This window comes from Desulfocastanea catecholica, from assembly GCF_054657295.1.
Window position 1 is genome coordinate 57,672 of sequence record NZ_BAAHYZ010000003.1, and the last position, 57,671, is coordinate 115,342.

General features: G+C 51.4%; 51 protein-coding genes (2 of these 51 cut by a window edge). 26 read left to right on the top strand and 25 right to left on the bottom strand.

Features of this window, described 5'->3' with window-relative positions; translation table 11 throughout:
- The 5 genes from ACYQ8U_RS03605 to ACYQ8U_RS03625 all read left to right on the top strand — a co-directional run.
- Window positions 1-1,888, top strand: partial view of an LPS-assembly protein LptD gene (locus ACYQ8U_RS03605; protein ID WP_459944145.1) — the 3' portion only. 431 nt of this gene lie to the left of the window's left edge; the window shows 1,888 of its 2,319 coding nt (coding positions 432-2,319); the start codon falls outside the window, past its left edge; it ends in the stop codon at window positions 1,886-1,888.
- A 65-nt stretch (window positions 1,889-1,953) separates the two neighbouring features.
- Window positions 1,954-2,910, top strand: coding sequence for an acetyltransferase (locus ACYQ8U_RS03610; protein ID WP_459944146.1), 957 nt, complete (start codon window positions 1,954-1,956; stop codon window positions 2,908-2,910).
- A gap of 12 nt (window positions 2,911-2,922) precedes the next feature.
- Window positions 2,923-4,011 (top strand): lytic murein transglycosylase, encoded by a 1,089-nt coding sequence (locus tag ACYQ8U_RS03615; RefSeq protein ID WP_459944147.1) that lies wholly within the window; start codon window positions 2,923-2,925, stop codon window positions 4,009-4,011.
- Between the two features lie 15 nt (window positions 4,012-4,026).
- Entirely contained in the window at window positions 4,027-5,247 is a 1,221-nt protein-coding gene (gene mltA / locus ACYQ8U_RS03620) for a murein transglycosylase A (RefSeq protein ID WP_459944148.1), read from the top strand.
- A 67-nt stretch (window positions 5,248-5,314) separates the two neighbouring features.
- On the top strand, window positions 5,315-6,130 hold the full coding sequence (locus ACYQ8U_RS03625; protein WP_459944149.1) for an SAM hydrolase/SAM-dependent halogenase family protein: 816 nt from the start codon (window positions 5,315-5,317) through the stop codon (window positions 6,128-6,130).
- 69 nt (window positions 6,131-6,199) lie between these two features.
- Here ACYQ8U_RS03625 and aroA read toward each other — a convergent pair whose 3' ends face one another.
- From aroA to ACYQ8U_RS03640, 3 genes are read right to left on the bottom strand one after another with little or no spacing between them, the layout of a single operon-like run.
- Window positions 6,200-7,471 carry a 3-phosphoshikimate 1-carboxyvinyltransferase gene (gene aroA / locus ACYQ8U_RS03630; RefSeq protein WP_459944150.1) on the bottom strand — a complete coding sequence of 424 codons (1,272 nt, stop codon included), beginning with the start codon at window positions 7,469-7,471 and terminating at the stop codon, window positions 6,200-6,202.
- A gap of 19 nt (window positions 7,472-7,490) precedes the next feature.
- The gene (locus ACYQ8U_RS03635) at window positions 7,491-8,462 is read right to left on the bottom strand and encodes a dihydroorotate dehydrogenase (protein WP_459944151.1); all 972 of its coding nucleotides are present in this window, start codon (window positions 8,460-8,462) and stop codon (window positions 7,491-7,493) included.
- A complete protein-coding gene (locus tag ACYQ8U_RS03640) occupies window positions 8,450-9,238 on the bottom strand; it encodes a dihydroorotate dehydrogenase electron transfer subunit (RefSeq protein WP_459944152.1) in 789 nt (262 codons plus the stop codon). The genes ACYQ8U_RS03635 and ACYQ8U_RS03640 overlap by 13 nt, the downstream gene beginning before the upstream one ends.
- A 122-nt stretch (window positions 9,239-9,360) precedes the next feature.
- Between ACYQ8U_RS03640 and ACYQ8U_RS03645 the strand changes: the two genes are divergently transcribed.
- Window positions 9,361-10,152: a prepilin peptidase gene (locus ACYQ8U_RS03645; RefSeq protein ID WP_459944153.1), complete on the top strand. Its 792-nt coding sequence runs from the start codon at window positions 9,361-9,363 to the stop codon at window positions 10,150-10,152.
- A 12-nt stretch (window positions 10,153-10,164) separates the two neighbouring features.
- Here ACYQ8U_RS03645 and ACYQ8U_RS03650 read toward each other — a convergent pair whose 3' ends face one another.
- From ACYQ8U_RS03650 to ACYQ8U_RS03720, 15 genes are all read right to left on the bottom strand, one after another.
- Complete coding sequence (locus tag ACYQ8U_RS03650) at window positions 10,165-10,806, bottom strand: hypothetical protein (protein ID WP_459944154.1); 642 nt, start codon at window positions 10,804-10,806, stop codon at window positions 10,165-10,167.
- 135 nt (window positions 10,807-10,941) lie between these two features.
- On the bottom strand, window positions 10,942-12,117 hold the full coding sequence (gene dsrP / locus ACYQ8U_RS03655) for a sulfate reduction electron transfer complex DsrMKJOP subunit DsrP (RefSeq protein ID WP_459944155.1): 1,176 nt from the start codon (window positions 12,115-12,117) through the stop codon (window positions 10,942-10,944).
- Window positions 12,118-12,124: 7 nt separating this feature from the next.
- On the bottom strand, window positions 12,125-12,970 hold the full coding sequence (dsrO, locus tag ACYQ8U_RS03660; protein ID WP_459944156.1) for a sulfate reduction electron transfer complex DsrMKJOP subunit DsrO: 846 nt from the start codon (window positions 12,968-12,970) through the stop codon (window positions 12,125-12,127).
- Window positions 12,970-13,371 carry a sulfate reduction electron transfer complex DsrMKJOP subunit DsrJ gene (dsrJ, locus tag ACYQ8U_RS03665; RefSeq protein WP_459944157.1) on the bottom strand — a complete coding sequence of 134 codons (402 nt, stop codon included), beginning with the start codon at window positions 13,369-13,371 and terminating at the stop codon, window positions 12,970-12,972. Before dsrJ ends, dsrO begins: the two co-directional genes overlap by 1 nt.
- Before the next feature lie 32 nt (window positions 13,372-13,403).
- A complete protein-coding gene (gene dsrK / locus ACYQ8U_RS03670) occupies window positions 13,404-15,032 on the bottom strand; it encodes a sulfate reduction electron transfer complex DsrMKJOP subunit DsrK (protein ID WP_459944158.1) in 1,629 nt (542 codons plus the stop codon).
- Between the two features lie 40 nt (window positions 15,033-15,072).
- Window positions 15,073-16,095, bottom strand: coding sequence for a sulfate reduction electron transfer complex DsrMKJOP subunit DsrM (gene dsrM / locus ACYQ8U_RS03675; RefSeq protein WP_459944159.1), 1,023 nt, complete (start codon window positions 16,093-16,095; stop codon window positions 15,073-15,075).
- 93 nt (window positions 16,096-16,188) lie between these two features.
- Window positions 16,189-16,710: an RsbRD N-terminal domain-containing protein gene (locus ACYQ8U_RS03680; RefSeq protein ID WP_459944160.1), complete on the bottom strand. Its 522-nt coding sequence runs from the start codon at window positions 16,708-16,710 to the stop codon at window positions 16,189-16,191.
- Between the two features lie 184 nt (window positions 16,711-16,894).
- Window positions 16,895-19,249, bottom strand: coding sequence for a carboxy terminal-processing peptidase (locus ACYQ8U_RS03685; RefSeq protein ID WP_459944161.1), 2,355 nt, complete (start codon window positions 19,247-19,249; stop codon window positions 16,895-16,897).
- A gap of 286 nt (window positions 19,250-19,535) precedes the next feature.
- The gene (locus tag ACYQ8U_RS03690) at window positions 19,536-20,036 is read right to left on the bottom strand and encodes a hypothetical protein (protein WP_459944162.1); all 501 of its coding nucleotides are present in this window, start codon (window positions 20,034-20,036) and stop codon (window positions 19,536-19,538) included.
- Window positions 20,033-21,328: a glutamyl-tRNA reductase gene (hemA, locus tag ACYQ8U_RS03695; protein ID WP_459944163.1), complete on the bottom strand. Its 1,296-nt coding sequence runs from the start codon at window positions 21,326-21,328 to the stop codon at window positions 20,033-20,035. Before hemA ends, ACYQ8U_RS03690 begins: the two co-directional genes overlap by 4 nt.
- Complete coding sequence (gene ccsB, locus ACYQ8U_RS03700; protein ID WP_459944164.1) at window positions 21,318-22,145, bottom strand: c-type cytochrome biogenesis protein CcsB; 828 nt, start codon at window positions 22,143-22,145, stop codon at window positions 21,318-21,320. The genes hemA and ccsB overlap by 11 nt, the downstream gene beginning before the upstream one ends.
- 92 nt (window positions 22,146-22,237) lie before the next feature.
- Complete coding sequence (locus ACYQ8U_RS03705; protein ID WP_459944165.1) at window positions 22,238-22,927, bottom strand: precorrin-2 dehydrogenase/sirohydrochlorin ferrochelatase family protein; 690 nt, start codon at window positions 22,925-22,927, stop codon at window positions 22,238-22,240.
- A 96-nt stretch (window positions 22,928-23,023) separates the two neighbouring features.
- Entirely contained in the window at window positions 23,024-23,719 is a 696-nt protein-coding gene (locus tag ACYQ8U_RS03710) for a class I SAM-dependent methyltransferase (protein WP_459944166.1), read from the bottom strand.
- Between the two features lie 106 nt (window positions 23,720-23,825).
- Complete coding sequence (gene extJ, locus ACYQ8U_RS03715) at window positions 23,826-24,032, bottom strand: selenite/tellurite reduction operon protein ExtJ (protein ID WP_459944167.1); 207 nt, start codon at window positions 24,030-24,032, stop codon at window positions 23,826-23,828.
- Between the two features lie 120 nt (window positions 24,033-24,152).
- The gene (locus ACYQ8U_RS03720; RefSeq protein ID WP_459944168.1) at window positions 24,153-24,653 is read right to left on the bottom strand and encodes a TlpA family protein disulfide reductase; all 501 of its coding nucleotides are present in this window, start codon (window positions 24,651-24,653) and stop codon (window positions 24,153-24,155) included.
- 225 nt (window positions 24,654-24,878) lie between these two features.
- On the opposite strand from ACYQ8U_RS03720, the gene ACYQ8U_RS03725 reads away from it, so the two are divergent.
- The 3 genes from ACYQ8U_RS03725 to recO are packed head-to-tail and all read left to right on the top strand — an operon-like array spanning window position 24,879 to window position 27,402.
- Window positions 24,879-25,895 carry a peptidylprolyl isomerase gene (locus ACYQ8U_RS03725; protein ID WP_459944169.1) on the top strand — a complete coding sequence of 339 codons (1,017 nt, stop codon included), beginning with the start codon at window positions 24,879-24,881 and terminating at the stop codon, window positions 25,893-25,895.
- 31 nt (window positions 25,896-25,926) lie between these two features.
- The gene (locus ACYQ8U_RS03730; protein WP_459944170.1) at window positions 25,927-26,634 is read left to right on the top strand and encodes a helix-turn-helix domain-containing protein; all 708 of its coding nucleotides are present in this window, start codon (window positions 25,927-25,929) and stop codon (window positions 26,632-26,634) included.
- A gap of 3 nt (window positions 26,635-26,637) precedes the next feature.
- Window positions 26,638-27,402, top strand: a complete 765-nt coding sequence (gene recO / locus ACYQ8U_RS03735; protein ID WP_459944171.1) for a DNA repair protein RecO — start codon at window positions 26,638-26,640, stop codon at window positions 27,400-27,402.
- Window positions 27,403-27,498: 96 nt separating this feature from the next.
- On the opposite strand, the gene ACYQ8U_RS03740 is transcribed toward recO, so the two are convergent.
- Together ACYQ8U_RS03740 and ACYQ8U_RS03745 are read right to left on the bottom strand one after the other, a co-directional pair.
- A complete protein-coding gene (locus ACYQ8U_RS03740; protein ID WP_459944172.1) occupies window positions 27,499-28,431 on the bottom strand; it encodes a biotin--[acetyl-CoA-carboxylase] ligase in 933 nt (310 codons plus the stop codon).
- A gap of 45 nt (window positions 28,432-28,476) precedes the next feature.
- Window positions 28,477-29,133 carry a hypothetical protein gene (locus tag ACYQ8U_RS03745; protein ID WP_459944173.1) on the bottom strand — a complete coding sequence of 219 codons (657 nt, stop codon included), beginning with the start codon at window positions 29,131-29,133 and terminating at the stop codon, window positions 28,477-28,479.
- Between the two features lie 197 nt (window positions 29,134-29,330).
- On the opposite strand from ACYQ8U_RS03745, the gene ACYQ8U_RS03750 reads away from it, so the two are divergent.
- The 9 genes from ACYQ8U_RS03750 (at window position 29,331) to ACYQ8U_RS03790 (ending at window position 37,600) form a co-directional block, all read left to right on the top strand.
- Window positions 29,331-31,727 carry an intermembrane phospholipid transport protein YdbH family protein gene (locus tag ACYQ8U_RS03750; protein WP_459944174.1) on the top strand — a complete coding sequence of 799 codons (2,397 nt, stop codon included), beginning with the start codon at window positions 29,331-29,333 and terminating at the stop codon, window positions 31,725-31,727.
- A gap of 1 nt (window position 31,728) precedes the next feature.
- The gene (locus tag ACYQ8U_RS03755; RefSeq protein WP_459944175.1) at window positions 31,729-31,926 is read left to right on the top strand and encodes a YnbE family lipoprotein; all 198 of its coding nucleotides are present in this window, start codon (window positions 31,729-31,731) and stop codon (window positions 31,924-31,926) included.
- A gap of 28 nt (window positions 31,927-31,954) precedes the next feature.
- Complete coding sequence (locus tag ACYQ8U_RS03760) at window positions 31,955-32,329, top strand: YdbL family probable chaperone protein (RefSeq protein WP_459944176.1); 375 nt, start codon at window positions 31,955-31,957, stop codon at window positions 32,327-32,329.
- A gap of 15 nt (window positions 32,330-32,344) precedes the next feature.
- On the top strand, window positions 32,345-33,085 hold the full coding sequence (gene cmoA / locus ACYQ8U_RS03765) for a carboxy-S-adenosyl-L-methionine synthase CmoA (protein WP_459944177.1): 741 nt from the start codon (window positions 32,345-32,347) through the stop codon (window positions 33,083-33,085).
- A gap of 27 nt (window positions 33,086-33,112) precedes the next feature.
- A complete protein-coding gene (gene cmoB / locus ACYQ8U_RS03770; RefSeq protein WP_459944178.1) occupies window positions 33,113-34,075 on the top strand; it encodes a tRNA 5-methoxyuridine(34)/uridine 5-oxyacetic acid(34) synthase CmoB in 963 nt (320 codons plus the stop codon).
- A 104-nt stretch (window positions 34,076-34,179) separates the two neighbouring features.
- Window positions 34,180-34,725: a hypothetical protein gene (locus tag ACYQ8U_RS03775; protein WP_459944179.1), complete on the top strand. Its 546-nt coding sequence runs from the start codon at window positions 34,180-34,182 to the stop codon at window positions 34,723-34,725.
- A gap of 424 nt (window positions 34,726-35,149) precedes the next feature.
- Window positions 35,150-35,743 carry a rhodanese-like domain-containing protein gene (locus tag ACYQ8U_RS03780; RefSeq protein WP_459944180.1) on the top strand — a complete coding sequence of 198 codons (594 nt, stop codon included), beginning with the start codon at window positions 35,150-35,152 and terminating at the stop codon, window positions 35,741-35,743.
- Window positions 35,744-35,746: 3 nt separating this feature from the next.
- Entirely contained in the window at window positions 35,747-36,502 is a 756-nt protein-coding gene (locus ACYQ8U_RS03785; protein ID WP_459944181.1) for a rhodanese-like domain-containing protein, read from the top strand.
- 246 nt (window positions 36,503-36,748) lie between these two features.
- Window positions 36,749-37,600, top strand: coding sequence for a rhomboid family intramembrane serine protease (locus ACYQ8U_RS03790; RefSeq protein ID WP_459944182.1), 852 nt, complete (start codon window positions 36,749-36,751; stop codon window positions 37,598-37,600).
- Between the two features lie 42 nt (window positions 37,601-37,642).
- Here ACYQ8U_RS03790 and ACYQ8U_RS03795 read toward each other — a convergent pair whose 3' ends face one another.
- Window positions 37,643-39,550, bottom strand: coding sequence for a biotin/lipoyl-containing protein (locus ACYQ8U_RS03795; RefSeq protein ID WP_459944183.1), 1,908 nt, complete (start codon window positions 39,548-39,550; stop codon window positions 37,643-37,645).
- An 88-nt stretch (window positions 39,551-39,638) separates the two neighbouring features.
- The gene (locus ACYQ8U_RS03800) at window positions 39,639-41,075 is read right to left on the bottom strand and encodes an acetyl-CoA carboxylase biotin carboxylase subunit (RefSeq protein WP_459944184.1); all 1,437 of its coding nucleotides are present in this window, start codon (window positions 41,073-41,075) and stop codon (window positions 39,639-39,641) included.
- Between the two features lie 552 nt (window positions 41,076-41,627).
- Between ACYQ8U_RS03800 and carA the strand changes: the two genes are divergently transcribed.
- The 5 genes from carA (at window position 41,628) to ACYQ8U_RS03825 (ending at window position 51,285) form a co-directional block, all read left to right on the top strand.
- The gene (carA, locus tag ACYQ8U_RS03805) at window positions 41,628-42,749 is read left to right on the top strand and encodes a glutamine-hydrolyzing carbamoyl-phosphate synthase small subunit (protein WP_459944185.1); all 1,122 of its coding nucleotides are present in this window, start codon (window positions 41,628-41,630) and stop codon (window positions 42,747-42,749) included.
- 79 nt (window positions 42,750-42,828) lie between these two features.
- Entirely contained in the window at window positions 42,829-46,050 is a 3,222-nt protein-coding gene (carB, locus tag ACYQ8U_RS03810) for a carbamoyl-phosphate synthase large subunit (RefSeq protein WP_459944186.1), read from the top strand.
- 236 nt (window positions 46,051-46,286) lie between these two features.
- On the top strand, window positions 46,287-48,326 hold the full coding sequence (gene ftsH, locus ACYQ8U_RS03815; RefSeq protein WP_459944187.1) for an ATP-dependent zinc metalloprotease FtsH: 2,040 nt from the start codon (window positions 46,287-46,289) through the stop codon (window positions 48,324-48,326).
- A complete protein-coding gene (folP, locus tag ACYQ8U_RS03820) occupies window positions 48,326-49,138 on the top strand; it encodes a dihydropteroate synthase (protein ID WP_459944188.1) in 813 nt (270 codons plus the stop codon). Before ftsH ends, folP begins: the two co-directional genes overlap by 1 nt.
- 5 nt (window positions 49,139-49,143) lie before the next feature.
- Window positions 49,144-51,285: a Tex family protein gene (locus tag ACYQ8U_RS03825; protein WP_459944189.1), complete on the top strand. Its 2,142-nt coding sequence runs from the start codon at window positions 49,144-49,146 to the stop codon at window positions 51,283-51,285.
- A gap of 59 nt (window positions 51,286-51,344) precedes the next feature.
- Here the strand turns inward: ACYQ8U_RS03825 and ACYQ8U_RS03830 are convergent, their stop codons facing one another.
- From ACYQ8U_RS03830 to ACYQ8U_RS03840, 3 genes are all read right to left on the bottom strand, one after another.
- Window positions 51,345-52,037 carry a septal ring lytic transglycosylase RlpA family protein gene (locus tag ACYQ8U_RS03830; RefSeq protein ID WP_459944190.1) on the bottom strand — a complete coding sequence of 231 codons (693 nt, stop codon included), beginning with the start codon at window positions 52,035-52,037 and terminating at the stop codon, window positions 51,345-51,347.
- A gap of 236 nt (window positions 52,038-52,273) precedes the next feature.
- Window positions 52,274-53,203, bottom strand: a complete 930-nt coding sequence (rarD, locus tag ACYQ8U_RS03835) for an EamA family transporter RarD (protein ID WP_459944191.1) — start codon at window positions 53,201-53,203, stop codon at window positions 52,274-52,276.
- Window positions 53,200-53,949, bottom strand: coding sequence for a cytochrome c biogenesis CcdA family protein (locus ACYQ8U_RS03840; protein WP_459944192.1), 750 nt, complete (start codon window positions 53,947-53,949; stop codon window positions 53,200-53,202). The genes rarD and ACYQ8U_RS03840 overlap by 4 nt, the downstream gene beginning before the upstream one ends.
- Window positions 53,950-54,260: 311 nt before the next feature.
- Here ACYQ8U_RS03840 and ACYQ8U_RS03845 point away from each other — a divergent pair, with 311 nt between their 5' ends.
- The 3 genes in view from ACYQ8U_RS03845 to ACYQ8U_RS03855 are tightly spaced (at most 4 nt apart) and all read left to right on the top strand, a layout consistent with a single transcriptional unit that may run on beyond the window.
- Window positions 54,261-54,884 (top strand): TetR/AcrR family transcriptional regulator, encoded by a 624-nt coding sequence (locus ACYQ8U_RS03845; protein ID WP_459944193.1) that lies wholly within the window; start codon window positions 54,261-54,263, stop codon window positions 54,882-54,884.
- Between the two features lie 4 nt (window positions 54,885-54,888).
- Complete coding sequence (locus ACYQ8U_RS03850; RefSeq protein WP_459944194.1) at window positions 54,889-56,037, top strand: efflux RND transporter periplasmic adaptor subunit; 1,149 nt, start codon at window positions 54,889-54,891, stop codon at window positions 56,035-56,037.
- Window positions 56,034-57,671, top strand: the 5' portion of a protein-coding gene (locus tag ACYQ8U_RS03855; RefSeq protein WP_459944195.1) for an efflux RND transporter permease subunit. It continues 1,671 nt past the right edge of the window; only the first 1,638 of its 3,309 coding nucleotides appear in the window; the start codon lies at window positions 56,034-56,036; its stop codon lies beyond the right edge, outside the window. The genes ACYQ8U_RS03850 and ACYQ8U_RS03855 overlap by 4 nt, the downstream gene beginning before the upstream one ends.

Genomic DNA, 57,671 nt, shown 5'->3' on the forward strand with positions numbered 1-57,671 from the left:
GCTTTTTGCCCAGGAAGGGACCTTGCAATTAGCCACTGAAACAGGAATTTTTTCCGATGCAACCGTCTTCTACAAGAAAAACGCCCTCCATCTCGAAGGGAAAAAAATTGAAAAGACCGGACCGGACACCTACCGGATTGATGACGGCTGGGTGATCACCTGTAAACTCGAGAGCGGTCAGACTCCTCCCTGGAGTTTCTCCAGTTCGAAGACTAACGTCCGCCAAGATGGCTTTGCCGTGCTCAAGCATGCCAGATTCAACATACGAAATGTGCCGGTCTTTTATACACCATACCTGCTTGTTCCGGTAAAAAACACCCGGCAGTCCGGTTTTCTCTTCCCGGAGTTTTCCGCTTCCAAAAATAATGGCTTCGGTTTTAACCTGCCATTCTTTCTCAACATTTCCGAGTCTGCCGATGCAACGTTCTATCCGGCATATCTGCATAATCGCGGCTTCATGCCGGGTGTCGAATTCCGTTATGTCGCCAGTGCCTCCGACAAGGGCGTCATCACCGCGAATTATCTCGACGACAAACTTTCCGACCCTTCGGAAACCGAATATTATAATGATACCGGCTACACCCATGATAACAGCGACAGATATTGGCTTCGGGGCAAGGCCGACCATTCCTTTGCCGGCTGGCAGACACGCCTTGATCTGGATATTGTCTCCGATCAGGACTATCTCAAGGAATTTGATTCCGGTTTAACAGGGTTTGAAAAAACCCATAACCGTTATCTCGAATCCTTTGGTCGTGGTTTCCAGAATGAATCGGATGCCTTACGCGAAAACACCCTCAACACACTCCGCACCTGGCATGGCACATCACTGCAGGCTAACCTGCTCGCCATCAATGATGCAGATACCAACGCCGGCAGCACCGATACACCGCTGTGGCAACTGCCCAGTATCGACTACTCCGGCGTCATCCCTCTCGGAGATTCGTATTTTTCTTTAGATTGGGATACAAATTATGTCAACTATTGGCGAGAGGACGGCATCGGCGGACATCGATTTGATGTCAATCCGTCGATATCGTCGCCCATACCTCTTGGACCCTATCTTGAGTCGAGAGCCGAATTTTCCCTCCGCAATACCTTCTATGTCGTCGAAACGTACGGGGAGGAGACGTGGAACAACGATAAGGTGCAAAACCGTCTCTATCCTGAGTTCGAATATGAGCTGGCGACCACTCTGGAAAAAGATTTCTTCTCTGCATCAGGCGGCAACCGAACAACTGCCCATCAGGTCCGGCCGTATATTCAATACGGCTATCTGGCTGACGTTGATCAGGAGGATCTGCCTCAGTTTGATGATGTCGATTTCATTGAGGATAAACAAGTAATTACCTACGGCCTTGATAACTATTTAAGTTCCTATACCAACTATGGCGGCAGTGAAGGAAACCCCTCTACGTTCCTGGAGTTAAACATAGAACAAGCCTTCGACCTGCGTAATGAAGCCTCCGACCGGCCATTTTCCGAGATATTTTCCGAATTAAAATGGAATCTCTTCCGTGGCACCGCCCTTTCCTATAAAACGTACTATGACGTCTATGACAGCGAATTCAACCGCCACAACTTTGAAGGAAACTACACCAACGCCAGGGGCGATTACCTTAACCTTGATTACAGTTTTAATGAGGCGGAAAATATCGAGCAGCTCAATGCATATTTTCTTGCCCGTCTTATTAATGGCTGGAGTGCGGGCGGGTTAATTGAACACTCCCTGTCCCAGGATGAAACTATTGAAGCCAGAGGATCGTTGATCTATCAGGCACCCTGCTGGTCGGTCCGATTCGAGACACGGTACACCCCCGAAGACACCAGCTACCTGGTCATTTTCAGTCTCGCCAACATCGGTGTTCCGCTGGGAGCAAGTTTTTAACTACAACCAAGAACCAATCGCTCAGCCGCAAGAGCATGAGCGTTTTCTCCCGATGAGAGTTTATCATGGACTATGACATTTTCAATGGCGACGCCGACGGCATATTCGCCCTGCAGCAATATCGCCTGGAAAACCCAGCGCCCGGCGCACAGTTACTCACCGGCGTAAAAAGAGATATCCGCCTTCTCTCTCAGGTTGAATACCTGTGCAACAGTTCGCTGACTGTTTTCGACATCTCCCTGGACAGTAACCGTATCCCGCTTGTGCGCTTGCTTGGCAACAACAATAGGGTCGTCTACTTTGACCACCACTTTGCCGGCACCCTGCCCCAATCCCCCTTGCTGCAGACATTTATTGACCACTCTCCCGATACCTGTACGTCACTTCTTGTCGATGCAACTCTAGCGGGTAAACATTGTCTCTGGGCCATCTGTGGCGCCTTTGGTGACAATTTACACCAGCAAGCCCGCGACTATGCAGACGACCAGGGCTTGACGCGGCAACAGACAGGTCAATTACAGGAGCTGGGAGAGTTGTTCAATTATAACGGCTACGGCACGACTCTCGAGGATCTTCACTTTCACCCGGCCGAGCTGTTCAAGGCGGTGCAACCCTATCGCAGTCCTTTTGATTTTATCGCCCAATCAACAGAACTAGCCATTCTGAGAAGCGGATATCGTGATGATCTTGCAGCGGTAATGCAAGTGCCGGAAATGCAGACTCCGGGCAAAAACAGAGTCTACCTGCTCCCCTCCACGCCATGGGCCAGGAGGGTCACCGGTGTTTTTTCCAATCTCAGGGCGAGAGAAATGACGCATGCCGCCCATGCAGTGCTCTCGGAAAATGATGATAGTAGTCTGAGAATCAGTGTCCGGGCCCCGCTTGACGACCGGCAGGGTGCCGATACCCTCTGTAAACTGTTTCCTACAGGGGGCGGCCGAGCTGCTGCCGCGGGCATCAATAGTCTGCCGGCAGATCAACTGGATAAATTTCTCGAAAAATTTCTCTCTTTTTACCGCTGACAATGGTAGATTATGCGCAGGCTTATAAATCGTGGAGGAAGAGCCATCATATACTCTCGCCTGAATTTTTCTTTGTTTTCCGCCGTACTTTTCGCACTCCTGCTTAGCTTGCTGCTCGGTGCCCCCTGTATTGGTGATGATCCGCCAAAGGCTGCCGACCGTGTCGTCGACGGCCAGCCTATCGACCTGTCCAGTGACCGTTATCGGCAGTTTTTTCTGGAACTGGAAGAAGTCCATGCTTTTCCACAAAAAGAACTGCAACAGCTCTTTCAGGGTCTCAAAATCGACCGCAAAGTACTCGAGCTCATGGACAAACAATGGGAGGCGAAACCCTATTATCAATACCGACCGCTGTTTATCACCCCTTCGGTTATTGCCAAAGGTAAAGAGAGCCTTGAGCAGTACCGTCTTTTGTTTGATCGAATTGAGGCCGAATTCGGTGTCGATAGAGAGGTTATTGTCGCCATCTGGGGGATCGAATCTCGATTTGGCTTCAATCAGGGCGGCTTTAATCTCTTTCGAACCCTCAATACCCTCTTTGATATGTACCCGCGCAGGTCTGATTTTTTCCGCAACGAACTGATCAATTTCCTCGTTCTCTGCCGCGCCAATGACATGGATCCCCTCGAAGTAAATGGTTCCTATGCCGGAGCTTTTGGTCAGGCCCAGTTTATGCCTTCGAGTTTCAATGCCTATGCGGTGGATTTTGATGGCGATAATCGCCGCGATCTCATTCACTCGATGGAGGACATTTTCGCCTCCATCGCCCATTACCTGCAAAGATTTGGCTGGACACTGCATGCACCGGTCTATGCAGAAATAGGCAATAGTCTCAAGTCAGAGCTGCTGATGACGACGAAGGAAGAAGGCAGAAAAGGTATGCTGGACTGGAGGGTTGTCGCTGAAACCCAGCAGACCACCCTCGCCCGCCCACCACGGAACGGCAAACTTTCCATTATCGAACTGGAACTCTCGCCACAGGAAAATGTCAACATGCGCTATGTCGCCGGCTACCCGAACTTTCAAGCCATTACCGAATACAACCACAGCTATAAATATGCCATGGCGGTCAGTGAAATGGCGGAAGCATTCAAAAAATAATCAGACCTATTCGACATGTCACTCCGATTGCGTCCCTTCATTCTGCTCGTTTATCTGCTGTCGATCTTTGCCGCCACCGGCCTCTCTGCAGGACCGCACCTGTTCGAGCCAGGAGATGTCTATAGACCCCTGCACCGTCTTGACCAGCAGGATGTTCCTTTTTTCTTCGATGATATGGACATCGAGTCTCTGATCAAATGTGCCCAGCACCAAGCGGCCTTTCTCGAGAAACAAAACCCCCGGGCAAAGATTACCTTCGGGGCCGACCACTATGATACCGCCTGGCTTCTCCAATCCATTCAGGAGCTTCTGGGACAGCTGCGGCAAAAACCGGACAGCGAAGCGCTGAACAGTTTTCTGCATGAGAATTATCTCGTCTACCAGGCCGGAGGGCGACCGAACCAACAAGGCCGCCGCATGCTGGTTACCGGCTATTACGAGCCGGTGTTTTTCGGCAGTCTCACCCGCGAACCACCTTTTGTCTACCCCATCTACTCCCTGCCGAAATCTCTCGTTGTTCTCCCTGGTGGGAAAAGCGGCAGCAGCAAAACCGGTCGATACAACCGAAATAATCAGTTCGTCCCCTACTGGACCCGGGCTGAAATCGAGCAGAACAATCTGTTACAGGGAGAAGAACTGGCCTTTCTTCAGAATCCTTTTGATGTCTTCCTGCTCCACCTTCAGGGATCCGGCAGGATCCAGCTGCCGGATCATTCGATTCGCTCAGTGCGCTTTGCCGGCACAAATGGTCTGGAATATCGCTCTATCGGCAAACTTCTGGTAGATGAAAAGATTATGACGAAGTCGGAGGTGACTGTTCCGGCCATCAGGAGCTACCTGGAAAACAACCCGGAACAGCAGCAGCGTATCCTGCAACATAATCCGCGCTACATATTTTTCTCCTGGGGTGATGCCCTGGCACCAAGAGGAAGCAGCGGCGAAAGACTCACTCCCGGCAGATCGATTGCCATGGACCCAGCGGCCCTGCCCGGTGGGACTATCGGCTATCTGGTTTCTCGTCGACCGGTGAGTAGTCCGGACAGCAACATCTCCAGCTGGAAGACACTGAGCCGTTTCGTTTTTCCGCAGGATTCGGGGGCAGCGATCAAGGGCACGGGACGCGTCGACCTCTTCTGGGGCAGCGGGGATTATGCCGAACTGGCCGCAAATCATATGAAGGAAGAAGGTAAACTCTACTTTCTCGTGAAAAAGGGCTTCCCCGGCGTGAAACATTGATGAGCGGTCACAGAGAACCCATGACAAAAGACCAGGACCATCATCGCATAACCATGCAGCAATCGGCATGACACACCCTGCATATCCTCTCGTCACCCTCATTACCGATTTTGGTCTGAAGGATGAATATGTCGGCGTCGTCAAAGGGGTCATTCTCTGTCAAAACCCGGCTCTTCGCATCGTCGATATCTCCCATCTCATCCCGCCACAAGATATCTCCAGCGCCGCACATCTTCTCACCAAGTCATATGGATTTTTCCCTCCCGGCAGTGTGCACCTGGTTATTGTCGACCCTGGCGTCGGTTCGGACCGACCTCTTCTAGCCATACACTCGGACGGATATTTCTTTGTCGGACCGGATAACGGCATCTTTACGCCTCTCCTGAACGGCGCCAGGCCGCCAGCGGTGCACCGGATAACCGAGTCAGCTCTCTTTCTTCCAACGGTAAGCACTACCTTCCACGGTCGGGATATAATGGCTCCGGTGGCGGCGCAGCTGGCAACCGGTCTGCCCATCACCAGGGTTGGGCCACCTGTCCTGCCAAAGGATTGTCTCCTCAGCGGTCCCAGGGCGTGTGCCATCATTAATGGCGTTCTCCACGGTGAAATCATTCATGTCGATCGGTTCGGCAACCTGTGCACGAATATTTCCCGCAGGAATATGGAGGGATTGAATGGGGGACAGAACTTCTCTGTCCAGATAGGTGAAGATGCACAACTCCTGGACGTTCCTCTTGTTTCATCCTATGTCGGCCAGAAAAAAAACGGCCTGCTGGCGCTTTACGACAGTCATGATTTTCTTGAAATAGCCGTCAATAGGGGCAATGCGGCACAACGGCTCCAGGCAGCCACCGGCTGCAGGGTGTTGCTTTTTCGTCGATAAAGCTCCAGGGGAGGTTTGTCGCCGCCCGGCCACGCTCGACAAAAAAGCAAGACGGCAACAGACTATCGATTACCTTGATGCAAGCAGGCTGAATCTTTCCCAGAAATCAGGAAATGACTTGGCCACACACTCTTCCCCGGTGATCTGCACGCCTGGAATGCGCAGCCCGGCCACGGCAAGACTCATCGCCATTCTATGATCCTCATAGGTTTCGATGACCGCGCCCTTCAGGCCTGCTCCCCCCTCGCCATGGATGATCATGGCGGCGTCCTGTTCTTCGACCTTTACGCCGAGTTTGCTCAGCTCGGTGACCACGGCGGAGAGCCGGTCACACTCTTTTATGCGTAGATGGGCAATATTTTCAATCACCGTCCGCCCATGGGCAAAGGCGGCAACGACGGCCAGGGTCGGCACGACATCCGGCATATCACCCATGTCCACCCGTATCCCTTCCAATCGATCCGTTCCCTGCAAGGTAATACCGTTTCCCGACCTGCTCACCTCGCAGCCCATCCGTCCCAGAAGAGGGACAAGCATGGCATCACCCTGCAGGGACGGCACAGGGACATTAGTCACAGTGACCCGCCCCCCGGTAACAGCAGCGGCCGCCCAGAAGTAGGAGGCGTTCGAGGCATCCCCTTCAATCTGATATTCCCGTGCCCGGTAGCAGCCCTGCGGGATGGAAAAAGAGCTGAAGTCAGATGAACAGTCAACGGCTATGCCGAAGGCATCCATCACCGAAAGGGTCATGGCCACGTAGGGTTTGGAAAGCACTTCCCCCTGCACGCGCAGTACACAGGGCGTCTTGGCATACGGTGCCACGAGGAGAAGAGAAGAGAGGTACTGACTGCTTTTGCCTTCCGGCAAAATGGTCATGCCACCGGCAAGTCCCCGGCCTTTGATGGCGAGCGGCGGGCAATCGGTCCCTTTGGTGGCACTGATATCCACCCCCCAACCGCGCAGAGCGGCCATCAACGGCCCAATGGGTCGCTGGTGCATGCGGGCATCGCCATCAATAAGAAAATTGCCATTGCCCAGGGCGGCGACCGAGGTGAGAAAACGGGTCGCAGTGCCGTTGTTGCCAAGGAAAATCGGCTCACTCGACGGCTGAATAAGCCCTGCCTTGCCATGTATTACCCACTTTTTCCCTTTGTCCATGGCGACGCCCATCTGCACAAGCGCCTCGGATGAATATCTGGTATCGTCACTTTCCAGCGGGCCAGACAGGGTGCTCGTTCCCTTGGCCAGAGATGCGGCAATGAGCGCTCTCTGGGTAAGACTTTTGGAACCGGGAACTTCAATTGCCGCATCGATATGGTGCACAGGCTGTATTTCTATCATTATTATTTCGATAATTTTTCTATGGGGTAAGGGACTGCCGTGTCGCTGAGGGCAAACGCAGCCCGCCGATAAGAGCACGGATTGATGTCAATTTTTCCGCCACGGCATAGGCCGCTATGCCATCGACGACGTCTTCGCTGGCCCTTGGGTTAATAAAATTTGCCGTACCTATCTGCACGGCTGTGGCCCCGGCAAGCATGAACTCCAGCGCATCTTCCGCCGACTCGATGCCGCCTATGCCGATAACCGGAATGGACACGACCTTGGCCACCTCATAGACCATACGCAGGGCCACCGGTTTTATCGCCGGGCCGGAAAGACCACCAATAACATTGGCCAGGACAGGTTGTTTCGTGTTCAGGTCAATGGCCATGCCGATGAGGGTATTGATGAGGCTTATGGAATCAGCCCCCCCGTTTTCAACCGCCTGGGCGATAACCTTGATATCCGAGACATTGGGGGACAGCTTGACCATTACCGGAACATCCGCCCTTTTCTTGACCGCGGATGTTACCGCAGCCGCCATGGCCGGGTCAGTACCGAAGGCAACCCCGCCTTTTTTGACATTCGGGCAGGAGATGTTCACCTCAATGCCGGCCACCCCGGGGATTCCCGCCAGCCTTGCGGTGATCTCTTCATATTCAGCCAGGGAATCGCCGAGAATATTGACGATGACCGGGACATGCAAGCCTGCCAGGTAGGGCATTTTCTCGGTGATAAACCGGTCAACACCTACATTCTGCAGGCCAATGGCGTTCAACATGCCGCAGGCGGTTTCCACAATCCGCGGCGGCGGATTGCCAGCTCGGGGGTGCAAGGAAATGCCTTTGACGATCACTGCCCCGAGGCGATGCAGATTCATCAGGTTTTCAAACTCTCGGGCATAACCAAATGTTCCCGAGGCAGTCATCACCGGATTGGCCAGCTCAAGTGAGCCAATATTGACCCGCAGATCGGGCAAGGCAATTTTTCCTGGGCTCAGATCTCCCATAGCAAATCCTCCGCATCATAGACTGGTCCATTGAGACAGACATGAGTATAGCTGCCATTTGCCCCAGGCCTGGAGCAGCCGAGACAGGCGCCCATCCCGCAGGCCATGACGCTTTCCACCGATACCTGACACGGAATACCCCTGGACTTACACAGAGAACTGACCCCGGCCATCATCTTTTCCGGGCCACAACAGTAGACCGTACATCCAGCCGCTAAGGGCAGAGATTGCATGAGATCGATAATAAAACCTTTATGGCCGAGAGAACCGTCATCGGTCGCCAGGTGGATACTGACACCAAATGCCTGAAAATCAGCCAGCAGGGGTTCGAGTTCGATCTTTTCTCGTGCGCCGAGTACGAGCAGATCCTCACCGCAATCATTTTTCAAGCGGCAATTTTCCTTGACAAGAAACAGCAGCGGAGCAATGCCCAGTCCCCCACCGACAATCACCGACGGAGACGTTGCATCAAGGCGATATCCACGGCCCAGGGGCCCGAAAACCGACAGCGTTTCTCCTGGCCTCTTCTGGGCTAGTATATCGGTCCCCCTGCCGACCACCTTGAAATAAAGCTGCATCAACCCATCCGCACTGGTCTGGTGGATGGAAAAAGGCCGCCGCAGCAGAGGATCCTTGCCAGGTCCGACGCGGAGCATGACGAACTGTCCGGGTTGTGCACACCCGGCAATCCGTGGACAATCAAGCGTCAAACGATAGTTTTTTTCGGAAAACTGTTCGACACGGGTAACTGTTGCTTTTTCCTGGTATTGTGACATAGTTAGGCTATACAATGTAAAAGATTAATGCCTAGCGGCGATTACTCCGCCGAGATAATCAGCTTGTTCCCGTTCACCGGAACTAGTAGCTTGAGGAAATTTAACCTATTTATTTTATTATTATGATCAGCGACCCCGCTCTTGTCACAGTCGCCGCGATTTTCGGCGCCATTGTCGGCAGTTTTTTAAACGTCGTCATTCTGCGCTTGCCGGTACAGGATCAATCAATAGCCTACCCGGCCTCGCACTGCCCGCAATGCTCTGCACCTCTGCACTGGTATGAAAATATTCCTGTCGTCAGCTTTTTGTTCCTGCGGGGGAAATGCGGTCATTGCCGGATGCCTATTTCCTTCCAGTATCCGCTGGTCGAACTGGCCATGGCGCTTCTTGCCGTCGCCCTCATTTCCACCTTCCAGTTAACCATTGCCGCGGCGGGATATTTTCTGTTCAGCGCCGCTCTTCTGGTCATCATCGTTATAGATATTTACCACCAGATAATCCCGGATGTCATCAGCCTGCCTGGCATCATTCTCGGGGTTCTCTTCTCTCTTGTCAGTCCCACCGTTACCTGGCAGAGCTCGCTCATCGGCCTGTTTGTCGGCGGTGGCCTGCTCTATGCCGTGGCCCTTTTTTACTTTCTGCTGCGTAAGGTTGACGGCATGGGCGGCGGTGATATTAAACTGCTTGCCATGATTGGTGCCTGGCTTGGCTGGCAATCGTTGCCTTTCGTCATTTTTGCCAGTTCCTTAAGCGGCTCGATCGTTGGTTTAGTGGCCATGCTGTATCAGAAAAAAGGTGGCCGGACCCGTATCCCTTTTGGCCCTTTTCTCTCTTTGTCCGCCCTTGTTTATACTTTTTATGCAGAAAAGATTCTGTATTTTTTTCACCTCTATCTCACCGGGCAATGGCCCTGAAACGGTATCATTTCACTCCTTTTCCGTGAGCAAAATCCTCGCGACCCGCCTGCCTTCTGCCATTGCCATATCCCCCTGCTCCTTATTGTGGCCAAACCCCGGATAATGTCTCCTGAACCAGGATTTTTCCTTTCGCACCATTTTCCCGCGCATCTGCAGCACCAGACCGATAAACCGCCAGGGCTCTCTGATCGGATGGACAAAGACGATTGGTTGAAGAGGAATGGCCTTGTATCTCTGCAGACAATATTTCACTGACCAATAGTGTATCCGCCAGTAAGATCTGCATGATATAAACGGAATAACCATCTTGCCGGCACAGACCTGACGCCCATATCTATCAAGAAAATCCAGCACTGGCCCACTGGGGTGATAGGACCAGGTGGGACCGGCGATAACAACACAATCCCAATCTTCGAAACACTGAGCACTCACCGGATGAATTGTCATCCTCTGCCGGAAAAAGGTCCTGATCATGGCTACAGCCAGACTGAAATTTGTTTTGAAAGGAAAAGGATAGGGTTTGACTGGTTCCAGCCGTTCAAGAACCACCTCGATGCCCTCACTCTCCAGTCCCTCAACAAATCTTTTGAGCAGCACTCTGGTTTGCTGGGTAAAAGAGTAAAAAACAATGAGCAGCCGTTTTCGTTTCAAATGATATCCTCGGATAACGCCTTAGGTCAATTTGCGCTCAGCCTCGTCAATCTCTCTCCATCCTCTTCTCTTAACAAAAAAAAAAGCCCCCGACAAGTCGGGGGCTCTATCATAGCAAAAGAAGTTTGACGACAACTAGGCTTCTACCTCGTGCTCTACCCCCACGGCAATTTTATAGAGAACGGTCACCAGCAGCAATCCGGTCGCCCAGATGCCCAGGGTGATACCGATTTCATTGGCCGTTGGATAATACTCGACAATCTCATGCAACGGATTGACGACCAGTCCGCCCATGACAAATCCAAGTCCCTTATCGAGCCACAGCGCAATAAAGATCATAACGCAGCCGAGCCCCACCAACAGATCAGTGTAGACCTTACTGATTTTCATGTAGGCAAAGACGCCGAGCCCGCCAAAGCAGAGGAGCACAGAGCTCCACATGAAGGGGACAAGATTATTGTACACATGGCCATTATGCTCGAGACCGAAAAACAGATACTCAAGGGAATACTTATGACCGGGAATATTCGAGTAGTAGCCGACAAAGAATTCCAGGCAGACAAAAAAGGCGTTTATTATGGCGGCATACATGATGATCGTCGTCAGCTTGTTGATCGCCTCTTTTCCGGCATCAAAATTGGCCACCCGTTTCATGATCAGACAGGCGATAACAATGAGTGCCGGTCCTGCGGCAAACGCCGAAGCGAGAAATCGGGGGGCGGTAATCGCGCTCAGCCAGAAATGTCGACCGGGCAGACCACAGTACAGCATTGCCGTTACGGTATGGATGGAAACAGCAAACGGAATAGAAACATAGACAAAGATGTACACCCACTTCGGCGGCTTAACCTGTTTACGTTCGGCGGTGAGAATAACCCAGCCGCAGATGATATTCAGGGTAAGATAGCCTAGCAGAACAACCATATCCCAGAAAAGCATGGAGTTGGGAGTTGGATGGAGAATCATATTCAGTCCACGCAAGGGCTGCCCGATATCCGCCATGATAAACATCAGACACATTACCAGGGCGGAAATAGCGAGGAATTCACCAAGAATGGTCAGCCTGCCGAAGATTTTATAGTTGTGTATATAATAGGGCAGAACGAGCATCAGCCCTCCGGCCGCAACCCCGACCAGAAAGGTAAATTGCGAAATATACAGCCCCCATGACAGGTCTCGGCCCATACCTGTCAGATACATGCCGAAGAGAAACTGCCTGAGATAACAGATCGCTCCGACGGCAATGAATGCAGTGAGAAAAGCCAGCCACATCCAGTAGTTAGAGTTGCCTTTTAATACTTTTTCAATCATGACTCCCTCACACTATGTAAAAGACTGACGGTTTGGTTCCAAGGGATGGCTTCCGTTGGATGGTATGTTCCTGGTCAAGAAGGCGGCGAATCTCGGAATTCGGGTCATTCAAATCCCCAAAAACAATCGCGCCGATATCCTTGACCGCCTCGACACATGCCGGTTCCAGGCCAAGAGCTAGTCGTTCGCCGCAGAAATTACATTTCTCGACAACACCGCGCATACGGGTTGGAAAATCGGCATTATATTCCTTGATATACGGCCGGGGTTCCATCCAGTTAAAGCTCCTGGCACCATACGGACAGCCCATCATACAAAACCTGCAGCCGATGCAGCGATGGTAGTCCATGGCGACAATCCCGCTTGCTTCCATTCTAAAAGTTGCCTTGGTCGGGCACACCCGCACACAGGGTGGCTCGTCACAGTGGTTACAGAGTACCAGGTAATCGTTATCCTGGGTGATCTTGGGTGCATGGTAGGCCGAATGCTCCGGAAAACCATTCTCAAAAGGAGTACCCCAGATCCATTTTATCTCACTTTTAGCCCCGTCAATCTCCGGAACGTTATGCACCTTGTGACAGACAGCCGTAACTTTTTCGAGAAGTTCCGGATGCCCATACAGTTTGCGCATGTCGATGAGCATGCCAAGTCGTACTCCCGTCGGCGCCTCTTCCACACCGTGACCGGCAGCCTTATGGGCATCGGCAGGAGCGGCCTGCACCGCCGCTTCCCCATGTTCCGTTGAGGAAGCAAGGGCTGGAGAAGAGGTGAGTTTCACGACCACCGGGGCACTGATTCCGGCCAGAGCGGTTGCCCCAGCAATTTTAAGAAATTTTCTTCGCTGCTTATCCATTAGTGTGTCTCCTTTTTTTCCGCCGCTGCGGTCGGGGTCAAATGACAATCCCAGCAGTAGGGTGTGACAGATACATATTCATGACAGGAGTCACAGAATTTCTCCTTGTTGGTATGGCACTGCATACAGGCCATCTGCAAACCTTTACGATATTCTTTTCCGTTTACCGTCACAGCTATACGGCCGCCGTCACGAAGCACCTCGTCACGCCATTCATTGAGCAGTGCCATATGACTGGCCCGCATTTCGGTGGCTGAGGCGACACATTGTTTTTCTCCCCCCGGCGGTAATTCAGGCTTGGGGACCGTACTTGCCGTCGAAAATGCGTTGAACCAGAGTGGGAAAGTTACAAACAGGACGAATATGATCAGTCCCGGTATTATTGTTACTTTGTTGTACATTATGTTAACTCCTCTGTTCTGTTCAGGATATTTTAGAGCATTGTGCGGAACCCTTCATCGAGTTCAGCGCGGTTTTCGCCTTCTATAACGAGCGCATTGGCAACAAGCTCAGTAACTCCACAAACCCCAACTCCCGGATTCCAGTAGTTCATAAGTGATGTCAGTGTCGCCCTGTCGATTGCACAGACACATGCCAACATATTCACATCATGCTTGTCGTGAACATACTTGACGGCATTGGCCCGCGGTAATCCTGAACGCATTCTCAGCTCCATGATCTCATCGGTATTGAGACCAGTTCCCGAACCACAGCAGAAGGTCTGTTCGCGGATGGTATTTTCCGGCATTTCTACCCAGTCGACAACATGGTCTAGAATATAACGAGGTTCGTCAAGAAGTCCCATCGCCCTGGCCGTATTGCAGGAGTCATGGTAGGTCGCCTTGACATGGCTGTTACGACTCTTATCAAATTTCAGCTTGCCATGTTTGATAAGATCGGCGGTAAACTCACTGATATGCACCATCTTGGATGATGCCGCATTCTCAAAAACAGTGCCGGTAATGGGTGAAACCGGTTTTTCCAGGAAGTCTGCCGGACCGTTCATGGTATCCATATACTGATGGATAACACGCCACATATGACCGCACTCACCACCAATGATATATTTTACCCCAAGCCGTTTCGCTTCAGCGTACATCTTTGCATTGAGCTTTTTCATGGTCTCATTGTTGGTGAAGAGACCGAAGTTACCGCCCTCCGAGGCGTACGTCGACCAGGTATAGTCCAGACCGATTGCTTCAAAGAGAGCAAGGTAGCCCATGGCGGTATACAGCCCGGGCTCGGCAAAAACGTCTGCCGAAGGAGTAATGAACAAAACCTCGGCACCTTTTCTGTTAAAGCTGATATTTGGTCTGACTCCAGTGAGCGACTCAACATCATCGACCAGAAATTCCACATTGTCTTTAAAGGTATGGGGTTGCAGCCCCATATGGTTACCGGTGCGGTTGGAGTTGGAAGCAGGTTCCAGAATCCAGTTGATACCAACCCCAACAAGGTGCAGCAACTCGCGGAGCATCATGGTTACTTCAGCGGTATCAATGCCATACGGGCAGAACACTGAACACCTGCGACATTCGGTACACTGATAGGAATACATAAACCATTCTTTCAGTACCCCTGTGGTCATTTCACGAGCACCAGCCATTTTACCAAGAATCTTACCCGCCAGAGTAAAGTCATTGCGATAAACGGATCTGAGCAGCTCAGCCCGCATGACCGGCATATTTTTAGGATCACCGGTGCCAAGAAAGAAATGGCATTTATCCGCACAGGCGCCGCAACGGACGCAGCAATCCATGAAGATTTTCAGGGAACGAAATTTTTCAAGACGTTCTTTCAGGCCTTTGAGTATTATCTCTTTCCAATCCGGCGGTAGTTTCCAGTCTTCGTCTTCCGGAGACCACTCACGGGCATTCGGGAAATGCAGCCCCGACTGACTGTCGAGATAGGCTACTTTTTCTGATTTAGCAGGGTAGGCATAATTGCCCGGCTTAAAAACAGCCGGGAATTCCATCCAATCCATGGTAGGTATTGCTCCTGTTGCCAAGGATGGTCCCTGCACTACGCTTTTCGATAATTGTTCTAATTTTGGAACTGACATCGTTATCTAATCCTCTTAAGCTAGTTTTGGGTCAATATTCCTATTCTTCATCCTTTTTAGGAGCCAGCTCCTTTTCAACCGGAATACCGGCGTCTACCATAAATTCACGGAATTCATCCTCATATCCGGCATAGGAATGAGGCAGAATGTGCGGATTCCAGGGATTGACGTGTCGCTTGGCCCGACTGTCGTTTTTCATGTTTCTGGTTGGGCTCATAAAGACACCGGCAAAGTGCATGAGTTTGCTGAACGGAAAATAAGCCAGCAGGGCACAGACCAGAAAGAGATGGATGTAAAAGATTGCACCGATTTCCGCGCCGATTGTCGGGGAGAAGGTGACGAGGCCGACTGCCAGTTGTTTAATATTGACAATGTCGATATCGGTGCGCAGGACATAACGCATCAGGATACCGGACAGGGCAATGCCAAAGATCAGCACCAGCGGAAAGTAATCATTCATCAGGGAGATGAAGCGAACATGGCGGGTAATAAGCCTTCTGGAAAACAGCAGGACAACCCCTGCCAGCAGTCCGATGTCGGTTATATACCAGGTGGGAGCACCGACCTGGAACAGGCCATCACCAATTTCGAGCCAACTGATCCATGCGGGAACCGGGTCGAGAAAAAGACGCATGTGCCGGACGACGATCACCAGAAATGAATAATGAAAAATCAGGGCGAAGATCCACAACCATTTGGATGATTCGTAGGTGATCTGAGGTCCATCATATATTTCCGATTTGGTGTTTCTAAACAGTGATCGAAAGGTCACAATTTCAAGAAACATTCTTGCAACAACCTCTGCGGTTGTATTCGGAGCTTCAAGCCGGTCATGTTTGATAAAATCCAAAGATTTTCCCTGTCCGCAGGTGGTCTGAATCGAAAATGGCACAGGGGACCTTGCCCATTGCACCACCCTGTAGACGCAGCCACCAAGGAAGATCATCAAGGCCAGATACGGTAGAGCGACACCAAACAGATAAGGCATCCCCGGTATCTGAGATCCGAGTCCGGCAATCAATACCAACGCTATGACTGCCAGGAATGAGAAGGCGTACTTCATTTCTTACCTCGCTTCAATTAAACTGTTTTGGAAACCATGCGGGTGCAGAAAACGGACTGTCATCCGCGCAGAGACCAGTGAAATACCATTAACCTAGAGTATAATTTTTTTTTCAGAGAGCAGATTCGATGGACATCTGCTGTCTGTTAATATATGACTTCCCGACTTTATCTCATTGATCCGGACCTGATACAGACGCTCGCGGTAGTGCATGTATATATCAAATGCGGCCAGCACCGCAAGATCCACTGCAAATTCAAAATCATACAGCTCATTTACCAGCTGTTTTCGCTCTTTATCGGCCGCAAAAATTTCCCGGGTAATGTGTTTGACACCATTCAATGGTGCGACGGCCTGCGATGGGGTGAATTCCTGCACGGAACGAATACTCATTATCTGTTCAAGTGGCGGGACAAACTCTTTGGCATCAGCTCCTTTGGAAAGCAGCAGAAAAAGTTTTTCCAAGGCCTGGCGAATATTAGCACCGACCGGATTGGCAAATGTGTCCCGCTCTCTAACAAAAAAACCTGATGAAACATAGGTCGACAAAGTATACTCAACCCATTTATTAACTATTTTTTCTCTGTGGTTTCTAAAACCTTCGGCAAGATCCATACGATTACAACCTTTTCTATTAACGACACTTCAGGCGTTGAATAGTCACCTGGTAAAGGAAAAGACGAATGAATGACCATTCACAAATGGACATTTCTAGCATCTTTTCCACCCTTTTTCAAGAACATTTTACGTGGGCACAGTTCGCTCAAATGACGATAGCGAAAGGGGGACCCGCCCATTTTCAGTTCTTGGAAAACCGAATAATATCGCCGACCATATTGACGGCCTCACGAATGTACGGATCTTCCTTGACATCTTTCAACCACCTCTCCTGCGGGTCTTCCTCCGGACTCTCCGGCTCGGCAAAGTCGGACTCTTCTCCCTGTTCCTCGCGATATTTCCGGTAGTGGGCCCCGACCTTTTCTCTCATGAGCCGTGACTCCTCACGCTTGAAGCGCATATCGTCGATCTGCACGGAAAGCATCGTATCTTCACTGCGTTCCGCCGCTTTGACGGCTTCTTCCCTGATTATTTTCAAACCTTCGTCGGAAGCCGCCCGCTCAAGGCTCCTTTGGCGTATTTTTACCAGATCGAACTTCCTGTCATTAGCCGTAAATTCAACAGGTTGAATGGCATCCCATGGTAGAGAATAATCAAGGTAGCGCTCTCCGGACTTAATATGTTCAAACAGGTTCGGCAGGACGATATCGGGTTCTACTCCTCGGTACTGGGTGGAACTCCCATTCACCCGGTAAAATTTCTGGATGGTGACCTTCAAGGCCCCGAGATCTTCATATTTATGAAGGTTCATCAGAGGGATATTCTCATTGATATCAATAATCGTCTGCACAGTTCCCTTGCCGTGGGTATGCGCCCCCCCGACTATCACCGCTCGCCGGTAATCCTGCAGTGCGGCTGCGACAATTTCCGAGGCGGAGGCGGAAAACTTATTGACCAGCACCACCAGAGGTCCATCGTACGAGACGTCGTTATTCGTATCACTGAGAATCCGCTTGTCGCCAAATCTGTTCAAAACCTGAACAACCGGTCCGGATTTAATAAAGAGTCCAGTGATATCTACCGCATCAACGAGAGCCCCTCCGCCATCATCGCGCAAATCGAGGATAATTCCATCGACGTTCTGTGCAATTGCTTTAAGGATTTCCTGTTGGGTATCATCTGTTGAATTTCTGCCCTTGGCGCCGTTTCTGGTTCCCTCAAAATCGCGGTAAAAGGAGGGAATGTAGATGTATCCGGTCTTACGACCGCCGGATGATTCAATCACCGAACTTTTCACGAAGGTTTCTTCAATCTGCACGACATCGCGTATAATCCTGATGACCTCCGTTACCCCATCAGGTTTTTTCACCGTCAGGCTGACCGCTTCACCTTTAGGACCGCGGATCAGACGGACAGCATCTCTGAGCCGCATATCGGTTATATCCACTGGTTCTTCACCTTCCTGGGCGACCTGCAGAATTATATCCTCCGCCTTGAGTCTGCCCTGCCTGGCCGAAGCACTGCCGGGAATAATTCTGATGACCTTGATAAAGCCGTCGTCTTCTCGAAGAAGCGCCCCGATCCCTTCAAGGCTGCCGCGCATATTTATATCGAATTGCTCTTTGCTCGCCGGAGGTATGTAGTTGGTGTGAGGGCCGAAGGACCGGGTGACACAGTTGAAAAAACGATCATAATGGTCCTGCAGAGTTTCCTGATTCAGTCGCTGGAAAAAATTTTTGTTCCGCTTACTGACCTTGACCAGGGCCTCTTGCCACATTTCCGTCTCTGTCAGCTGTTTTGCCGGCTGTTTCATCTCGGCAGCTTTATCCAATGCATTTTTCTGCTCTTCCTCGAGATCAAGATACTGCGAGATGACCTGGGCCTTCAGGACCATCCGCCAGCGATCCTTCAGTTCGTCATTATTGTTGGCGAAATCAGTTTTTTCCGGATCTGTTTCATAGGATTCCCTTTTATGCACATTAAAACTGCCGACATAGAGGTCTCCCTGCGCCAAGAGTACCGGTTTGCGAATTTTCAACTGCTGCCCGACCTCAATCCGCTTTGGGTCGTCAAGATTGTTATCGACGATCAAGTCACCGACTTCGAGGTCGTCAAAGCGATCGGCTATCTTATCGAGGGTATCTCCCGGCTGGACGGTATAGGCAGTAAAGCCGGCAATGGGCCCAGCCCCAACCCGGTCACTTGCCAGCATGGTCCCGACCATCTTCTGCACGAGGTCGATCTTTTCACTGAGAATAGCATAACCGGTGTCAGGCAAAGTTATCCGGCCATCGACAAGATTATCGTCAATGTAGGGGGCAAAGGCCTCAAGCTGTTCTACATCTTTTTTCAGGAGGAATCGTTTCTGATAGTCCAGCTGCTTTATATAGAGATTAAAGGCGGCACGCGCCAGGTCGTCGTTGAAAAGCTTGTCACTGAAATGCAGGGAAGGCAGCTGCTTGCTGAGGATATAGCCGATGAGCCGGTTTCTCTTCTGGTCAACCTCGTCCTTTTTGCTATTCGCTAAGGTTGTGGTTGCCAGATTCAAGCAAAAGAGTGTGAGCGCAAAGAACAAAAAAATCTTATTATTTTTCATAATTGTCATAAAATGGGGGTTCTAGAAAACGTATATACGCTACGATTATCCCTGTAAGAGATAACAGAACACAAAAACAAATACCACGACAAAGACATAGCCATGGAAAAATTACACCCGGCGATTGGCCAATTTTTCAAAAATGGCCATTGACGACAACTTTCCAGCTAAACATCCTGATGATGTTTTTTTATTGAAACAGCCGGGTTGCCGGCATTTTTTCAGAAGATGACAGCGGAGAATGGTGTCGGGGTGATGCGACAGTTTTACCGTCGCGGAGCAAGGATCAAGAGGAGAGTGGACAATGTTCCGCCAATGCGTGATGCCTGCGGCCTAACTCAATACCAAGCTCAAAGGCGAAGTTCTGCAGCTCCTGGTAACTGCAGTTGATAATGGAGGGGCGATTGCCGCGGTGCAGCCGATCAATTTCCGTTTCGAGAAAGAGCAGAAGTGCCTCGGCGGTAAGATTCCGGACGCCACCTGGTTGCAGGTGCTGACGCGAACAAAACATACAGAACCGCCGATAATTAATAATCGACCGAGCAATGCCTCGATAGATGGCCTTGCTGCTGTTGGCATGCTGCAAATCCCGCAGGACTATCTCTGTATACCGGTCTACAGCCGCTTTTTTGAGGCGTTCGATCTGCTCTTCCTTCAGGTCAAGGTGCGGGCCATCCTGAGCTCGCGTCAGCTGATAGATCGCCGAATTATAGGCGATTTCCGGAATTTCTCCGGAATATCTGACGATATACCATTCGTTTTCGATTGCCTCGTTCGGATTAATCATGACAGCTTTTCATTATCGTCTTTTTGCAGGCCAAACAATTCACGGATAGTGGTTACTTTCAGATCGCTGTTATCCCGTCCGGCACATGATTCACTCTTCAGGTACATCAGCGGATCGTGGAGAATTTTTGCGGTAATGGCCGTCACCATCCGACTGAGATGTTCCCGATCGGCATCGGTCAAATCGGGCATTCTGGCCAAGGTCCTGTCCAGCTCCAACTGACCGATTTCATCCATTTTTTCTTTAAGCGCCTGGATCGTGGGCGTCACCGCCAGGCCCAGAAACCATCGTTCGAATTTCAGCGTCTCCTCATCGACAATACGCGCCGCAATAACCGCCTCTTTGTCCCGTTGCGACTTATTTATCTCTACCACATTGCTTAAATCATCAATATCATAGAGATAGACATTGTCCAGTTCATTCAACCGGGGATCAAGGTCCCTGGGTACGGCAATATCAATAAAGAACAGCGGTCGGTTCATTCTGGCCCGCATAACCGACTTCACCTCGTCCTTGTGCAGGATGATTTCCGTTGCCCCAGTTGAACTGATAATAATATCGACATGTTGCAATTGTGCCACCAGCTCTTCCATGGCGACTGCCTTCCCTTTAAAGCATTGTGCCAGATCGACTGCCCGAGCCAGGGTCCGATTGGCCACGGTCACGGATCCGACGCCGTTGCCGACAAGGTGTTCCGCGGCAAGTTCGGCCATTTCCCCTGCCCCGACCAGGAGCACATTTTTACCTTCCAGATTGCCGAATATTTTTTTGGCGAGCTGTACGGCGGCATAGCTGATAGAGACGGCCGAAGAACCGATAGCCGTTTCGGTCCGTACTCTTTTGGCTACCGAAAAAGACTTGTGCAGGAGTTTATTCAGTAAGGGTCCGGTGCAGCCGAAATGGGCGGCATGCCGATAGGCTTCTTTCAACTGCCCAAGAATCTGTGCCTCGCCAACCACCATCGAATCAAGACTGGCGGCGACCATAAACAAATGATGCACAGCCTCCTTATCGTAGAGCATATAGAGATACTGCCGACAATCGTCCCGGGGCACCCTGTCCCCGAAAAGAAAATCGATCATCGCCTCTTCCACGTTGCTATCAGCCTCCGTGACCAACAGCAATTCAACCCGATTACAGGTGGAAAGAAGATAGTACTCTCGCAAGCCTTGAATATTTTTCATTGCCGAAAGCGGCTCTTCATAGCCCCCCGACAGGGCAATTTTCTCACGTATTTCGACGGGTGTCGTCTTATGATTTACCCCAAGAAGGAGAATTTTTTCACTTGGCATAACTATGAACGCCTCCAAGCAGATATGTTACTCCCCACAGGGTAAAAACAATGGCAGCAAAACCGACTATGGCCATAACAGCCGCTCTTTTGCCGCGCCAGCCCACCGTATACCGTTGATGGAGCTGGACCAGATAAACAAACCAGGTTATCAGCGACCAGGTCTCCTTCGGATCCCAGTGCCAATAGGTGCCCCAGGCTTGGCGAGCCCACACGGAACCTGTGACAATGCCGAGGGTTAAAAAGACAAAGCCGGCAGTGAGACAGTGATTATTCAGCTGATCTAGGGCATCAAGCGATGGAAAACGGGAAAAGAAATAGCCGAATTTTTTACTTTTCAGTTCTCTTTCCTGCAGCAGATACATCAGGCCGCCGCAAAAGGCCAGGGACAAAAAGCCGTAGGCAATAATTGAAACTCCGGCATGAATCGGCAGCCAGTTACTTTGCAGGGCCGGGAGAAGCGGCATAAACTGCCGTGAAGAAAAAGAAGCGATGAGCAAAAGACAACAGATGAAAACCGAGACAAAGGTACCGAAGTTTTTTACGGTATAACGCCACCGGAAAGAAAGATAGGCCCATGTTGTCGCCCAGGCGAAAAAGACCACCGCTTCGTGCTGCGAGGTTATGGGCGTATGGCCCGCCAGAATAAAGCGCGACGCTATATGCAGCGTCTGCAGTAGCCCCGAGACAAGGAGAATCATCCGGGCGATTTTGCGTATTTTTTTGTTTTGGCTAACGAAAAAAACCAGATATGCCGCTGCGGCAATGAAGGTTACGCCCAGAACCGATTGAAAAAGGAGATAGTTAATTTCTTCCATGGGTATCCTTGCATAATTGACATCATTCAGCTTTTTCCCCTGCTGAGTATCCTGCACCGGCCTGCTTCCCGTATATCAGGTCGAGACCCTCTTCAACTACCTGATGTGTCGTGTTTTTCAAGAATTTTTTTCATGAGTGTCACCGCATCGACGGACTCCGGTAACTCACGAAGCAACATCATCTGCAGATCAAACCAGTTTGCCTGCAGGACCAGTTCAACAATTCCTTCCTGCATCAATCGGCGAAAAAGTTCCGCATTGGCCAGGGAATCACCATCCGCATCAACAATTTTCTCCCGTATCAACGAGAAAAGGTCAGTAACAATTTCGTACTCGGCAACAACGACACTTTCCAGTTGCTGCCTGATGATTTTGGCAAGGGCGGGGCTGCTGCCGCTGGTGGAAACGGTAACGAGCATTTTCCCCCGCCGAAAATGGGCGGGAACATGAAAATGACTGTTTTGCGGGTCATCGGCACTGTTCAGTAAAACAGCATATTTTCCGGCTTCCCGGGCGATGAGGACCTGGGCTTCATGATTATTCGTTGCCGCAAAAACCAGGAAGGCTCCCTTCAAATCCCCCTCGACAAATTCTCTCATAAACCACTCGATTTCTTTATTCCGCGCCAAAACCTGCAACTCCGCGTGAACCTCCGGGCTGATCACCCGGATTATCGCTCCAGCGGCAAGGAGGCTTTTCGTCTTGCGCAAAGCGACCGCTCCCCCGCCGACGACGATGCAGAGCTTGTCGGTAATATTTACATTAATGGGATATAATAGCATGGGTTTTATGAGGATAAGCACAGCTCATCGGCTGTTTTCATTGTACTTGCGGCCGCAAATAATTACCAGACAGTTACTACGGTATAAACAGGGTAATCAGTTTTTTTTCGGTCGTAAACGATTGATGACGATTGTTATTTTTTCCCCGTCCCGCTTGATGACCTGCTCTTTGAGGCCAATGTCAAAATCACTCTGGGCAAGTTTGAGAAATTTCGGCAGACTCTGTCGTTTTGCATCATGGGCCAGATAAATCACTCCGTCCGGTTTCAGGCAGGTTTTGCAGATATTCAGTAAAGGCTCGAAAAATTCATCGCGAAACAGTATCTCTGCTCCGGCAAGGACGTCAAAAGGCTCCATCTTTGGCGGATTCAACCAGTCAAGGTGGGTAAAATGGATACCGGTCAGTCCGGACGCAGCGGCACTCACCTTCTGAAAATCCATTATGATCTGTTCATAATCACTGATTGTCACCTCAAATCCTGCCGAAGCGGCGGCAAGGCCGGGAGCACCCAGCCCGGCGCCAAGTTCCAGCAAGCTACGGCCTGCACCATTGGGTTGCGAGCCAAGGACATAGGCGAGGATCATCGCCGCATCCCAGAGTCGAATCCAAAAGGGAAACTCCGAGACATCGGCAAAGGGGTCCTTGCCGTCGAGAAACTCCTCCAGATCAGCAATTTTCAACAATCTGATCTGCTTTTCGCCAATACGCAACCGATCAAAGGTCAGCTGGTACTTTTTTCGAATACGGTTATAAATCTGCCGCTCGGCTTCAGGAAGAGTGCGTATATCCATGGGTGGAACCTTGTAGAGTTTCAGTGGGTGACAAACAAAAAAAACGGGTCGGCTGATAGAAAATCAGCCGACCCGGCACAATACTTAAAGAGGAATGCTCTGTCAATCAGCAACCCTCTATAGCAGCCTTCTTGGCAGTGGATACCTTGATCTTATCACCGGCCTTGAGTTTGTCGGCTTTCTCACAGGTCATGGTCACTTTATCACCATCTACTGCGTCGACCGTACAATTAACTTTTGCAGCAAAACCCAAACCAGCAGTACTCAGTGCAAAAACTAAGGCCATGGCGCACACGACAATCTTCTTATTCATTGTTTTTCTCCTTTGTTTTCTGGTTTTAATTCGGAGCGAAGCTCCACTCTTTTCATAACAACAACTGCAATTCAGAAATACATACTATTTCATTTTTATGTTAAATGCAACCGTCTTCAATCATTCCAGCAGGCTGCGAATGTCTCTTTCAAGAATCTCGTGTTGTACATACCCGGTATATTTCTTTACCACGTTGCCGGATTTATTCACCAAAAAAGCCACGGGTATACCATATACGCCACCGAAATCCTGCGTGGTCCGTGCTTCCGCCAGCAGGACGGGGTAGTTTATTTTTTCGCTTTTAACGAATTTTGCCACCGAATCAGGTCCCGTCTGATCGACGGACAAACCCACCACCGAGAACCCGGCATCGGCCAGCTCCTTCTGCAATTTCACAAGCACAGGTACTTCTTCCGCACATGGCGGACACCAGGTTGCAAAAAAGGTCAGCAGCAGTACTTTACCGCTAAAGGATTCTGATTCGATGATTCTGCCGTCACGCACACTCTCCAGTGAGAACGATGGCATTTGCGTTGCCGCCTGAGCAACAACAGTCGACAAGAGAGTGAAGATCAGAGCGATACACCATACAGGCATATAACTCATTTTTTGTTTTTCCATGAATCCGCTCCGAAGGAGAATTGAAATTTATTTCTTCTATGATATACTCATGCCACAAAATATTCCATCATATCTCAAAGTCAACCAACTGGAAAGAAAGATAGCAACTCGGCAACAGATTAGGTACAGTCGCAAAGATCCTTCATCAGGCATACCGGGCAATGACAACTAAGGCTGTTGCATTGTTTTTTACCTCTACCTTATGTTTTTCAATTGCAGGTTTTTATGAAAAAAATATTTACTTGGCGGCAGAATCGACCACGTTTTGTCGGCTCCATGCTTATTTTGCTTTTGGGACTGTGTTTACCTCTCTGCCTTTCCGCCGAAGTTGTCGATAAAGTTATAGCGGTGGTTAATGATGAGGTCATTACCCTCTCCGAGCTCGAGGAAGAGACGGTCGGGTTGTTTCGATCCATCACGGAAAATAACCCCGGGGTACCGGCAGTTGACGCCCTGGAACAGGCTCGGCAACTCTCCCTGAACGGCATGATTGAACGACGCCTCATCCAGCAAAAGGCCAAAAAATATAACGTCACCGTCACCGACGAAGATGTCGAGGCGGCCTATGAGAATGTACGCAATGGCATGTCTCTTACACCGGCCGAGTTCAGACAAAAACTTGAGAAATCGGGACTGACAGAGGAATCCTACAGAAACAAGCTGCGATCTCAACTTTTGCAAAGCCGGCTACTCAGCTACGATGTCCGGTCAAAAATAGTTGTTACCGAGGAAATGATTCTCGACTATTACGATGAAAATTACACGTCGAGAGTCGATAAAGGAAGCTACTACCTGTTGCAGATCGGCTGCAGCTGGAACAAGATCGACGATCCGGAAAAATTGGCTGCAGAAAAACAGGAAACCAGAAAAAGAACGGAACGGATTCACGATCTCGCCAAAAAAGGACAGGATTTCAGAACGTTGGCTGAAAAATTTTCCGAATTACCCTCAGCGGTTGATGGCGGCGATATTGGTGTTTTTACCCTCGACGAGATGGCTCCGGCCATGCGTGATGCCGTGCAATCCCTCAAGCCCGGCGAAGTCAGTGAAATCATCGAGACCCCTGCCGCCTATCAATTTTTTCTCTTGCTGTCAGGCGAAGAAAAAGCCATTGTTGTCACGGCCGCATTTGAGGCGGTAAAAGAAGAAATCAGACAAAAAATCTTTGAGGAAAAATTAAAAATTGCCTACGCTGAATGGGTTAAAAAACTCAAAGAAGAAGCCTATATTCAAATACTTTAAACACTTCGGTCTTTATTTATCAGGAAAAATTATGTCGTTTCAGTCCAACACAACGGAACACACCACTCTCGGAGAGTATCTCCGGGAGACGAGAATCACCCAGGGAAAAGAGTTGGCCGCAGTAGCGGGGGAAACCAAAATATCATCGAGAAGTCTCCAGGCTATTGAAGAAAATAATTTCGCCGCCCTCCCGGCAGATGTGTTTGCCCGCGGTTTTTATGTTCTTTATGCCAAAAGTCTTCTGCTTGATCCCGAAAAAGTCTTACAAATGTATATCCGGGAGAGACCGCGTCCGAAAAAATCCATACCCGAGTCCATGCTTCGAAGGGGTAAGCTTGCCCAGGAAGTGGGAAACATGTCTGAACGGCCTTCTTCTATGCCCTTTTCCTTTTTCGGGTTGTTGGTGCTTTTAATGCTCTTGCTTGGTGGGGTTCTGTCCTGGTACATTTCCTGGAATCCAGCTACCTATCTCAGCCACAAGTTACGGAGCCTGGAGGAACCGCAACAAATTGAACAGGGATGGCAGAGCAGTCCGGCATCAGATGTTTTCGCATCCGGCACCCCCCCGGTCCGAGTACAAAAACCGCAAAAAAAACAACACGATATATTCGGCCTCTCCTATCCATTCACAGCTACGAATGCTGAAGCACAGCAAATACCCAAGGCTGCAGTGCCACTCTCTTTGCAGACCCTTCCATATACCATCCCTGAAAATAGTCCTGAACAGCCGCAGCAATAATCCATGGCAGCACAGGCCAGGGAAACCGATGCTCTCGTTTTAAACTGTACGGAACACGGCGAGTCCGATGTAATTGTCACGCTGTTCTGCCAGGATGTCGGCCGGCTTACCGCCATAGCAAAAGGCGCCAAAAAAAGTAAACGGCGTTTTGTCAATAAACTTGAACTTTTCAGTTTTCTGCACATTACCTACGAACAGAAAGCCAACAGATCTCTGGCTTTCTTCGCCGACGCCGAGCTGCACACAAGTTTTTTGCGTCTTCGTCAGAACCTTGAACTGTATAGCGTCGCTTCCGTCATCAGAGAGTTCCTCCTCATCGGCGTGCGGGAGAATGAACCGGATATCCATATCTTCCGGCTCAGTTTATGGGCCTTGCACAGTCTCGATCAGCAGCAGCCGCCAATGACCGTGCTCGCTCTGTTTCTCATTCGTTTCTATGCTTACATCGGCTACAGACCGGACCTGCAAACCTGTGGCCAATGCAGTTCACCGGTTACCAGTGAACATCGCTACAGTTTTGATACCACCATCGGCCGGATCGTCTGTTCGGGCTGCAATCCGCATTTCAAAAAGGGTCTGCCACTCTCCCACGGAACGATCAAAATGCTCCGTTCGGCGCAGGACCAGCCCCTGGCGCGCTTGCACCGCCTGAAAATATCCGGCAGCATCCTTTACGAAGCCATCTCACTCCTGCAGGGTTATGGCAATCAATTGTTTCAGCGCGATGTCATATCATGGAAAATGGCACGGAAATTTCTCAGGCGATAACAGGTTCATGGCGGGATTTTTGCTGAATGTTGTGCCGCTCCGAATACTGTCTGCAATTCTGCCTGCATCTCCCCAGGAGGGTCACAGAGAAGTCCATTATGGCAGGGCAAGATAGCGTATTTCCCCGCTGTACTCTGTTTTCACATGACCGTCTTCCAGACGCAGGATAAGGCCGCCATCAACATCGATGCCCAGCACGTCGGCCCGGTACTGCGGCGCGGTCATCACGTCAAAGCCATAGACAACTCTTTTGCCGACGGTGTCCGAACGGGCAAGCCATCTTTCCAACAGCAGATGCTGTCCTCCCTTGCCGGAATAGCTTTCGCCCCGGAGCTCTTTTGCCTCCTCATGATAGAGCAGGCCGAAATTCCAGGCCAGCCTGGAGAGAAACAAAGCGGTGAAGGTGCGGAGATCGATTTTCCTGGCGAGAATTTGTCCCAGGGAAATTGACGAAGCGGTGAGGTCGGCCGGGAATACACAGTTATTCGCATTGATGCCGAAACCGACAAGGGTAAACTCCTCGTGATGGACGGGTTCGGTAAAACTTTCCACTAAAAAACCGGCAAGTTTTCTCCCTTCGAACAGAACATCGTTCACCCAGCGCAAAATGGCCTTTTCCAGGCCGAGCTCGCGCACAGCCTCACAACAGGACAGGCCAGTGGCCAGGGAAATGAATCGACGGGATTGCGGCAGGAGGGTGTTCGCATGGATCATGCATCCCCAGATACCGCCCGAAGGAGCGTGCCACGCCCGGGCAAAACGCCCCTTGGAGCGGCTCATCGTGTCTGCCAGTATCACCGTCCCACTGGCAACCGAACTACCGGCCTGGACCGTTTTGTTGATCAGGCTGCGGGCATGATCCATTGCCCGCGGCAAGGAGGTGTGGCTCTCGATGACCGAGCCGACAAAGGCCCCATAGCGCATGGCTGCTTCGGTATCAACCGGACTGTCGATCAGGGATTTCTCTCTCGATTTCGCGCGTTGCAGGAGGTTGAAAATCTCCTCCGGGGTGGGTCTATTTTCTGCCATGTTGTCGATGCATATCAAGGAAAGAAATGGCGATTTCTTGAATCATCAATGGTCGGTGTCCCAATCTGCCTTTACCCGGGTAATTATTTTCTGAATAAGCGTAAGTTTTTCCGGGGCACAGATGCCAAGCAGAGGTTCACCCTGGGCAACGGAAATTCCCTGTTTGAAGTAAATGGAATGGATAACCCCACGCTGCCCCTGGTAGTAAACCGGGGTATCCCGCTTCATCAGGGACATGGTCAGGATCTCGTCCCCCGGCTCAATGGTCACCGCCCGGGCACCCTTTTTTTCAATACGGGACTGGATATCCATGGCAAAAAAATATTTCGCCGTTTCCGGGGCGGGAAAGAGTGACAGCACCTCTTTCAGGATATTTTCTATAATCTCTTTCTTTTTAAGAGGATGTTTGATGGTCATCAGTTTTTCGCCGGCCTCGACAAATTGACCATCAAACTCGGTATTGATTTTTGCCACCGTGCCATTGGTCTGGGCGGCGATTATTTTTGGATTTCGTTCCCGATTTATTTCATACAGTCGGGTGCCCGGCACCTGCAGCCATTCCCCGCTGGCCGCGTTCACCTCCTCTCCTTCGACGACCTTGAACGATACCCGACCGGTATGCACCGCAAAAACATCGACATAATCGAAAGGGTCTGATTTATACTTACTGAGCAATTCGTCAAAATCTATTTCGTTAGACATACCAACAACCTGTTTTTCCTTTATCTGGACAGAGCAGAAATGGGTTTCCCGCTCGAGAATACCACCAATTTATTATGCAAGACCTGCGCAATACGTTTATACTGGCTGAAAAGCAACAAGGCAAGACCAATATTTGCCACCCTGGCGACAGCAAACAGTGCAACATTGTATAATAGAAAAGGGAATTAAAAAAATAAATGAAAAAGAAATTCCATTTTCTGGTCACACTTCCGATCTTGTTGGTGCTGGGAAGTACACTTTTTTTTCTCTTTCTCCCCTTCCTTGCTGATCAGTATCTTTTCCCCCGACTCATCGAGGGTCTCCCCTTCACCGACAAGGAACTCAGCCTCTCCCGCATCTCGCCCTGGAAGATCAGGGGAACATTGTCCCTGGCCGATACGGATCGGACCACCCTGGCCGTGCCCAGGTTCGAGCTTACCTATACTCCCGCCTCCCTGCTGCAAAGAAAAATATCCAGCCTGCTCCTTGATTCCGCCTCGCTGCAGGTGGAAATGCAGGGGAGCCGCCCGGTCATCCGTGGCCTGACCACCGGTGATTCTTCCGCCATGGGGCAAAACAGCCACTCCCCCTTCCTTTTACCACTGGCGGTGGAGACAATTATTGTAAAAAACTGTGCCGTTACCTTGCACAGGAATCAGCAGAAACCCATCACTGTTCTTGTCGACGGTCGTTTTTCCCTGGGTTTTCTCGAACAGCCGGCGGACAGTAAACTGCTAACTTCCCTTTCAGGACCAGTGCAGATACGAGGCGACCTGCTCCTGAGCGGTGAGCTCGCGCTGCAATCCGTTGATCCGGGATATGAGGCCGTCGTACAGTTACACATGCCGGATATCGACCAGCTCAGCTTTCTTTCTCCCGATTTACAAGACATACAGTTTACCGGAGGACTTTCTCTTAAAAGCCGGGTGCGTTTCAACCAGGTACTCGACAGCATTATCGACTATAGGGCAACTGTGCAATTCCCCGGCTTGGCATTCGAAAAGGACGCTTTTATTTTTAAAGAGAGTCGCCCGGACCACCCCATCGGCCTAGACATTACCGGAGACAAAGATACAGCCAATTTTATTTTGAACAATGTTGTCCTGACTGAACCGGAAAAGATGGCTGTGAACCTGCAGGGCGAGATGACCATTCCCGGAGGAAAATTCAACGGCAGCGGCGATATTTTTTTCGACAGAACCCAGTCCCGCCTCAACATAAACTTTACCGGAAGCCATCAGCAGGCCGCAACGAGGGTCAAATATGCACTGGCAAGCGAAGCCGTCAAGATCGGGAACACCTTTTCCATCAGCCCCTTCAAGGCTGATGGAGATATTGTTCTCGTGGGTGCCGCTGTCACCGCCGACCTGAAATGCCTGGTCCCGCAAATCACGCTGAAAACGAGTCAAACAAGCCTGGTCAACCTCTCGCTGCACCTGCCTTTTCAATACCCCTTGCCGGAAAAGGGTGCAGCCAAGACGGCCGGAACAGTGAACATTGAGGAAATACGCTATCAGAACGTCAACAGCGGCAGGCTCAAGGCGACCCTGCTGCCATCTCAGGCGGGAATTGCCTTCACCACGCTGCTCACCACCCCCTTTATTCCCGATTTACAAATCATTTGCGATGGTTCGGCACAGACAGCGGAGGATATTTCTGCGCAGTGCCGTTTTCCGGCAACTGCTGTCAACTCAGCGACCTTTCCCCGCTTTCTCAAGCTGCCGGACAAACTCGCTTTGACCGGCAAGCTTGCCGCCGACGGTGAATTTCACCTACGAAACAGCATACCCGGCGGAGAACTCACCGTTGACTACCGTGACGGCACCTTACGTCATGGCGAAAACTTGCTGTCGGATATCAATTTCGCCGTAGCCTTTCCCCATCTGCCTCTGCTGCAGAGCAAACCAGGCCAGCTGGCTACCATCGGTTCTCTTAGTTTCGGCAAAATAAAATTGTCCGACGCACGGATTCGTTTTCGTATAGAGGACGAGCAAGCGATTTTTCTGGAAAAAATGCAGGCCGGCTGGTGTGGCGGCAACGTCGAAACAGGCAGCTTCACTCTCGCCGGCACGATGCAGGAACTGGACACCACGCTCTACTGTGACCGCTTGGGTTTTACCGAACTGCTTGCTCAGTTCGGCATTGACAAGGCAGAAGGAGAGGGTTCCCTGAATGGCAGGCTGCCGATGATCATCAACAAACAGGGGGTGACCTTTGATGACGGATTTCTATTTTCCACACCAGGCAATGGTGGTATAGTCCGTTTCAATGATACAAGACAGCTGCGTCAGGGAATGCCGGACATCGGTAAAAGTGCCTCTCTGGATTATTCAATGCAGGCCCTGGAAAATTTCTCGTATAACTGGACCAAACTCTCTTTTAACAGCCAAAAAAACGATCTGGTGATTGCCATGCAGCTGGAGGGTAAACCGGCAACCCCCTTACCTTTCGGCTACAAGAGTGGGCAGATTGTCCCAAGCGACCGGGGTCCCGGCCTGCAGCATCCGATCCGACTGGATGTGAATTTTCGATTCCCCATGCAGGATCTGTTTCACTATGGAAAAAACATCCAATCCTTTATGGAGAATATGTAATATGACAGCATGTAAAAAATATGTCTTGTTTATCCTTTTGTCCGCTGGCCTGGTGTCCTCTTCAGCCTGTACGCAGCATGAGGTTGAGATAAAACCTGTGGAGATCAAGCCGATCCACATCACCATTGATATCAATGTCAAGGTGGACAGAGCTCTTGATGATTTCTTCGGCGATCTGGATAAAAAGCAAACGGAATAACTATCGATTCAAACCCATGAGGTGCCCCATGCGTAAAAACATCTTGTTTATTTCTTCTCTGTTTATTTTTATCGCCTGTTCCCTATTTATGGTAACACTTGCTCACACCGCTTCCATCAAAGATCAAATGGCGGCGAGAATTCCCGCCATCAACGCCTTGAAAGATCAGGGGGTTATCGGCGAAAACAACAAAGGATTTCTGGAATTTCGCCGCGCCGGCAGCCCGCAGCAGGCTCTCATACAGGCCGAAAACAGCGACCGTGCCGCCGTCTACGCCGCCATCGGCAAAAACCAGGGGGCATCCCCGGTGCTGGTCGGTGAACGGCGGGCGAAGATGATTGCTGAAAAAGGTCAGGCGGGTCACTGGTTCCAAAAACCGGACGGCTCCTGGTACCAAAAATAGCTCCCGTTTTGCACTATGACCGGCTCAACCAAAGATACGATTTTTAAAATCGATACCATAGAGGAAGACTTTGTTTTCAACGATCGGGTAGTGGAGGTCTTCGACGACATGATCGATCGTTCGATCCCCTTCTATCGTCAAGTCATTGAGGCAGAGGCCCAGCTGCTGAACGGCTTTCTGGCGCAGGGAGACAGGGTGTACGACCTTGGCTGTGCCACCGGCACGACCCTGCTCGAATTTTCCCGCCTGCTGGAACACAAAGGGCTGCAGTTCGTCGGCATTGACAACTCTGCACCAATGCTTGACAAGGCGCGGCTGAAGTCGGAACTGTATACCAAACAGCAGAGCCTTTCCTTTTTGCTTGAAGATATCACCGAATTCGACCATCCGGGAGCAGGTGCCATTATTGTCAATTATACCCTGCAGTTTATCCGGCCACTGCAGCGTGAACGTTTTCTGCAGCGACTCTTCCACAGCCTGCAGCCTGGCGGGATCGTCCTCATCAGCGAGAAAGTAATCTGCCATGACCCACGACTCAATCGGGAATATATCGACACCTATTACCAGTTCAAAAAATCCCGCGGCTATTCGGAGCTTGAGATTGCCAAAAAACGCGAAGCGTTAGAAAATGTCCTCATTCCTTATTCTATTGAAGAGAACAAAGCCATGCTGCAAAAATGCGGTTTCGCCTCCACCGAGACCTTTTTTCAATGGTTCAATTTCATCTCTCTTATCGCCATCAAGCCCGAGGAATAGCTACCGAAAAACTTCTATTTTCCTGCAATGAACTACCTCTCTCTTCTGCCGGATTCGGCACATACGGATGTTATCGCCCGGGAACATACCAGGCGTCGCGCTTGGGTCGAGCAAGAAAAAAAAGGCTTTTTGCGGTACAGAAAGCCGTTTCAACAGCTCACTCACTACCGGGCAGCGCACGTCGACTGCAGCGGAGATACCATTATTATTGGCCAGTCGGACGAAATCACCGACCATGAACGACAGCACGTAACGGAAAACCTCCAAGCCTTTATGCCCTGGCGTAAAGGGCCTTTTTCTGTCTTTGGCGTCCATATTGATGCCGAATGGCGCAGTGAAAGAAAGTGGCAGCGACTCCTGCCGGAGCTCCCCGACCTTACCGGCAAGGTAATAGCCGATATCGGCTGCAACAACGGCTACTACATGTTCCGCATGGCCGCGTCCGCCCCCCGGCTGGTCCTTGGTTTCGAGCCGTCCGTGCAGCATTATTACTGTTTCAAGGCGCTCAACGCCATGGCTGGAAGAGCCGAACTTGATATTGACCTGCTTGGTATAGAACATCTCAACCTTTTTGAGAGTTGCTTTGATGTGGTGTTTTTGATGGGTATTATCTACCATCGTCCGTCGCCCATCGATACCCTGCGTGACATTCTCCGCGCCCTGCAGCCCGGCGGTACCCTTCTTGTCGAATCCCAGGCTATTCCCGGCGAATCACCGATTGCCCTCTTCCCCGATGAAACCTACGCCAAGGTTCCGGGAACCTACTTCGTGCCCACCGGCAGCTGCCTGTGCAACTGGATGAAAAAAGCCGGATTTGACGACATCAATCTCTTCTGTAGCCATCCGATGTCAGAGGTGGAACAGCGCCGGACCGACTGGATGACCTTTGAATCGTTCAAGGATTATATCGATCCAGACAATCCGCAGTTGACCGTCGAAGGATACCCGGCCCCCTGCCGTGTTTTTGTCAAGGGTCGAAAAAAAGAATAATCGGCTCGCCTTAAAACAACAGGAAATGTTGCCTTTCACTGTAACTATGAGTACACTGCAGCAGAACTGAATTTTACTCGTTTCCTGACTTAAGGAGTTATTAAATGGATCTTTCAAAGTACACGTTATACAGCAGCGGTCTCAAAGGCGCCGAAGCCACTTTCGGGGAGACAGCGGAAAAATTCGGCATTAAAGAGGTCGTCTACTCCTTTGACGGCCACAAACTTTCCCGGGATAATAATGTTGTCATTCTACAGAAAGAGCAGCTGGAACGCGGTGACATCAGCATGGAACTTGCCTCGCGGATGCTCAACCGCACCTACTATGAAACCGATAAGATTCGAAAAGTACTGCAGACCATTTTCCACATGGTGAATAGTGGCCATCAGGTTTTTGTCGTCGGCGCAATCCAGGAAGACGGCTCCGTCAAAGGCGGCACCGGTTGGGCCGTGGAACTGGCCAAAATGTTCAATCGCCCTCTTCATGTCTTCGACCAGCCGCAGAAAAAGTGGTTCACCTGGAAAGCGGGGTGGAAGGAAGACACGCCCCGCATTGAATATGACACCTTTGTCGGCAGCGGTACCCGCTATCTGAGCGATGCCGGACATGAAGCCATCGAAAAACTGTTCAGCGATTCCTTCACCGTGTAGTTTTCATTGAGTTCTTACGGGGCCGGTCATCACTTCGCCCCGTAAGGTATATCCTCCTTTTTTCTTCATTGCAACGTTCCATCTCCTGTTACCTCGGTACATTTTTTCCAACAGTCGCTCTTTTATCACAAGGAAAATTTCTTGCTTTTTCGTCTCGACAATATTAATACTCCATTGAATAATTAAATTGCTGCATCTCTACCCCATGTGACCTTAGCCAGATTGAATCTGCAGAATATCCGATTGACACAAAACGATTGTTTTCCTTCTGATACGCTGGAAATCAGGTTGCTGGCAATATGGATTTATTTGTTCCACACATTGGTGTCGTGCGATGGGCATTTAAGTATTACAGGCAATACTACCAAAAAGTGGGGATTTACCTGAAATCCCCGACAGGGTTCTTTTAATCAAGAGGTGAACGATGAAAAAAACATTTTTAAAGCTGGGTCTATGTGCCCTGCTGGCAACCAATGTGTTTATTTTAAGCGAGGCGGTACCGGGTTTTGACGGAGTCGTTTTTGCTGCAGATGCGGCTAAGGTCGTGACGCCAGCGGATACGCCAAGCGTCAAAGGTAAGATCACCAACATTTCCCAAAAAGCAAAAACCATCGCGCTGACTTTGAGTGATAACAGTTTCTTCCTGGTTAAATTCACCGATGAAACGAAAGTCAAAGGCGTCGAATCGAGTAAAGATCTCAACGTAGAAGCACCGATAATCGTCAGCTACTCGGTTGTCAACGGTGAAAACATAGCCACCTCTGTGGAATTGATCCATGCAACCCTGCCGGCCGGTACCAAGGAAATCAAGACCAAGGAACTTGCTGAACTTCTCAAAAGCAACAAGGATCTGCTCGTTATTGATTCTCGTCCGGCAGCCAGATACGATGAAAGCCATATCCCCGGCTCTATCTCCATTCCGTATGCCACAATCGTCAAAATGGGTGATGATGGTGCAACGCTTCTGGAAAAATATAAGGACCGACAGCTGGTCTTTTATTGTGGAGGTTCTACCTGAACCATGAGTCCAAATTCCGCCGGTCTGGCGGTTAAATGGGGTCATAAAAATCCTCTCGTCTACGTTGATGGCCTCCCTGTCTGGAAAAAATCCGGGAACCGCATAAGCCCAAGTATCGATTATGTGGCCAACGGCAATATTGTCCTGGTGGATCTGCGCAGCACCGCTGAAGTGCAGAAAGGGTATATCCCCAGAGCCTATTCTATCCCCTTTGCCGAGCTTGAAGACGCCGAAGACGCTTTTCCCAAGAGCCTGGGCGCGCCCATCTATCTTTATTCCGATAAAGATGCCGAGGTTGATGCAGCCCGCAAAATGATTGCCGAATGGGGCTACAAAAATGTCGTCGGTTTCCATGGGGCTCTGGACGCATGGAAAGACGCAGGAAAAACATTGCAAAAGGGGCCGGCCCTGACCGCAACGGATGAAATTCCGATCAACTGGCAGAAAAAACTTGGGGTGGGAGAAATCAGCATCACCGATTTCACCAAATCTCTTAAGTCGGATCTCATTCGGGTAATCGATGCACGGACACCGGCAGAATATGAGTCTGGTCACTTCCCCGGCGCCGTCTCCATCCCACTTGAGCAGATGAAGGCCCGGATGAGTGAAATTCCGAAAGACAAATTTATTGTCGTACACTGTGCGACCGGTGGTCGTGGTGAGATCGGCTACAGAATGCTCAAGGAAGAAGGCTACTCGGTCAAATTTCTCAATGCCGAATGTGAATGTTCGACGACTGGATCATTTGAAATCTGGTAGAGAGCTCTGGCGTATTACCTGTTTAACCAACGAAAGGCCCGAAGACAGTATATTGTCTCGGGCCTTTCGTTATTACCACCCTGTTTCACCCGAGATCGGCAGCTTTATCCCCGCCACCGGTGCAAAATCAATAGCGCAGGAATTTTGCCGACAGAAGCTTCCCAGGCAATATAATTTCTGGTATTGGTAGTGTTGAGACAATTATTTCCAACAACAACCATTGAAATACTCGGGTAGTAGACAAAAATGTCAAACAGCAACCAGAAGAACTCCCTGCTTTGCCCCGGCTGCCGAAAACTGATCAGCCGCTCTGAAGCGTCCTGTCCGTTTTGTGGCTTGCGGAAACCGGCATCCAGATGGAAAAACAATATTTTTCTTTCCGGCATTTCCGACGGCGATCAATTGGTGACACTACTTATCACCGTCAACGTCGTCCTGTTTATCGTGTCGATCCTTATCGATCCACGAAGCGGAAGTCTGCACTTCAGCCCCTTTCGCTTTCTCTCGCCAAGCAACCAGAGCCTGCTGGTGCTCGGTTCGACCGGCACCATCCCTGTCTTGCAACTCGATCGATGGTGGTCGCTGCTGGCGGCCAACTATCTGCACGGCGGGCTCCTGCATATTGTTTTCAATATGCTGGCCCTTCGTCAACTGGCACCTCTGGTGATCCAGGAGTATGGCATTAACAGGATGATTATTCTCTATACTCTTGGCGGCGTCGGCGGGTTTCTTCTCTCCACCCTGGCCGGGGTGCGCTTTACCATCGGGGCCTCGGCGGCCCTGTGCAGTCTCATCGGCGCCCTGCTCTATTACGGCAAGAGCCGGGGCGGCATTTACGGCCAGAATATCTTCAGACAGATCGGCGGCTGGGCTATCGGCATTGCAATCTTCGGCTTTATGATTCCGGGCATCAATAACTGGGGCCACGGCGGCGGCATGCTCGCCGGAGCCCTGCTTGGTTATCTGCTCGGCTATACGGATAAAAACCGAGAGAAGTTCAGCCACAAAGTCCTGGCGATGATCTGTCTGGCCGCAACAGCCCTGGTTCTTCTCTGGTCCTGCCTGAACGGTTTCCTGTTTCTTTTCTTAAGAAACTAGAAAACCGTCGTCCCACGGCACATGACATCCCTTTCTGGATGATTACTCATTCCGATCGATTTTCAGAATCCTGCCGCCCGGCCGCAGTGCGTCGCCCTTTTTGGCATAAATTCCGGTGACGATACCTTCTATCTCGCTCAGAATGGGGGTCTGCATCTTCATCGCCTCCATAATCGCCACCCTGTCGCCGACGATCACCTCCTGGCCTTCAGCCACAGAGATTTCAACAATTTTCCCGGAAAAAGGCGACCGAACATCACCGGCCTTGGCCAGATCGAGAATTTCTTCCTTACTGAGATCGGCAATTTCTCCCGCCTGCCCGGTGGCTCTTTTCGGCTTGAAATTAAAGATTGACTGGTGGTGGTCAACGATCAGATAGACACTCGTCTCGCCGGTGTCATTGATCGGCGAGGGACCGATTTCCACCATATGCTCCTTGCCGTGGTGGTCTCTGAAGGCCAAGTTTTCGCCGATCTCAAACCCCCCCTTACGGAAAAAGACCGACGGCGGCAGCACATAGGCCTGACCGTATTTTTCTTCGAACTTAAAAAACTCCACAGCATCGTTAGGATGTTGCAGATAGAGAATCAGCTGCTCGTCGGTGGGTTCGATGCCTATCTGTTCGGCCAGGCTGTATCGTTCGTGGGCCAGGTCAATATCGGCAATTTCCTCGACGCCACCCTCTTCCTCCAGTACCTTGCGCCAGTCATCACCGAGTACCTTTTCGTAGATCCATTCCTCCGGTCGATAGAAGGGAAAAGGCCCGTATTTGCCGAGCAGAAGGTTGCGCAGGTCGCCCGATGGATGACCGTAGCGTTCGCCATCGAGAACGTTCGAGACGGCAGTCGTCCAAAGGATCTGCGAACCGGGAGTGACCGACCAGTAATTGCCCAGTTCCTTTTGTACCCGCGGCAGCTCCTTGTGTAAAATTTCCGGCATCCGGTCTAAAAAACCGCCTTTGGCAGCCTGTTCAAGGCTCGACCCCATTGCGCCGCCCGGCAGCTTATGGATCTGCACGGTCGGCTGGAAGCCCTTGATCTGTGATTCGAACTGTTCATAATACTGCCGCTGATCACGGATCGCTTCCGAGGTCTGGATAACCGCATCCTCATCGAGCCCCTCGGCCTGAAAGCCATACTCTTTCAGGGACTGGACGACGGTGAGAATCGGCGGCGGGCCGTAGTAGCCGGTAAAGGCGAAATCGGCGCCATCGATGATCGATGCCCCGTTTTTCACCGCTTCGACAATCCTGCCGACGTCATTGCCGTCGGTGTTATGACCGTGGTAGTGGATCGGCACCTCCGGGTATTTCTGTTTCAGGGCGTCAACCAGTTCGCCGATTCGTTGCGGTGTCCCCAAACCGCCATGATTTTTGATGCACAGGGTGATATCTTTGCCGGTCACCTCAATAAGTTCCCCTGCCTTGGCGACATAATAACCATTGGTATGTTCAGGGCCTGTGGAAAAACAGATGCAGGGCTCATTGAGTTTTCCGGCCTTGCCCACCTCTTCAAACACCGCATGCATATTCGGAACATAGTTGAGAAAATCAAAGGTCCGCCAGACGTCGACGTATTTGGCAAATTCCCGCACGGTAAAGCGGATGACATTTTGTGGATAGGGCCGATAGCCAAACAGGTTTACCCCGCGACACAGTGTCTGAAACATGGTCTGCGGCATACTTTCCCGCAGTTTTTTCAGTTTCAGAAAAGGATCCACCTGCTTTCTCAAAATGTCGACATGGATAGACGCACCGCCGGTAATTTCCAGCGAAAAATAGCCGGCCTGATCACGCTTTTCCGCGGCCATCAGATCGGTATGCAGCAGGATCCTGTTTTTGAAATCCGACTGGGACAGATCCCTAGCCGTATTGGTTATGTAATATCCTTCGCTGTGACGCAGCGTCTCAATAATCTCTTTGACGGGAGTACCCTGAACAATTCGTGTCATATTCAATCCTTCCTCTTGAGCTCTTTTTCAGTCAAACATGAAGATAGCTCATGAATGACAGCTGTTTACTTTCCAGACGGATTCGCGGCTACCCGGCGAACGGATTTGCTTTAGCATAATGAATTTCGGCTATCAGTCCGGCCAGTTTCCCTACTTCACTGCTGTCGTCGTCATAAAAGAAGATATGCGGGTGGGTGTCGATATACGAGGTGTCGAAATCGCCGTTGACGAAATCTTTTTCCCGGGCAATATTTTCATAAAACGGAATGGTCGTCTTCGGTCCTCTGATGGCAAAGTTTTTCAGACAGCGACGCAGTCGGCCCACCGTTTCTTCCCAGGTAAACCCATGGACAGTCAGCTTGACCAGCAGCGAGTCATACACCTCGGGGATGATGTATCCCTGGTAGACAAAGCCATCGAGACGGACGCCGAAACCGCCGGTCGAGCGATAGACGGAAACTTTTTTGCCGCCTTCGGGCATAAAATCATTTTTCGGGTCTTCGGCATTGATCCGCACCTCAATGGCATGGCCGCGAATCTGCACATCTTCCTGGGAAAAGGACAGCGGCTTGCCAAAGGCAATATTAATCTGGTTTCTCACTATATCGATACCAGTGATCATCTCAGTGACAGTATGTTCCACCTGCACGCGGGTATTGATCTCCATAAAATAATAGTTGTAATCCTGATCAATCAAAAATTCGACGGTTCCGGCATTCAGATAGTTGGCCGCCCGGGCGGCGCGTACCGCAGTCTGGCAGATTTCGTCGAGCAGCGGTTGATTTCTGATCATCGAGGGTGCAATCTCAATGAGCTTTTGATTGCGGCGCTGGATGGAACAGTCCCGGGTGCCGAGATGGACGGTCTTGCCCTGGCTGTCGGCGAGGATCTGCACTTCAACGTGTTTGGGGTTAACGATCACCTTCTCCAGATAGACCGAATCGTCATTAAAGGCCGCCAGCGCCTCCGCGCGGGCCACCGGGATCTGTTCCTTCATCTGGGCATCCGTTTCGATCCTGCGGATACCGCGACCGCCACCACCGGAAGTGGCTTTTAACATTATCGGGTAACCATATTCCGCGGCAAACGCCAGGGCATCGGCAATACCTTCTTTGCCCTGTTTCAGGTTCTGGGTTCCGGGAACCATGGGAATACCGGCTTCCGCCATGATTTGTCTGGCGATCACCTTATTGCCGAGATTGGCGATAACTTCGGTTGTCGGACCAATAAACACTATTCCCGCTGCGGCACAGGCCTTGGCAAAAAATGGATTTTCCGCAAGAAATCCATAGCCCGGATGGATAGCACAGGCGCCGGACTTTTTCGCGGCTCGAATCATTTTTTCAATATTCAGATAGTCACAGCGGGGCCCATCGCCCAACAGGATGGCCTCATCGGCAATACGAATATGCCGGGACATCTCATCCGGCGTTTCATAGACGGCAACTGCTTCATAGCCAAGCTCCTGAATGGCCCTGATCAAACGGATAGCTATTTCACCACGGTTTGCCACTAGTATTTTCATTTTTAAGAGAACTCCTTATCAGTTCAGTTTCTGTCCTTACAGCCATTGTTCCGATAACGTCGTCTGTCGGAAATATCCTTACCCTTTTCATCTTGGGCAACGCAGGTCACAAGCAAAGACGCAGCACCACCGCACATTATATTGTCAAAAGTTTAATCAATAATGCTTACTAAATCAATCAGGAATACTTGCACAAGATCTCTCAGCAATGCTTTTTGCCGCTTTTCTCCATTTTGCTGACCGACATACTTTCGCTTTCAACTCCCGATCAGCGGCGACCGACCATTTACGGTTGACGAATCCGGCTGGATTAGGTTATATATTGCAATTTTGTCCAGACACTCAAGAGAGATAGAAGCCAGCCGCTTCCACTCACCCGGGATGAATCGCTGAGTATTAATGTCAGCCGCACAACAACGGATTCGGCAGCGAAATTGAAGCCTGAACGTTCACCTGCAATGTAAAAGTACTCGGATTTGTCCTCCTTTCATTCTTCAAAAGCTAGAAAGTTACCTTCGACGAACATACGCACTCATAAAGGAAAAAACCGCCATGAAAGCACTTATCGCCCTGGAAGACGGGACCATCTTTGCAGGACGCTCATTTACCGGTCACGGTGAGGCGGTAGGCGAGATTGTATTCAACACATCCCTGAGCGGCTATCAGGAGATTCTGACGGATCCCTCCTATACCGGCCAGATCGTCACCATGACCTATCCGCTGATCGGCAACTACGGCGTGAATCCGCAGGACATGGAATCGGCAGCCATACACCCTATGGCCTTTCTGGTCAAAGAGTACAATCCTTACCCTTCCAACCATCGCTCAACCCAGACCCTTGCCGATTTTCTCATCGAATATGGTGTTCTTGGCGTAGAGGGCTTTGACACCAGGGCGCTGGTCAGACATATTCGCACCAAAGGGGCGATGAAGGGTATCGTCTCAACCCGGGATCTCGACCATGACTCCCTGGTAAAAAGAGCCAACGAGTGGTCGGGACTGATCGGCCAGGATATGGTGCAGCGGGTTACCTGCACCGCCCCATACGGCTGGGCGGATAACCACCCTGTACCGGGCACCAATTTCAGCACCGCCCAGACCGGTATGGACAATCCGTTTAAAGTCGTCGCTTTTGACTTTGGCATAAAATACAACCAGCTGCGGATCTTGACTGAAAAAGGCTGCCGGGTTCAGGTTGTCCCGGCGACCACCAGCGCCGAAACGGTCCTGGCCATGAACCCGGACGGAATTTTTCTCTCCAACGGTCCCGGTGACCCCGAGGGAGTCGAGGGCGTGGTCGACACCATCAGAGAGCTGCTCGGCAAGAAACCAATTTTCGGCATATGCCTTGGTCACCAGATGCTGGGCCTCGCTTACGGCGGTACCGCCTACAAACTAAAATTCGGCCACCGCGGCGGCAACCAGCCGGTAAAGGATCTTACCACCGGCCATGTCGAGATCACTGCCCAGAATCACGGTTTTTGCATCGACGAGAAAAGCCTGGCCAGCGACGAAGTGGAAGTGACCCATATCAACCTCAACGACAACAGCCTTGAGGGTATGCGACACACCAGATATCCTGCTTTCTCGGTCCAGTACCATCCTGAACACGCACCGGGCCCCCATGATGCCATCTATCTTTTTGACCGCTTTCTTGCCATGATGCGCGGATAAATAACCAGTCCAGGCCAGAGCCACCGACACCATTGCCCGGCAAGGGCAACTAAATACGCTGAAAAAACTTCAAAAAATCATGCCGAAAAGAACAGATATCAAAAAAATCCTCATCATAGGCTCCGGCCCGATCATCATCAGCCAGGCCTGCGAATTTGACTATTCCGGGGCTCAGGCTGTCAAGGCCTTGAAAGAAGAGGGCTATGAGGTCGTGCTCATCAACTCCAATCCGGCAACGATCATGACCGATCCGGAACTGGCCGACAGCACCTACATTGAGCCGATCACTCCCGAATTCATCGCCAAGGTCATCGAAAAAGAACGCCCGGACGCCATGCTGCCGACCCTTGGCGGCCAGACGGCTCTCAATGCCGCCATCAAGGTGGCGGAAATGGGCATTCTCGAGAAATATAATGTTGAACTGCTGGCAGCCAATATTGCGGTTATTAAAAAGGCCGAAGGCCGCGAGGAATTTCGCGATGCCATGCGCAAGATCAATCTCAAGGTTCCCGAATCAATAATTGTCAAGACCCTTGAGGCGGCCATTGCCGCCGGCGATGAACTGGGCTTTCCGGTTATCGTCCGACCAAGTTTCACCCTGGGCGGCACCGGCGGCGGGGTTGCCTACAATCGCCAGGAACTGGAAGATCTATGTACCTCCGGGCTCGATCTGTCGATGACCACCGAGGTCATGCTCGAACGCAGCCTGCTCGGCTGGAAAGAATATGAACTGGAGGTGATGCGCGATAAAAACGACAACGTGGTCATCATCTGCTCCATTGAAAATGTTGACGCAATGGGCGTGCACACCGGCGACAGCATCACCGTCGCCCCGGCCCAGACCCTGACCGATCGGGAATACCAGGAAATGCGCGATGCGGCCATTGCCATTATCCGGGAGATCGGTGTGGAAACCGGCGGTTCAAACGTGCAGTTTGCCGTCAACCCGGAAGACGGCGAACTGATGGTCATCGAGATGAACCCGAGGGTGTCGAGAAGCTCGGCTCTTGCCTCCAAGGCTACCGGTTTTCCGATTGCCAAGATTGCCGCAAAACTTGCCGTCGGCTACACCCTTGACGAGCTGAAAAACGATATCACCCGGGAAACCCTTGCGGCCTTTGAACCAAGCATCGATTACTGTGTGGTGAAGATTCCCCGCTGGACCTTCGAAAAATTTCCCGAGGCAGACGATGTGCTGACCACCTCCATGAAATCGGTGGGTGAAACCATGTCCATCGGCAGGACCTTTAAAGAGGCCTTCCAGAAAGCCATACGTTCGCTGGAGACCGGCAGGTATGGCTTTGGCGGCGACGGCAAGGAGATCCTCACCCACTTGGACCACGAAGATCTGACCCGGGGATTACGGATCCCCAGCTCAAAGCGAATCTCCTTTCTTTACGAAGCCTTGAAAAGGGATATGAGCCTGGATGAACTGTATGAGCTGACCAGAATCGATCGATGGTTTCTCTTTAACTTCAAGCAGATTGTCGAAACGGAAAGAGAGGTCGCCGAGCGCGGTTTTCAAGGACTGGATCCAGAATTCCTGCACCTTTGTAAAGAACGGGGTTTTGCCGACCAGCAGCTGGCTTATTTGACGGGGACCTCTGAAGATGACATCCGCCAGCTGCGTAAAAAGCTTGATATTCTGCCGGTGTACAAACTGGTCGATACCTGCGCCGCAGAATTTGAGTCCTACACGCCGTACTATTATTCAACCTACGAACAGGAAAACGAGGCAAAAAAAACCGATGGCAAAAAGATCATCATTCTCGGCGGCGGTCCAAACCGTATCGGCCAGGGAATCGAGTTTGATTACTGCTGTGTCCATGCGGCTTTTGCCCTGCGGGAAATAGGTGTTGAATCCATCATGATCAACTCCAACCCGGAAACCGTCTCCACCGACTACGACACCTCCGACAAGCTGTTCTTTGAGCCACTCACCCGGGAAGATGTGTTAAATATCATCGATCTGGAACAGCCGGACGGCATCATCGTCCAGTTTGGCGGCCAGACTCCCCTGAACCTGGCCGTCCCCCTGGCCGAAGCGGGCGTGAAAATCGTCGGTACCCAGCCAGACGCCATCGACCGGGCCGAAGACCGAAAACGCTTCCAGCAGTTTTTGCAAAAGCTCAACCTGCGCCAGCCGGACAATGATACCGTGCATACCCTGGATGAGGCACTTGCCGCGGCAATCCGCATTGGTTATCCGGTTGTGGTCCGTCCCTCTTATGTCCTTGGCGGCAGGGATATGCGCATTGTCTATAACGACCAGGGCATCCGAGACTTCATGATAGCCGTCGGCGGCATCAAGCTGGAGCATCCGATACTCATCGACAAATTCCTCAAAGATGCGATAGAAATAGATGTCGATGCCATCTGTGACGGTAAACAGACGATTATCGGAGGTATCCTCGAACACGTGGAGGAGGCGGGCATCCATTCGGGCGATTCGTGCAGCATCCTGCCACCGCACACCCTGTCCAGTGAACTCATAGAAGAGATAAAACGGGCGAGCAGGGCCATGGCTGAAGAACTTGGGGTCATCGGTCTGATGAACGTCCAGTTCGCCGTAAAAGATAACCAGCTTTACATTCTTGAGGTGAACCCGCGCGCTTCACGCACGGTGCCTTTTGTCAGCAAAGCCACCGGAGTGCCGCTTGCCAAACTCGCCACCAAGGTGATGATGGGCGCCACCTTGCAGGAACTGGGACTGACGACCGAGGTGGAAATCAAACACTGGGCGGTGAAAGAGTCGGTCTTTCCTTTTGACCGCTTTGACAAGGTCGACACCCTTCTTGGCCCGGAGATGAAATCCACCGGTGAAGTCATGGGCATCGACGACAATCTGGGTCTGGCCATCGTTAAATCGCATCTGGCCGCCGGCGCTAAAGTGCCTGCATCGGGCAATGTTTTTATCAGTGTGCGCGACAACGACAAGGCGGCCGTTTTACCTGTTGCCCGGGCACTGGTTGCCCTGGATTTCTCCATCTATGCGACCACCGCCACCGCCGCCTCCCTGCAAAAAGCCGGGGTTGCCTGCGAGCTCATCAACAAGATCTCCCAGGGACGTCCGCACATCCTTGACAAGGTACAGGACGGTCAGATTGCATGGATCATCAATACCTCGCTCGGGCGGCGCACGACCGAAGACTCCTATTTGATTAGAAGGGCGGCCCTGGATTACCATATTCCCTATACCACCACGGTGAGCGGTGCAGCTGCTCTGGTCAAAGGGATACAGGAATTGAAGAAAAACAAACTGGTAGTACACCCTGTCCAATACTTTACACAACCAAGGTGACAAGGTAAAATATATGCAGAAGTGGCTCGACATTCTCATATTTTGATTTACCTTAAGTGAGCGTGAAGTAAACTGCGGACAGTTCGAAGAGAATACTCGATCGTTAACACCAGACACCTGGAGCAGTTGAAGGTGAAATCGTCCTATAGCTGCTGTACGCAACAGAATTATATTGTGTTGTCTTGACAGAAAACTCTGAGACAATATCAGAAAATCTCGAGTCACCGGAGGAGTCGTTGAATACATTCTATAAAAATTTAAGCATGTGGCTGGTGATTGGTCTGACCATGATCCTCCTTTTTAATCTCTTCAATAAGCCACAGGGCAATGTGAGCTCACTATCGTACAGTGAGTTCATGACCAGTGTAACGAACAAGGCCATCACCCGCGTCACCATCAGTGGCGATGTTATCTCGGGAACCCTGCAGGACGGCAAACCCTTTCAGACCATTTATCCGCCGAACGACAGCGACTTAATCGCCATTCTTCGTCAGTCAGGGGTCGATATCAACGTCAAGGAAACCCAGAAAGACTCCTGGTTGATGACCATCTTTGTCTCATGGTTTCCGATGCTGCTGCTCATCGGCGTCTGGGTGTTTTTTATGCGGCAGATGCAGGGCGGCGGCAAGGGCGGTGCACTCTCCTTTGGTAAAAACCGCGCGCGCCTGACGGAACAGAGTGAGAACAAGGTCACCTTTGCCGACGTCGCCGGCATAGACGAAGCCAAGGAAGAACTTGAAGAGATTGTCGATTTCCTGAAAGATCCGAGCAAATTCACCTCGCTGGGCGGTCGGATTCCAACCGGCGTTCTTCTCGCCGGAGCACCCGGAACGGGCAAGACTCTTCTGGCCAAGGCCATTGCCGGCGAAGCCGATGTACCGTTTTTCTCCATCTCCGGCTCCGACTTTGTCGAGATGTTCGTCGGTGTCGGTGCTTCCCGTGTGCGTGACATGTTTGCCCAAGGGAAAAAAAGTGCTCCGTGTATTATTTTCATTGATGAAATCGACGCTGTCGGCCGGCACCGTGGTGCGGGTCTTGGCGGCGGCCACGATGAGCGCGAACAGACGCTGAATCAGTTGCTGGTGGAAATGGATGGTTTTGAGACCAACGACGGGGTCATTATTGTCGCGGCAACCAACAGACCGGATGTCCTTGACCCTGCCCTGCTCCGTCCCGGACGTTTTGACCGCCAGGTGATTGTCCCGGTACCGGACGTCGGCGGGCGACAGAAAATTCTCGCTATCTACGCGAAAAAAACCAAAATGGCGGCGAATGTCGATCTGGAAATTCTTGCCCGTGGCACGCCTGGTTTTTCAGGTGCCGATCTGGAGAACCTGGTCAATGAGGCGGCCCTGATGGCCGCTCGTTCGGGAGCGAAGGAGATCACACTGGAGCTCCTGGAAAAGGCCAAGGACAAGATTATGATGGGCGCGGAACGACGTTCCATGATCATCAGCGATAAGGAAAAAAAGATCACCGCCTACCACGAGGCAGGCCATGCCCTGGTCGCCTGGTTGCTGGCTGACACCGATCCTATTCATAAGGTGACTATCATTCCGCGTGGTCGGGCCCTTGGGCTGACCATGCAGCTGCCAACGGATGATAAATATACCCACTCTAAATCGTATCTGAAAAATACCATCTGCATACTCTATGGTGGCCGGATCGCAGAGAAGATCATCTTTGACGAGATCACCACCGGAGCGGGAAATGATATTGAACGCGCCTCGGGTCTGGCAAGAAAGATGGTTTGCGAATGGGGCATGAGCGACGACCTCGGCGCACTCACCTACGGCAAAAAGGAAGAACAGATTTTCCTTGGCAGGGAGATCGGCCAAAACCGGGATTTCAGTGAAGATACGGCAAGAAAGATAGATCTCGCCGTAAGGAAATTTATCGATGAGGCCATGGACACCGTCACCATACTGCTGGAAGAACATCGTGACATTCTCACGATGATGGCGGAAGAACTGCTGGAAAAAGAGACCATCGTTCTCTCCGATATCGAGCGCATGGTTGAAGAACTTCGCCCCGGCAAGTATACGTCGCGGATAAAACAGGCTTCCAAAACGAAAATGAAGGCCGCACCCCAGCAACAGGAAAGTGATGCGGCCGAAGTTGAACAGAGTGCCGAACTAGTTGAAGAAGCGGTAGTCGAAGAAAAAAAGCTTGCAGTCGAGCAACCGGCGAGCGACATCAACAAGATCGATGACGTAGAAGAGGATCGTGACGGCGGCAGCGCTGGTGATGAAAACAAGGCTGAAGAGAAACCGTGATGGGAGGTACCGCCATCAAAATAATGGGGATTCTCAATGTGACCCCCGATTCCTTTTCCGACGGCGGTAAATTCGCCGATTTTCAGACGGCGATCAGCCAGGCGGATGCTCTGATCGCCGCCGGGGCGGATATTCTTGACGTGGGCGGGGAATCAACCCGCCCTTTCGCCGATCCGGTTTCCACAGAGGAAGAACTGCGCCGGGTTATTCCGGTTATTAAAGCTGTTCGCCAAAAACACACTATCCCCATCTCCATCGATACCTATAAAGCGGTAGTCGCAAGAGAAGCTCTCCTGGCCGGCGCCGACATCATCAACGATATTTACGCCTTAAAGAAAGATCCGGAGATGATTACCGTGGTAAGGCAGAGCAGCGTTCCGGTGATCATCATGCATATGCAGGGAACGCCATCGGATATGCAGGTCAAACCTGTCTATCAGGATGTTGTCGGCGAAATCATCGAATTTTTTACTGAACGTATCGACTCGATCACCGGCAACGGCATAAACCGTAACCGCCTGATCATTGACCCCGGTATCGGCTTCGGCAAGACCCTGCAGCACAACCTGTCAATCATCAAACACCTTGATACCTTTGTCGATGCTCTCGGGGTTCCCCTCCTTCTCGGCCATAGCCGTAAACGTTTTCTTGGGGCTATCACCGGCATTCCCGCAGAACAGGCAAGAGATCTGGCCACCGCCGTCGTCGCGGCTTTATCTGCTGACAAAAAGGTCAGCATTGTCAGAGTACATAACGTCGCCGCGACACGGCAGGCATTATTGGTTGCTGAAGCCATTCGCTCGGCGGCATAGCCTGCATGACAACTGCACCAACGTATGCACATATCATAGCCCGGCAGCTGAATATCTCCGTTGCTCGAGTCACCGGAACGCTCAATCTGCTTGCGGAGGGAGGGACCGTCCCCTTTATCGCCAGGTATCGCAAGGAGCAGACCGGTTCACTTGACGAAGTGGCCATTTTAGCCATTCGAGACCAGCAGCAGAAAATCATGGACATCGATAAGCGGCGCGAAGCGATTATTGAATCCCTGAAAAAAAATGCACTGCTCACCGCACCGCTTACCGAACAACTCGGCAAAGCGCAAAGCCTGACCGAGCTCGAAGATATCTACCTGCCCTACCGGCCAAAGCGAAAAACCCGCGGTCTTATCGCCCGCGAGAAGGGCCTTGCCCCTCTGGCTGAGCACATGTTTGCTGATACCAACCTCCCCGTCCAGGTCGCACAGTTTCTCGATCCGGAAAAAGGTGTCATCTCTGAGGACGATGCGCTGTCCGGGGCGCGGGATATCATCGCAGAACTGGTCGCAGAAGACCCGCCAACCCGGGCCGAATTGCGCCGACTCTTTCAAAACCAGGCGATTATCGAAGCCAAGGTCGTCAAAAAAAATATGGCCCAGGGAGAAAAATACAGTGACTATTTTGACTGGCACGAACCGGCAGCAAAGGCCGCTGGACATAGATTGCTCGCCATGTTTCGCGGAGAAAACGAGAAATTTCTCAAGCTTACCATTCGTCCGGCCGAGGAAAGCTGTCTGCGGCTCCTGCAGAAACGCCACCTGAAAAACAATCGTTGGCAGAAGGAAGTTTCCACCGCCCTTACCGACAGCTACCAGCGGCTGCTCGCTCCCTCGCTGGAAAATGAATTGTGCAAGGAGCTGAAGGCACGAGCCGACGAGGAGGCAATCCAGGTTTTTGCCGAGAATCTGCGCCAACTGCTCCTGGCTGCTCCGCTTGGTGAAAAACGAGTCCTGGCACTCGACCCAGGCTATCGCACCGGAGCGAAACTCGTCTGTCTCGATGAACAGGGCAAACTGCTCGATAATACCACCATCTTTCCCACCCATGGCGGCGGAAAACTCGAAGAAGCCGGCAGAATCCTCACCGGTTTGGTCAACAAATACCGCATAGAGGCTATTGCCATCGGAAACGGCACCGCCGGGCGTGAGACGGAAACTTTTGTCCGGTCACTGGGTCTGGACAGTGCTCTCATCGTCACCCTGGTCAATGAGGATGGGGCCTCGATCTATTCTGCCTCGGCCACGGCACGTGCCGAATTTCCCGATCATGACATTACCGTACGCGGGGCTGTTTCCATCGGCAGACGGCTGCAGGATCCTCTGGCGGAACTGGTGAAGATCGACCCAAAATCTATTGGCGTCGGCCAATATCAGCACGATGTCAACCAGAACGAATTAAAGAAGACGCTCGGGGAAGTGGTGGAAAGCTGTGTCAACAGCGTTGGAGTGGAACTCAACAGCGCCAGTGCCGAACTGCTGACCTACGTCGCCGGTCTGGGCCAGACCCTGGCCGACAATATCATCGCGCACCGGAACAGCAACGGTCCCTTTCAGACTAGGCGGGAGCTGCTCAAGGTTCCACGACTTGGACCCAAGGCCTTTGAACAGAGTGCAGGGTTCCTGCGCATCCGCAATGGCTCCAATCCTCTTGACGCCAGCGGTGTCCATCCGGAGCGCTATGGGCTGGTCAAAAAAATGGCCGGGGACATCGGCGTCAGCGTTGCTGAGCTGTTGGCTTCGGATACGGTTCGCCGCTCCATCGATCTGAAAAAATATATCGACGACTCGACCGGCCTGCCGACCCTGACGGATATCATGGAGGAACTGGCCAAACCAGGCCGGGATCCACGCAAGGGCTTTGAACAGTTTCACTTCGCCGCAGGGATCCACACCATGGACGATCTCACCGAGGGGATGCGCCTGCCGGCGCTCATTACCAACATCACCCGCTTCGGCGCCTTTGCCGATATCGGTATAAAACAGGACGGCCTCATCCATATCAGTCAGCTGGCCGACCGGTATATCAAAGACCCTGGAGAAGTGGTGAAAATCGGCCAGCAGGTCGAGGTGCGCGTTGTCGAAATCGACAGCAAACGGCAGCGGATCGCTCTGTCCATGCGTAAGGAGAGTCCCTTTGCCTAAGCCCGGAAGATATTTTTTGTAGCAACGGTTCGACAGTTTTTTTCTCGTAAAAATCTGCCCTACAATATCTCCATGAGCAGCGTATCAACGCCGGCATCGACGAGGGAGAGCTTGCTGGCCAGACCATAGGACAGATCGATATCACGGCCTTCGATAAACGGCCCCCGATCTGTGACCACTGCCGAGGCGGTCTGCCCGGTGCGCGGGTTTTTCAACTCGACCCTGGTGCCTAACGGCAGCTCCTTATGGGCTATGGTATTGGCGTGCATATCATACAACTCACCATCGGCCATGGGTCGGCCATGGTAATCTTCCCCGTACCAGCTGGCGACGACTTCGCTGGCCGGTTGAGGGCCGGTCTGCCTGATCTCGAGTTTTTGCCCAACCTCGAGAAGATCCGGATTGGTAATGTTATTATCACGGATGAGGTCCGACAGATTGACATGAAACTGCCGGACGGCAAGGCCCCAGAGCGTGTCACCTGGCTGTACGGTATATTCGCCAATCTTTTCCGCTTGTCTTGGCGACTGTGCTTGCCGGATGCCTTTACTTTCTGTCGCCTGGCTCAGGGCGGCAGAAAAACTCCCTTTACCAACCGTGATATTAGCGCCCTCCCGGACAAACCAATTCCCGTTTGCCTTTGACCTGCCGATGGCATGCGGATTCTGTTCGCGCAGGGTCTGCCAGTCTGTCTGCAGACGACTTGTAACCTGGGCAATGGTATCGCCTTTTTGCACTGAATATTGATTCATAGAAGGAAAATTTTCTTTTGGTTAGCAACATGCCACACTCGGGAAAAGCTGCGAGAGTGACTCTCAACAATCTCCGGTTCTATCATCCTCTCTCTATCATATCGGCAGGGAGGAAAATATCTTAACCATGCATAAGTGATTTTTCTGCATGCGGATTTACCAAGGCAAAGGCTGACTAAAGCCTCATTCCAGCGCATATTTTGCTGGGATACGTTGCTACTCGCCGATAACACTTTTCAGGGGAGCTTTGTTGACGGACTCCCTGCCAAAACCCCTGCCAGCACCTTTTTTTTACTGGAAAAGCGGCGGAACAGATTTTCCGCCATAAAAATAGCCAGAGCCCCCCAGATGAGCATAAAGCCAATCATCCGAGTCCTCGGAAAGTCTTCACCATAAATAAAGACACCGATGATGAGATTAATCGTCGGAGCCAGGTACTGCAGCAGGCCAAGGGTGGAAAGGGGAATTTTCTGCGCGGCGTAGCCAAAAAAGAGCAACGGCACTGTTGTCACGACACCGGTCCCAACAAGCAGCAACGAGCCGGAAAGGTCAATCCGCCCGAAAGATCCGCCGCCGGTAGAGGCAAGGCCGACGAGAACGGCTGTCGCAGGCAGAAACAATATGCCGGTTTCCAGGCACAAGCCATCAAGCGCCCCAAGATGGTTCTTTTTATGCAGCAGGCCATAAGTGGCAAAGGAGGTCGCCAGCATCAGGGCGATCCAGGGGAATCGACCATAGAAGACGGTGAGATAGGTCACGCCGCAACAGGCGAGGAGAAGGGCACCCCATTGGATCCAACGCATTTTTTCCCGGAAAAAGACCATACCGAAGAACACATTTATCAATGGATTGATAAAGTAACCAAGACTGGCCTCGACAATAAAACCGGCGTTGACCGCCCAGATGTACAGCAGCCAGTTGACCGCAAGCAGCAGCCCGGTTGTCGTAAAGGTGATGAGGTTTTTTCGCTCTTTCAGCGCCTGGCGGAACAGTGCCCGCCTGCCGGTAACAGCCACCAGGCCGAATGTCAATAACAGCGACCAGGACATCCGGTGACAAAGTATTTCATAGGCGGGAACCTCCTGCAGGAGTTTCCAGTAGGCCGGCAATATCCCCCACAGGATAAAGGCCGCGGCAGCAGCCAGGATTCCACGTAAATTTGTCATAAAAGAAGGCCGCTTGACAACCAGTAGTAGACAATGTACCCCCCGGCAAGCAGAAGAAGTATGGCCGATATCTTCTGCACGTAGGGCAGTATTTTGCGGAGGGTGCCGACCACGACGCCTTCTTTGACCAGAGCTATGCCGAGGGTCAGCAGCAGCATCACACTGCCCATGCCCAGGATATAACTGACGAACTGGAGAAGGCCGCCAGCAAAATCCCCGGTAGCGACGGAACTGCCGACCACCATGAGAAATATCGGCAGGGTGCAGCTGAGCGAGGACGCCCCAAAGGCAACACCAAAAAGGAAAAACCCGAGGGCGGACATTCGCCTCGGATCACTTATTCTCCCCGCGATAACCAGGAAAAAATGAGATGACAAGGTGTGGCCTAGAAGCATCCAGGTCCCAAGGAATATCAGGCCTATACCGACGACGATCGCCAGCCAGGGCATGACGCCCATCAAAAAGGAGCCCCCCGCCGAGACAATAGCCCCGACAATGCCAAATAAAAGGGCAAACCCGGCGGTCACGACAAAGGCAATCCAAAAGGCTTTTAACAGCCGCAGAAAAATCGACTTTTGACGGAATTCAGTCTCTTTCGCCCCCAGATACAGCGTCAGGTAGACGGGTAGCATGGCAAAACCACATGGATTCACGGCAGAGACCATGCCAGCCCCATAGGCATATCCAAAGGGTAACAGTCCTGCTATCTGCCCCAACCATTGACTGACTTCAACCTGAGCTTCCATTGCACATCCTTTCCGGGCACTGATTTATGACCAAATTTAAACATTACCTTAAACAGCTGTCGTTTTTATATACAGACATGCCACTTTTTACCAGGGCATTTTACGACATCCGGTAAAAAGAAGTCTCCTTTTTTCCCGCGCCTCCATTACACTTCACGGACAATATTTATTTTTTATATATATTATCAATATTTTACGATAAGTAAATCTTTATTATTGACCGCGGTCAATAATTTTTCTTGACCAGACAAGAGCTATCGCTTACTAATTTCGACTGCAGTCACTTTTCATTAACGGAGCCCCCCCCACACATGTCGGTACGAGAAGCAAAAAAACAAAGGAACAAGCAGGCAATAGTCGAAGCGGCGATCTCTCTTTTTAGTGCCCAGGGCTACGAAAATACGTCCATTGAAAAAATTGCCCGGGCTGCCGGTGTCGGCAAAGGAACGTTCTACAGCTATTTTCAGACCAAAAAAGACCTGATCAAAGGCTTTTGTGAGTATGAACTGGAGAAAATACACCAGGAACTGGTAAAACGCTCCAATCCGGATGCTTCAATTCTGGAACAGATGCTGACCATCTACATGACCGAATTTCATCATGTCACCCAGAACAGAGAATTTGGCCGACTGTATATGCGTGAATCGGTCTTTCCCAAAGATTCCAATATCCAGGATAATCTTGAGACCGATGACAAGTATTTTCAAATACTTTTTCCGATTTTGCAAAAGGGTCAGGAACGGGGAGAGTTGCGCAAGGATGTCGAGCTGTTGTATATGACCGCCCATTTTTATAGCCTGTACATTATGATTATTTCGGCGTGGTATACCGGCAGGATATCGACAGCTGAGGTAGAACCGGCCATGGAAGTTCTTTTCAGGCAGGTTCTGGAAGGATTACAGCCAAAATGTCCAACCCCAAGGATCAGTGAGTAATCCAATGCCTCCCCCAACGCCACCCAATACCCCGCGCGGTAAAATTGTCTTTTTTATCTGGAGCAATCTGCCTAGATTGGTGCTGCTGGCCATGATTGTTCTCATCTTTATCCTGTTCGGCGCAATCAGAGACAAGAGCGACCGGATCGCCGTTGACAAGGCCGAGGGAGTGCGGCAGGAGAAGCCGCCGGTCAATGTGGTCACTTTAACCCTCGCCCCAACTACCATTACCGATCGCATCAATTTGCCCGGTTATATAGAGCCATGGACCAGGCTGAAGCTGATGGCCAGGCTGAACGGCACCATTACCGAAGTGCTGGTCAGTGAGGGCGACCGGGTCAAAAAAGACGACATTCTCGCCCGCATCGAGGATGACGATTTCCGCATAGCCGTGGACAGAGCCGAGGCGGCCTACAATCTGAGCAAGGCGGAATATAGCCGGGATAAGGCGATGTACGACAAGGGGGTCATCCCCGTCGCCACGCTGGACAGCGCCAGAACCGTCATGCAGAAGGCCAGGGCCGATTACGACGACGCCAGCCTGCTGCTCTCCCGAACAGCGGTCACCTCGCCCATGGATGGCATCATCTCCCGCATGGATGCCAAGATAGGCCTGCAGCTCTCGGTGGGCGATCCCCTGGCCGAGATTTTGCAAATTGATCGCATGAAAGGGGTTGTCGGCATCCCCGAGTCGGACGTCAGCGCCGTCCGCCGGCTGGACAATGTCGAGCTCACCATTCAGGCCCTGGGTGCTAAAATCTTCAACGGTAAAAAATATTTCCTCTCCCCCTCTCCCCTGACCAATGCCAGACTCTACAACCTCGAGCTCGCCATACCCAACGATGCCGGAGAGGTGCTGGACGGCATGTTCGTCCGCGCCGATATCGTCAAGGAACGAGTGGACAAAACTCTTGCCGTACCATTGTATAGCGTGATTTCCCGTAATGACGAACAGTATGTTTTTATAGAACAGGAAGGCCTGGCCAGAAAAAGAAAGGTCACCCTGGGGATCATGGAAAAATGGATGGTGCAGATAACCGCAGGTCTCAATCCAGGTGACAGGCTGCTCATCGAAGGACACCGCGATGTCGAGGACAGCCAAAGCATTACCATCATTAAAACACTGACCAGTCCGACGGAGCTGCCCCTATGATAATCTCCGATACGGCGGTTAAAAAAAGCACCACGGTCGCTATCCTGGCCCTGGTGCTCATCATTATCGGTGGGTACTGTTATAAAGTACTGCCACGCGAAAGCGATCCCGACATTACCATTCCTAATGTTTTTATCTCAACGGACTATCGGGGTGTCTCCCCCACCGATATAGAAACGACCATCACCATAGAAATTGAAAAGAAGCTCAAGGGCCTTGACGGCTTGAAGAAAATCCAGTCAGTCAGCTCCGAAGGGCTCTCGTCGATCAATGTGGAATTTGTCACCGGCACGGATATCGACAAGGCGGTCCAGGACGTCAAGGATAAGGTCGATGAGGCAAAGGGGGACCTGCCCAGCGATCTTGAGGACGATCCGTCGGTTTTCGAGGTCAATTTTTCCGAGATGCCCATTGTCATCTATTCCCTTTCCGGAACCTGCGGCCTGCCCTGCCTGAAAGATCTGGCCGACGACCTCAAGGATGAGATTGAAGGGGTGACCGGGGTTCTGGAAGTCGAAGTCATCGGCGGACTGGAGAGGGAGATCCGCGTTGAGGTCTTCCCCGACAAGCTGGCCTATTATGGCCTGAGCATCGGCAGCTTTCAGACGGCGGTACAAGGTGAAAACACCAACACCTCCGGCGGCAATCTCCGTCTTGGCCAGGGTCGTTTTCTCCTGCGGGTGCCAGGGGAATTCAAGACACCGGAGGAGATATACGGCCTGGTGCTCACGACTCATAACGGCGAGCCGGTCTACCTGAAAGATGTGGCCAGGGTGGTTGACGGATTTAAGGAAGAGACCAGCATCTCCCGCCTTGACGGCCAGGAAGCGGTTAATATTTCAGTAAAAAAACGCTCCGGTGAAAATATTATCAGCATCAGTCAGGCCGTCGATAAGATCATTGACAGCGACAAACCTTCCTGGCCGGCTGGTACGGAGATCACCAAGGTTCTCAACAAGGCCAAAGACATCGATGCGATGGTGGCCGACCTGGAAAACAGTATACTCACCGGTCTGGTCCTGGTCCTCATCGTCATCTTTCTGGTCATGGGCATCCGTAACGCCATACTGGTCAGTATGGCCATCCCCTTTTCCATGCTGCTCTCCTTTACCGTTCTCTACGTGATGGGCATCACCCTGAACATGGTCGTACTGTTCAGCCTCACCCTGGCGCTCGGTATGCTGGTCGACAACGCCATCGTCATCGTTGAGAACTGCTACCGCTTCATGGAACAGGGCGTCGGCCGGGTGGAGGCGGTGATGCAGGCCACCTCCGAAGTGGCCTATCCGGTTATCGGCTCCACGGTCACCACCCTGGCTGCTTTTTCGCCGATGCTGTTCTGGCCGGGCATCATGGGTGAGTTCATGAGCTTCATGCCGCTGACCCTGATCGTCACCCTTTCCTCCAGCCTCTTTGTTGCCCTGATCATTAACCCGGCCATGGCCTCGCTGTTCATGAAGGTGAAAAATCCGCCGACGGGCGTGGCGAAAAGCGCCACCGAGATAGCCGGCGCCAGGGAGCGCCCGGTGGAGATCCGCGGCCTTTTGCTGACCTCATACAGCAAGATGCTGACCAACGCCCTTACTCAACCAGTCACCGTCATCGGCACCGGCTTCTGCATCCTCATTATCATG

What these genes read in the sequence shown, in the direction of transcription:
- ACYQ8U_RS03610 (WP_459944146.1), top strand. Translation starts at nt 1,954, where the DNA reads ATGGACTATGACATTTTCAATGGCGACGCCGACGGCATATTCGCCCTG.
- ACYQ8U_RS03615 (WP_459944147.1), top strand. Translation starts at nt 2,923, where the DNA reads ATGCGCAGGCTTATAAATCGTGGAGGAAGAGCCATCATATACTCTCGC.
- mltA (WP_459944148.1), top strand. Translation starts at nt 4,027, where the DNA reads ATGTCACTCCGATTGCGTCCCTTCATTCTGCTCGTTTATCTGCTGTCG.
- ACYQ8U_RS03625 (WP_459944149.1), top strand. Translation starts at nt 5,315, where the DNA reads ATGACACACCCTGCATATCCTCTCGTCACCCTCATTACCGATTTTGGT.
- aroA (WP_459944150.1), bottom strand. Translation starts at nt 7,471, where the DNA reads ATGATAGAAATACAGCCTGTGCACCATATCGATGCGGCAATTGAAGTT.
- ACYQ8U_RS03635 (WP_459944151.1), bottom strand. Translation starts at nt 8,462, where the DNA reads ATGGGAGATCTGAGCCCAGGAAAAATTGCCTTGCCCGATCTGCGGGTC.
- ACYQ8U_RS03640 (WP_459944152.1), bottom strand. Translation starts at nt 9,238, where the DNA reads ATGTCACAATACCAGGAAAAAGCAACAGTTACCCGTGTCGAACAGTTT.
- ACYQ8U_RS03645 (WP_459944153.1), top strand. Translation starts at nt 9,361, where the DNA reads ATGATCAGCGACCCCGCTCTTGTCACAGTCGCCGCGATTTTCGGCGCC.
- dsrP (WP_459944155.1), bottom strand. Translation starts at nt 12,117, where the DNA reads ATGATTGAAAAAGTATTAAAAGGCAACTCTAACTACTGGATGTGGCTG.
- dsrO (WP_459944156.1), bottom strand. Translation starts at nt 12,970, where the DNA reads ATGGATAAGCAGCGAAGAAAATTTCTTAAAATTGCTGGGGCAACCGCT.
- dsrJ (WP_459944157.1), bottom strand. Translation starts at nt 13,371, where the DNA reads ATGTACAACAAAGTAACAATAATACCGGGACTGATCATATTCGTCCTG.
- dsrK (WP_459944158.1), bottom strand. Translation starts at nt 15,032, where the DNA reads ATGTCAGTTCCAAAATTAGAACAATTATCGAAAAGCGTAGTGCAGGGA.
- dsrM (WP_459944159.1), bottom strand. Translation starts at nt 16,095, where the DNA reads ATGAAGTACGCCTTCTCATTCCTGGCAGTCATAGCGTTGGTATTGATT.
- ACYQ8U_RS03680 (WP_459944160.1), bottom strand. Translation starts at nt 16,710, where the DNA reads ATGGATCTTGCCGAAGGTTTTAGAAACCACAGAGAAAAAATAGTTAAT.
- ACYQ8U_RS03685 (WP_459944161.1), bottom strand. Translation starts at nt 19,249, where the DNA reads ATGAAAAATAATAAGATTTTTTTGTTCTTTGCGCTCACACTCTTTTGC.
- ACYQ8U_RS03690 (WP_459944162.1), bottom strand. Translation starts at nt 20,036, where the DNA reads ATGATTAATCCGAACGAGGCAATCGAAAACGAATGGTATATCGTCAGA.
- hemA (WP_459944163.1), bottom strand. Translation starts at nt 21,328, where the DNA reads ATGCCAAGTGAAAAAATTCTCCTTCTTGGGGTAAATCATAAGACGACA.
- ccsB (WP_459944164.1), bottom strand. Translation starts at nt 22,145, where the DNA reads ATGGAAGAAATTAACTATCTCCTTTTTCAATCGGTTCTGGGCGTAACC.
- ACYQ8U_RS03705 (WP_459944165.1), bottom strand. Translation starts at nt 22,927, where the DNA reads ATGCTATTATATCCCATTAATGTAAATATTACCGACAAGCTCTGCATC.
- ACYQ8U_RS03710 (WP_459944166.1), bottom strand. Translation starts at nt 23,719, where the DNA reads ATGGATATACGCACTCTTCCTGAAGCCGAGCGGCAGATTTATAACCGT.
- extJ (WP_459944167.1), bottom strand. Translation starts at nt 24,032, where the DNA reads ATGAATAAGAAGATTGTCGTGTGCGCCATGGCCTTAGTTTTTGCACTG.
- ACYQ8U_RS03720 (WP_459944168.1), bottom strand. Translation starts at nt 24,653, where the DNA reads ATGGAAAAACAAAAAATGAGTTATATGCCTGTATGGTGTATCGCTCTG.
- ACYQ8U_RS03725 (WP_459944169.1), top strand. Translation starts at nt 24,879, where the DNA reads ATGAAAAAAATATTTACTTGGCGGCAGAATCGACCACGTTTTGTCGGC.
- ACYQ8U_RS03730 (WP_459944170.1), top strand. Translation starts at nt 25,927, where the DNA reads ATGTCGTTTCAGTCCAACACAACGGAACACACCACTCTCGGAGAGTAT.
- recO (WP_459944171.1), top strand. Translation starts at nt 26,638, where the DNA reads ATGGCAGCACAGGCCAGGGAAACCGATGCTCTCGTTTTAAACTGTACG.
- ACYQ8U_RS03740 (WP_459944172.1), bottom strand. Translation starts at nt 28,431, where the DNA reads ATGGCAGAAAATAGACCCACCCCGGAGGAGATTTTCAACCTCCTGCAA.
- ACYQ8U_RS03745 (WP_459944173.1), bottom strand. Translation starts at nt 29,133, where the DNA reads ATGTCTAACGAAATAGATTTTGACGAATTGCTCAGTAAGTATAAATCA.
- ACYQ8U_RS03750 (WP_459944174.1), top strand. Translation starts at nt 29,331, where the DNA reads ATGAAAAAGAAATTCCATTTTCTGGTCACACTTCCGATCTTGTTGGTG.
- ACYQ8U_RS03755 (WP_459944175.1), top strand. Translation starts at nt 31,729, where the DNA reads ATGACAGCATGTAAAAAATATGTCTTGTTTATCCTTTTGTCCGCTGGC.
- ACYQ8U_RS03760 (WP_459944176.1), top strand. Translation starts at nt 31,955, where the DNA reads ATGCGTAAAAACATCTTGTTTATTTCTTCTCTGTTTATTTTTATCGCC.
- cmoA (WP_459944177.1), top strand. Translation starts at nt 32,345, where the DNA reads ATGACCGGCTCAACCAAAGATACGATTTTTAAAATCGATACCATAGAG.
- cmoB (WP_459944178.1), top strand. Translation starts at nt 33,113, where the DNA reads ATGAACTACCTCTCTCTTCTGCCGGATTCGGCACATACGGATGTTATC.
- ACYQ8U_RS03775 (WP_459944179.1), top strand. Translation starts at nt 34,180, where the DNA reads ATGGATCTTTCAAAGTACACGTTATACAGCAGCGGTCTCAAAGGCGCC.
- ACYQ8U_RS03780 (WP_459944180.1), top strand. Translation starts at nt 35,150, where the DNA reads ATGAAAAAAACATTTTTAAAGCTGGGTCTATGTGCCCTGCTGGCAACC.
- ACYQ8U_RS03785 (WP_459944181.1), top strand. Translation starts at nt 35,747, where the DNA reads ATGAGTCCAAATTCCGCCGGTCTGGCGGTTAAATGGGGTCATAAAAAT.
- ACYQ8U_RS03790 (WP_459944182.1), top strand. Translation starts at nt 36,749, where the DNA reads ATGTCAAACAGCAACCAGAAGAACTCCCTGCTTTGCCCCGGCTGCCGA.
- ACYQ8U_RS03795 (WP_459944183.1), bottom strand. Translation starts at nt 39,550, where the DNA reads ATGACACGAATTGTTCAGGGTACTCCCGTCAAAGAGATTATTGAGACG.
- ACYQ8U_RS03800 (WP_459944184.1), bottom strand. Translation starts at nt 41,075, where the DNA reads ATGAAAATACTAGTGGCAAACCGTGGTGAAATAGCTATCCGTTTGATC.
- carA (WP_459944185.1), top strand. Translation starts at nt 41,628, where the DNA reads ATGAAAGCACTTATCGCCCTGGAAGACGGGACCATCTTTGCAGGACGC.
- carB (WP_459944186.1), top strand. Translation starts at nt 42,829, where the DNA reads ATGCCGAAAAGAACAGATATCAAAAAAATCCTCATCATAGGCTCCGGC.
- folP (WP_459944188.1), top strand. Translation starts at nt 48,326, where the DNA reads ATGGGAGGTACCGCCATCAAAATAATGGGGATTCTCAATGTGACCCCC.
- ACYQ8U_RS03825 (WP_459944189.1), top strand. Translation starts at nt 49,144, where the DNA reads ATGACAACTGCACCAACGTATGCACATATCATAGCCCGGCAGCTGAAT.
- ACYQ8U_RS03830 (WP_459944190.1), bottom strand. Translation starts at nt 52,037, where the DNA reads ATGAATCAATATTCAGTGCAAAAAGGCGATACCATTGCCCAGGTTACA.
- rarD (WP_459944191.1), bottom strand. Translation starts at nt 53,203, where the DNA reads ATGACAAATTTACGTGGAATCCTGGCTGCTGCCGCGGCCTTTATCCTG.
- ACYQ8U_RS03840 (WP_459944192.1), bottom strand. Translation starts at nt 53,949, where the DNA reads ATGGAAGCTCAGGTTGAAGTCAGTCAATGGTTGGGGCAGATAGCAGGA.
- ACYQ8U_RS03845 (WP_459944193.1), top strand. Translation starts at nt 54,261, where the DNA reads ATGTCGGTACGAGAAGCAAAAAAACAAAGGAACAAGCAGGCAATAGTC.
- ACYQ8U_RS03850 (WP_459944194.1), top strand. Translation starts at nt 54,889, where the DNA reads ATGCCTCCCCCAACGCCACCCAATACCCCGCGCGGTAAAATTGTCTTT.